Origin of the sequence: Aeromonas sp. R1-1 (assembly GCF_040908495.1) — a bacterium.
Taxonomy (GTDB): domain Bacteria; phylum Pseudomonadota; class Gammaproteobacteria; order Enterobacterales; family Aeromonadaceae; genus Aeromonas; species Aeromonas veronii.
Genome location: NZ_JBFODV010000187.1, coordinates 1 through 43,608 on the forward strand (window position 1 = coordinate 1; position 43,608 = coordinate 43,608).

Sequence of the window (43,608 nt, forward strand, 5' to 3'; positions counted from 1 at the left end):
TCTTCACGCCTCCTTGTTAGTCGGCGTCGCCCATACCGCGCAGTTTCTGCCCGCCTCCTTGGCGCCATAAAGCGCCTGATCCACCCGCTTGAACAGCGAGACTGCCGGTTCCTTGGGCTCGCGGACTCCCACTCCCAGACTGACCGTCATGGTATGGGTCGGGTCGGGGGCTATGGTGCGGGTCGCAGTGAGCAGGGTGTTGGCCAGTTGCTGCAGCTCGGCTTCGTGGGCGACGGGCAGCAGCAGGGCAAACTCTTCACCCCCGACACGGGCCGCCAGCGCACCGGGCGGGCAGTGCTGTTGCAACAGCTCGCCAAACTGCTGCAACACCCGATCCCCGATATCGTGGCCGTAGTTGTCATTGATCACCTTGAAGTGATCCAGATCCAGCAGGATGAGGGCGTGGCAAATCCCCTGCTCCAGAAACAGCTGCTGATGAAAGTAGCGCCGGTTTGGCAGCCGGGTCAGATCGTCGAACAGTGCCTGTTGTCTGAGCTGGGTATTGATGTGGAAGAGGTGGTGCATGGTGCTCAGGATGCCGATGCTGCTGAGCAGGATGCCGCTGGAGCGCAGCAGATCCTCGGCATAGATGGCGAGCCAGAGTGGCTGCGCCACCAGTTCATCCATGATGTCGGCGGTGGCCCCCATGATCCACAACATCAGACCGCAGGAGAGCATGCGGTAGGTATGGGTGGGCAGGTGGGCGCACTGCACCACCCAGAACAGGAACAGCATGGTGAGCCAGTTGATCACCTCGAAGCCAAAGCTGACGGCGTAAAAGCGTTCGTAGGGGAAGTGGGGCAGCAGCAACAGATGAAGGGCCATGATGGCCAGCATCACTATCCCCAGCAGCGCGATGTGGGCGCGATGCTCCCGGTCGAGATGACGATAGTGGGAGAGGCTGATGTCGAGACGATCGAACTGCATGGTGTTCCTCGGATTGGGCCTGCCATCAGCTTGCAAACCAGGGGCTGTGTAATGGCATGCCGTGGTCGGATAACAGGAAACGGCTGGTCTGTCAGTGTAAACGAGCGGGCCCGCAGCGCGCGATATCGATGACGTCAGCTTGTGGGCTGGCTCAGGGTTTGCGCACTTCTGGTGCGTGAAGTATCGCCTGCCCTGCGACAGGGCGACCCTGGGCAGGTTAGCGCAGCTCATGCGCCAAATTGGTGCATTGATGATGAGTGATCTTACTAATGCGATGATTTAAAAGGATTTAAATTTGTGGCCCGCTTTATGCTTTTTACATGTCAGACGGTCTCTTGTGGTCATCGGCGGCAGACGCAGTGATGAGGAAGTGGCAAGAGACATCCCCGTGCCGGGCGCGGGTGTGATTCTGGCGGGTTGCAGCAACACCTTGCGGTTCGCCACAGATTCAATCAGGGAAACGGAGCCGGTCTTGTACCGGTACGACAGGGAAGGAGAGTGCTCTATGGTCAAAAAATGGATGATGGCGGGTCTGACGATGTTGCCTGCCTTGCTGGTTACCCCAAGTTGGGCCGAAGAGGTCGCTCAGGTACAGGCGGCGGTGGCACCGGTTGCCGCCATGACAATCAACAAGGGTGACAACACCTGGATGCTGCTCTCGGCGGCGCTGGTGATCCTGATGTCGATCCCCGGTCTGGCCCTCTTCTACGGTGGTCTGGTACGGGCCAAAAACATGCTGAGCGTGCTGATGCAGGTCTTTACCCTGTTCTGCCTCATCTGCGTGCTCTGGGTGATCTACGGTTATTCGCTGGCCTTTACCGAGGGGGGCAATTTCTATGGCTCCTTCAGCAAGGTGCTGCTCAAGGGGGTAACCCCTGACTCCATCGCCGCCACCTTCAGCAAGGGTGTCGGGATCAGCGAGCTGATTTATGTGGTGTTCCAGGGGGCCTTTGCCGCCATCACCTGCGGCCTTATCGTGGGGGCGTTTGCCGAGCGCATCAAGTTTGCTGCCGTGCTGCTCTTCTCGGTGATCTGGTTCACCTTCGCCTATATCCCACTGGCTCATATGGTGTGGTACTGGGCGGGTCCGGATGCCTATACCAGCGCCGAGGCTGCGGCCACAGCGACTGCAACGGCCGGTTATCTGTTCCAGCATGGTGCGCTGGACTTTGCAGGCGGCACCGTAGTGCACATCAACGCCGCCGTGGCGGGTCTGGTTGGTGCCTATCTGGTGGGCAAGCGTCTGGGTTACGGTCGTGATCCCATGACCCCCCACAGCCTGACCATGACCATGATCGGCGCCTCCCTGCTCTGGTTCGGCTGGTTCGGTTTCAACGCGGGCTCCGCGCTGGAAGCCAACGGTATTGCCGCACTCGCCTTTATCAACACCTGGGTAGCGCCGGCTGCAGCAGCTCTCTCATGGACGCTGGCCGAGTGGGTGATGAAGGGACGTCCCTCCCTGCTGGGTGCGGCATCCGGTGCGGTGTCCGGTCTGGTGGTGATCACCCCGGCAGCCGGTTTCGTCGGTGTGGGCGGTGGTCTGGTGATGGGCCTTATCAGTGGCGTGGCGGGTCTGTGGGGTGTCCACGGTCTCAAGCGCCTGCTGGGTGCCGATGACAGTCTGGACGTGTTTGGCGTACACGGGGTGTGCGGCATTCTCGGCGCCCTGCTGACCGGCGTCTTTGCCAGCCCGGATCTGGGCGGCACCGGGGTGTGGGACTATGTCACCAATCAGGTGGCCGAGGGCTACTCCATCCTGACTCAGGTGAAGATCCAGGCTATCGGGGTCGGTGTCACCCTGCTCTGGTCCGGTGCCGTGGCGGCGATTGCCTTCAAGGCGGTCGACATGCTGGTGGGTCTGCGGGTGAACGGCGATGCCGAGCGGGAAGGGCTGGATGTCACCTCCCACGGCGAGAAGGCTTACAGCATGTAATCCCGAATGCCAGACAACAAAAAAACCGCCGGGATCGGCGGTTTTTTTATGACTCTAAAGCTGCAAAGCCTGAGTTCACACGCTTAGTTCACGACGGCCACGTTGATGCTGCCATTGCCCTGAGTCATGCGTACACGGGCGCCCGGGGTGAAGGTGGGGCTGGCTTTCTGCACGACCACGATGGCTTCGCCGTTCTCTTTCTTGATCTCCAGCTCGACGCCGTCGACCTGATTCATCTTGTTGCCGATGGCGTTGCCTGCCGCAGCACCGGCGATGGCGCCGCCTGCGGCTGCGATGTCGCGTCCGGTGCCGCCACCGACTGTGCTGCCCAGCAGGCCACCGACCACGGCGCCGCCAATGGTGCCAATCAGGGAGTTCTCATCGGCCTGGATCTTGACCGGGCGGGTAGAGATGATGGTGCCGTAGCTGACGGTCTGCACCTGTTTGGCGCGGTCTTTGGTGTAAACATCGCCAGAGTAAACGTCACTGTTGGCGCATCCGGTGATGGTGGTAGCTGCCAGCAGGGCAATAAGGGTCATACGCTTCAACATGGTGGGCCTCCTGGGCTGCACGTAATTTGAACAATCCGGTTGATGAGTGAACTTTACTCCAACCCCGTCACACATGAAATCGGCAAAATGTAACCAATTATGCGTTCTGTAACCGGTTTTGTCCTTGAATCGCAGCTGTACCGGAGAGGGTTTTAACCAGCAGCAGGCGGTCTTCTCCGGGGCCGAAGTAGTCGGCTATTTCCGCCTGCAATGTGTAACCGAGCCGGTAGTAGAGGCGCTGGGCCGGATTGGCCGGATCGACCGTGAGCCGCAGTTCGCTGATCTGCAGCGCCTGCTGGTTGGCCTCCATCTGGCGCATCATTCGCTCGGCCAGACCGAAACCGCGCGCCTCGGGCAGCACCGCCAGCGAGAGCACCCAGCCTTGCGACCGCTCCTGACCGAATCCCCCCAGCACATAACCCACCAGCTGCCCCTCGTATTCAGCCACCAGCAACAACTCGGGCCACAAATCCATCGCCTGACGGAAGAAGAAGGCGGGATAGACATCTTCGCCAAACACCTTGGCATCGATCTGCCAGATGGCGTGCATGTCATTGTGGGTGGCGGGGCGTAGCAGGGGCGGGTTGTGGTGCATCAGGACTCCATTGGCAGCAAACGGATCGGCAACGCCGCTGACCTTGGGGTCAACGGCAAAAAGGAGCCATAGGGTAGTGGTCATCCCCTGCCGGATGCAAGGGATTGGCGGTTATGGCGGCAGGGGGCGGCTCTGAGGCAGTTTGGGAGCTTTGCGCAAGCCGTCGAGCAGGTGGCGGAGGGTGAGCCAGGGGTGGCGCAGCAACATGCGCGGGCCGCTCCATTTCATCACCTGCTGGATCTGTTTGCGCATCGCCGGGGCGTAGCAGTGGATGTTGCAATTGGCGCAGGTGGGTTTGTGGCCGTGGCCATAACGGCAACGACGAAGACGCTGATGGGCGAAATCCCGCAACTGGCGACAGTGGCGGCAATGGGGATCCTGATGATGGTGCTGGCAGTAGAGGCGGATCATGGCGCTGACCGTCTGCTGCTCGCGCATGAGTCTGGGGTGGTCACTCGCCTTTTTGCTGGCTGCGGCGTGTGAGCCCCGGGCTGGGCTGGCATGATGACTTTTCATGGCCGCCATTCTCCTGACCTGCTCGCTTTGGGTGTTGATACAGGTCAAAAGGGGGGATAAAAAACAGGGCCCGCAGGCCCTGTGTCATCAGATGAGGCTGGTTGCCTGCTCCAGCCAGGCGAGATCCTCGCCCTCGAGCAGCGGGCTCAGGCGGCGGAACACCTCGACATGGTATTCGTTGATCCAGCGGAATTCGGCCGGGCTCAGCAGGCTGCGATCGATCAGGCGGGTATCGAACGGCACGTAGGTCAGGCGCTCGAAGCCCAGCATCGGCAGCTCGCCAACCTGTTCCAGCTCGGTCACGACTACCAGGTTCTCGCAGCGGATACCGAAGCCATCTTCGCGGTAGTAGCCCGGCTCGTTGGAGAGCACCATGCCCGGTTGCAGGGCGACCATGCTCCCTTTCGGGGCGATGCGCTGGGGCCCTTCGTGGACGCTCAGGAAGTGTCCGACGCCGTGACCGGTGCCGTGGTCGTAGTTGTAACCGGCTTGCCACAGCGGCATGCGGGCCAGCACGTCGAGCTGGATACCGGCGGTGCCACGGGGGAAGCGGGCCTGATCCAGCGCGATATGGCCCTGCAGTACCCGGGTAAACATCGCTTTCTGCTCGTCGCTCACCTCACCCACCTTGATGGTGCGGGTGATGTCGGTGGTGCCATCCATATACTGGGCGCCGGAGTCCAGCAGATAAAGGCTGTCCTGACCAAACGCGCGCGGGGTGCCGTTGGTGTGGTGGTAGTGGCACATGGCGGCGTTGGGGCCTAGCGCGGAGATGGTATCGAAGCTCGGCTCGACGTAGTGCTCCTGCTCGCGGCGGAACGCTTCCACCTGATCGGCCAGAGTGCCTTCATCCACACCCTCGAACTCGCCGGAGGCGACCAGCCGATCCAGCCAGGCGAGGAAGCGGGTCATGGCCACGCCATCACGCAGGTGAGCGGCACGCATACCGGTCAGCTCGATCTCGTTCTTGCACGCTTTCGGCAGCATGGTGGGGTCTTGCCCTGCCACCAGAATGGCGCCCGCCTCTTCCATGACGAGCTGGGTCCAGGCGTTGGCGCTGTCCGGATCGGCCAGCACCTTCTGCTGATCTTCACCGATGCGTTGCAGCACGTCGCCCAGCTTGTCGATGGGGTAGACGGAGACATCCTGTCCCACGTGTTGGGTGAAGGCGAAGCAGTCAATTTTGTCGGTATCGACGAAGAAATCCATGCTGGTGTTGGCGTAGAGCACGGCAAAGCCCAGCACCACCGGCAGCCGGTCGATATCGCGGCCGCGCAGGTTGAGCAGCCAGTTGATGGGCTCGGCCTGGGTCAGCAGCACCGCATCCAGCCCGCGCTTGCGCAGGTCCGCCGCCAGCTGTTCACGTTTGGACTGGCTGGACTGGCCTGCCAGCTCCTCGCTGTAGAGGATGACCGGGCTCTTGGTCGGCTCTGGGCGATCGCTCCAGTTCAGGTCGATGGGGTTCTGCTCGACGCGGATCAGCTCGATACCGCGGTCGGCCAGCACGGCCTTGGCATTCTTGTACCAGGTCAGGCTGTGCAGGCGGGCATCGAAGCCAACCCGGGAGCCTGACGGCAGCTGTTCGGCCAGCCACTGCACATGAGGATTTTCAATGAGGTGGAGGAATTCGAATAGTTCGGCGGGGGTTTGCATCCGCGCCTGCACCGTATAGCGACCATCGACAAAGAGGGCTGCCCGCTGTGCCATGATGATGGCGACGCCGGCAGAGCCGTTGAAACCGGTGATCCAGTCAAGCCGCTCGGCATAGGCGGGGATGTACTCGCCGAGGTGCTCATCATCGTGGGGGACGATAAAGGCGTCCAACTCCTGCATGGCCAGCTCGGCCCTGACTTGGGCGACGCGGGTTTCAATTATCTCGAAATTATTCATGTCGTTAGTGCCAGATGGTTGCTATATGAGTGTTCAGTTTTTATGGCCGCTGGCCAGGATCCGCTTGATCGACTGACCTGCTGCTTCGATATGCTGCCTGAGCAGCACCACCGCCTCGTGCTTGCGCCGGGCGCGGCACAGTTCCAGCAATTGGGCGTGTTCACGCTCCGCCTTGTCCACCCCGTCGCTGGCAAACAGCAGCTCGAAGCGGACATAGCGGTCACAGCTCAGATTGATCTGGGCGATCAGTTCAAGTGCCTGGGGGCGACCGGCTGCCTGATAGAGGGTGGCGTGAAAGCTGTGGTTCAACTCGGCCCAATGTTCGATCTGGGTGCCTGACTCCAGGGCGTGATCAAACTGGGCGAGGATCGCCTCCGCTTGCGCGAAGGTGGCTTCCGTCATCTTGTCGACGGCGTGAAACAGGGTATCGGCTTCCAGCAGTGCTCGCAAATAAAAGAGCTCTTCGATGGCCGAGGCGTCCAGCATGGTGACCACGGCGCCGCGATGGGCTTCGAACTTGACCAGCCCCTGTGCCTCCAGTTGCATCAGGGCTTCGCGCACCGGAATGCGGCTCACGGCCAGCTCTTTGGCGATGGCATCCTGACGCAGGGGGGCGCCGGCGGGGAACTCCCCACGTAGGATCCGGCCACGGAGGTTTTCCATCACCATCTGGGTTCGGGTCTTGTAGGGTGGGGTCATGGTCGGGTCACGATTGGGCGTTACAGAATTGTATATTGTATAAAGTTTGGCTGAATCTAACCTGTCACAACAGGCAAAGGCAAGGCTTTGGCCCCTTTAACGGGGGCGATGGCGGCGTTCGGGGCTCCACCAAAACAAAAATGCCGGTCAGCGTGGCTGACCGGCATGATCTCACTGATACGAAGCGAGCCTGTTACAGCTGCGGGCCTGCCGCAACCAGACGTTTGCCTTCATCGTTATCGGTGAAGCGCTCGAAGTTCTTGATAAAGCGCCCTGCCAGATCGACGGCCTTGGCATCCCACTCGGCCTTGTCGGCGTAAGTGTCGCGCGGGTCGAGGATCGCCGGGTTCACATCGTGCAGCGCGGTCGGGATCTCCAGATTGAAGATCGGCAGCACCTTGGTTTCGGCCTTCTCGATGGAGCCATCCAGGATGGCGTCGATGATGGCGCGGGTATCCTTGATGGAGATGCGCTTGCCGGTGCCGTTCCAGCCGGTGTTGACCAGATAGGCCTCTGCACCTGCCGCTTCCATCCGTTTCACCAGCTCCTGACCGTACTTGGTCGGGTGCAGGGAGAGGAAGGCTGCGCCGAAGCAGGAGGAGAAGGTCGGAGTCGGCTCGGTGATGCCGCGCTCGGTACCGGCCAGTTTAGCGGTAAAGCCAGACAGGAAGTGGTACTTGGTCTGCTCTTTGGTCAGTTTGGAGACCGGGGGCAGCACGCCGAAGGCGTCGGCAGTCAGGAAGATCACCTTGGTGGCGTGACCTGCCTTGGAGACCGGCTTGACGATGTTGTCGATGTGATAGATGGGGTAGGAGACGCGGGTGTTCTCGGTCTTGGAGCCATCATCGAAGTCGATGGTGCCATCGGCAGCAACGGTCACGTTCTCCAGCAGCGCATCGCGACGGATGGCGTGGTAGATGTCCGGCTCGGCCTCTTCGGAGAGCTTGATGGTCTTGGCGTAGCAGCCCCCTTCGAAGTTGAACACGCCGTGGTCATCCCAGCCGTGCTCGTCATCGCCGATCAGCTGACGCTTCGGGTCGGTGGAGAGGGTGGTCTTGCCGGTGCCGGAGAGGCCGAAGAAGATGGCGACGTCGCCGTCCTGACCCACGTTGGCGGAGCAGTGCATGGAGGCAATGCCGCGCAGGGGCAGGAAGTAGTTCATCATGGAGAACATGCCCTTCTTCATCTCGCCACCGTACCAGGTGCCACCGATGAGCTGCATCTTCTCGGTCATGTTGAAGGCAACAAAGTTCTCGGAGTTGAGACCCTGCTCCTTCCAGTTCGGGTTGGTGCACTTGGCACCGTTCATCACCACGAAGTCAGGCTTGAAGGTTTTCAGCTCTTCATCGCTCGGACGGATGAACATGTTTTTCACGAAGTGTGCCTGCCAGGCAACCTCGGTGATGATGCGCACGGCCAGGCGGGTATCCGGGTTGGCACCGCAGAAACCGTCGACCACAAACAGGCGCTTGCCGGAGAGCTGTTTGGTGACCAGCCCTTTCAGATGTGACCACACTTCCGGGGTAATGGCTTTGTTATCGTTTTTACCCTGGTCAGACCACCACACAGTATCCTGGGTAGTGGCATCTTTGACGATATATTTATCTTTCGGGGAGCGACCGGTGAAGATACCGGTGTTTACGTTGACGGCGCCCAGCTCGGTCACCACACCGCGCTCAAACCCTTCCAGGTCAGGGCGTGTCTCTTCCGCGAAAAGCTGCTCGTAAGAGGGGTTGCGAACGATTTCTTGGCTGTTTTTGATGCCGTACTGGTCCAGTCCTAATTGTTGGGCCAGGGTGGGTTCTGCCACGATTGTCATTGTATTCTCCTGGGTTCAGAGGTTGGTAGGGTTCTATCTGACGGTCATCCTATCACTTAGGTGGTAGAGTTTAGCGATCGCCATCAAACTTTATAAAATAGGGTATTTTTTTGTTATTAAAGTTAAAGGCGGGTTTTGCCCGCCTTTAATTAGTGTAACTGGTTTGCATCATTGCCGGGAGCCCTGCTGAACAGGGTTTCGACATCGATCCCATTAAATTGGTACTGGGCGCAGCAATAATCACAGTGCATGTCGATCTTGCCGAGCTCCTGCACCATCTCCATGACCTCTTCCTTTTCTATCTGCAACAGAGCCCCTTCGCAGCGCTCGCGGGAGCAGGTGCAACGGAACTCGACCGCCTGCGGATCGAACACCCGCACCTTGTCCTGATGGTAGAGACGGTAGAGGATCTCTTCTGCCTGCAGGCCGAACAGCTCTTCATCCTTGATGGTGCTGGTGAGCTGGGTCAGGTGATCGAAATCGTTGCTGTGATCCTCGCTCTGGGCGGGCAGCTCCTGCAGCATGATGCCGGCAGCGCGCGGCGCACCTTCGTGGTAACCGGTGCGGATCCACAGCTTGGTGGCCAGCTGTTCGGAGCGGGCGAAGTAGTGCTCCAGGCAACCCGCCAGAGTATCGGCGTCCAGCGCGATGATGCCCTGATAGCGCTCGCCCTGCTCCGGGGTGATGGTGATGATCAGCTGGCCGTTGCCAATCAGGCTCTGCAGCTTGCCATCGCTCGGCAGCTCGCCTTCATAGCGGGCCACACCGCGCAGCTGCTGGTTGTTGTCACCATTGATCACGGCCAGACGCACCGGGCCATCGCCCTGCAGTTGCACCGTGATGGAGCCTTCAAACTTGAGGGTGGCGGTCAGCAGGCTGGTGGCGACCAGCAGCTCGCCCAGCAGTTTTTGCACCTGCACCGGGTAGTTCTGGGCTTCCACCACGTGGCGGTAGGTGTGATCCAGCTGGACCAGCTCGCCACGCACTTCGTACTCTTCAAACAGATAGCGATACAGCAGATCTTGGTTGCTCATCATGTATTCCTGGCTTTTCGGTGAGGTAAATCGGGCGGGCTGGGGTTGATGCCAGCCCGGTATCAAATCGGGGTCGGTCAGTACTGTTTGACCTTGAGCAACTGGCGTCGCTCCTGCTTGTCGGGGCGGCGCTCGGGGCTGGGGGCAAACTGGCTGTTGAAGCGGCGCGCCTCGCTGTTCTCGGCCCGTTTTTTCAGGCTCTCGGCGGTCTCTTCATAGAGCTGCTGGGCCAGCGGTGCCGATTTGCGCTGCTCGCTCAAGGCCAGCACCCGCACTTCGCGTTCGTCCTGCCCCTGCCAGAAGCGGATCAGTGCCCCCACTTCCACCTGTTTGCCCGGTTTGCTGCGCTGACCATTGTAGTGCACCTTGCCCCCGTCTATCTGATCCCGCGCAATGGAGCGGGTCTTGTAAAAACGGGCCGCCCACAACCACTTGTCGAGACGAACCTCGAGGGCACTTTCTGCATGATTGGGCATGAACAGGCTCCATAACGGGGAAAAGAGGTGGTCGATTATACCAGAGCACGGGGTCGGGATAGAAACCGGGCAGCCGCCGCGCGGGGCGCAAACCATGTCAAGGTGATGCAACATATGGGCAGTTTGCTGATTCACAAGGGAAAGCCGCTGCTTTATCGGGTACTCATGGGGGCTGGGAGTGGCCTTCATACCGCGCATATAACACTGCCGCCCCGGTTGGGGGCGGCAGCGTTCACATCCATCGACCATGTCAGAGTCAGAAGTGATCGTGCTGATCCGGCTTCTTCTGGTCGTGGGGGCCTTCGCTGTGGGCGATGGCGGTGCGGATGAGGTCAACCCCGGCACGGATAATCAGCACCCCCATGTTGACCAGCTTGACGCAGACCCACATGAAGGTGATGAGCAGGATCAGCTTGAGCACGGTCTGGAACGCTTCCAGGAAGTTCTGCTCCAGCTGGGCGGTCAGGCCGTTGGCGCTGGTCATCAGCCAGGTGTAGACCTCGCGCACGAACGGGATGCGGCTTGGCATCTCCAGCACATCCAGTGCGGCAGGGAGCGCCTGGAAGATGACGATGCTGCCGAACAGGATCAAAATGACACCGATGGCGATGCCGAGGAAAAAGCCGAACTGTCTCATGGAGGGCTCCAGCATTTGCTGCATGAAATTGAAGATAGCCGCCAATAGTAGGGAGTGCCCTGCTTCATCGCAATCTTCCGTGCACCGCCAGCGCGGCGGGAACGGCGGTGATCCGGCCGCTACCGTTGCCCAACTATATGATTTCTGGGAGGCTTGTCGCCATTGTGCATAGGGAAAGCAAATTGATGTCGAGAACCCTCTTTTTACTCTTGCTGGCGCTGTTTGCCGTTCTGCCAGCCCTGAGCGCCGAACCGGCTGGCCCCACGGCAGCCGCCTGCGCCATCCGCCATCAGGATCAACTGCTGCTGGTGCAGGATCGCATCTCCTCCCGCTACAGCCTGAGCGGTGGCTATATCGATGGCGGCGAGAGCCCGCAGCAGGCGGCGCTGCGCGAACTCTATGAAGAGACCGGCTTGCGGGGGGAGGTGGTGCAGGACTTGGGCCGCTGGCAGCGAGCGGTTATCTTCGCCTGCCGCACGCTGGAACCGATTGTCGCGCAGCAAGACACTGCGTTTGTCTCCATCCTGAAGGCCCCCAATCTGGGCGGGGAGATACTCAATGCCAGGCTGATCGCGGTGGACAAGCTGCCCCGCGAGCAGCGCCGCTTCCCGGATCAGCTCGACTGGCTGCAATCCCGACTGGATAAGGTGCCCGAGAGCGAGGTGTACTGGCAGGCCGATTTCGTGATACTGGGCAATGCGCTGCATCAGGCCGAGATCCCGCTGATGGTGCGCCTGCAGCAGTGGCTGGGGCCCGATGTCTGGTGGCTGTCGGTCAGCAATCTGTTTGGTTCAGGCGGCTTTCAGCTTGCCCTGATACCTTTGCTGCTCCCGCTGCTGGGGTGGCCGCGGCTGCGCCAGCTGCTGTTCGCCATGCTCTGGCTTGGGCTGCTGGTGCAGGCAAGCAAGGAGGGGATCGGCTGGCCGCGCCCCTTCCATCTGCAACCACTGCTGGCAACCCAGAGCGCGCAAGGCTTTGGCATGCCGAGCGGCCATACCGCTTCGGCCCTGCTGTTCTGGGGGGCGCTGCTTGGCTGGCTCTGGCCTGCCCGGCGCGGGCTGGCCTACTCGCTGGCGCTGTTGCTGGCCCTCACCACCGGTCTAGCGCGGGTCTGGCTCGGGGTGCACTTTATCTCCGATGTGGCGGTTGGCCTGCTGATTGGCGCCTTGCTGCTGGCGGTTCGCCCATACTGGCGGCTGGATCAGCGTTCATCCGCTTGGGGATTGCTGATCGCTACAGCACTGGTTTGCGCTGGTCTGAGCCAGTCGGCCCATCTGGCCGGGATCGGGCTGGCGGCGCTGGGCCTCTGGCTTGGGGAGCGGGTCACGCAGGTGCGCGACGGTTATTCTCCGTGGCTGACCGGCGCCGTGGTGCTGGCTGGCATGCTGTTGATGGTGGCGGGCGCGTGGGTATTGCCGCTGCTGACCAGCAGTTCGCTGGCCATACTGCTTGGTCAGTTTGTGCTCTTTTTCGGGCTGGGGCTCTGGTTGAGCGCTGGCCTCTGGTGGATACTATCTCTCTTGAAACAAGACTCTCGACCCAGGGGCGGATGCCCTGACAGGGAAACCCTATGAACATGAAAAAAGTGGATTTGGCCAAGATAACCCTGGGGGTGCTGTTTCTCAGCATCCTGATTATCTCCTGTTTCCTGGTGCTGAAGCCCTTCCTGCCCGCGCTGGTGTGGGCCACCATGATCACCATCGCTACCTGGCCGCTGATGCTGATGGTGCAGCGGGTGCTGTGGGGCAAACGCACCCTGGCGGCCCTCTTCATGACGCTGGTGCTGCTGCTGATGTTCGTTATCCCGCTCTTTATGACGCTGGCCAATGTGGCGGAGAAAGCACCCATGCTGATCGAGTTGGGTACCCATATCAGCCAGTCGCCGCCGCCCGAGCTGCTCTGGCTGCAACAAATTCCGCTGGTAGGCGACAAGCTCTACGGCTTCTGGCAGCAAATTCTGGCGAGCGGTGGTCAGGTGCTGTTTGCCAAGCTGGCCCCCTACTTTGGCCAGACCGCCCGCTGGCTTGCCGCTCAGGCGGGCAATCTTGGGCTGCTGTTCGTTCACTTCCTGCTGACTGTCGGCATCTGCGGCCTGCTCTACCACTCCGGTGAAGTGGTGGCGACCGGCATTCGCCGCTTTGCCCACCGTCTGGCAGGGCAACGGGGCGACAACGCCACCGTACTGGCCTCTCAGGCGATCCGTGCCGTGGCCATGGGGGTGGTAGTGACCGCGCTGGTGCAATCCTCGGTGGCCGGTATTGGCCTGCTGATTGCCGGTATCCCCTATGCCATGGTGCTGGTGGTGGTGATGTTCTTGCTGATCGTCGCCCAGATCGGCCCCTTCCCGGTGCTGCTGGCCTGTATCGGCTATCTCTACTGGAGCGGCGACACCACCTGGGGTACCTTCCTGCTGGTCTGGTCACTGTTTGCGGGCACCATGGACAACTTCCTGCGCCCCTTCCTCATCAAGCGCGGCGCCAATCTGCCGCTCATCCTCATTCTGGTGGGGGTTATCGGTGGCTTGCTGGCGATGGGGATTATCGGTCTGTTTATCGGCCCCGTGGTGCTGGCGGTGGGTTACACCCTGCTGGATGCCTGGATCAAGGAAGATGACCAATCGGCGACCGCGGCGGTTGACGCGCCCAAAGCCCAATAACGATTCAGTAAAAAGACGAATCAGTCACCATAGCTGATACAAAGAGCCGCCCATAAGGGCGGCTCTGTTATTTGTGGTGATTGTGATTATGGCGATGGCGTCAGATTGGCAGATCCGCGCCAACCTGCATATCCCACATATTACCGTCTGATGTAGGTTCGATTAGCGAAGCGTAATCGGACGATCGAGATGCCGTTGTTCCGGTATTTCCGTGAATCAGCGGCATCTGGCAGAGGAGAAATATGGATGGCCGTTATAGCGGGGAATTAATTTACGCGAACGTCCGATTACGCCTGACGGCTAATCGAACCTACGGGCTGGAAACGCCACGCGTTGACAGTCCCTCTTGAGGCGTTTGTTATGTGCGTTTTTATTTTTTCATCATTAGTCGACATGCAACAGAAAGATGGTGCCATTTAGTTGCAAAAGTGTCTGATACGACGTACCAGTCATTTACGGAATTCATTGAGCCATGGTGCTCACCCATACATGAGCACGAGCACTCGTGGCCTTCCGCATTCCAACATGCTGGGGCGCATTTTTCTTGCTGCCTATATGGCTGGATAATATAAACCTTCCCATATTTTTGTAGACAACGTTTAACTAAGTCATTGAACCAAGCTTTAGGAGTTTCCCACCATTTATGTTCTGTATTCCATTTAGGTTTTCTAGTTGCATTATTTCTAAGCCAAGCCATATTCGTTGTTTCAAATGGAAGCTTTACATATAAGGGTGCTCCTTTTTCTCCTGTGCGATACAACACAGGAATTGACCGTTGATTTAACAATGTAGCTAACTTTTTATCATCTACTTCAAATTCCATCTTTACCTCCAGCAACGCCAAAGCACATAACAGAGATTAGATGGAAAGCGGTACTAATCCGTTAATAGAGCCTTCCATATAACTCTGGTTCGCCCTGATTACCGTCACGAAAATTCATTTTAAATCACAACATCACCGCCCAATCTCTGGTGCTGAACCTATTCGCTCAACATCTCCCTTTGGCTCTATTTTTGGCCATCGAGCAAAAATACACTTTCGGAGCGGCAATGGAAAGCGCCATCCGGTCTCCTCTTCATAAACAAGTCAGTAGTGTGATCGGGGGCTATATATCAAAAAATCGAAGGAGTGCCGCGCCTTCTGCTACTGGCTCGGCCAGCAATTTGCTGACGGTGAACCCGACCGGGAGAATGACGGGCTTGCCACCCTCTGAGGCAGGTCACTGAATCGGGGGCGCTGGCGTGGTTAAATGGTCGGCTCACATCTTGCCGGATATTGCTGTGACCATGCCATCTGACCTTCAGCCGCTGCTCGCTTGGCCCGACTATCTGCAGGCATCCTGGCTGCGCTGCGCCCACCAGACCAGTGCCACCCTCTGGCATCCGCCCCACTGCGCCAAGGGGCAGACCTTGCAGAGCCTGCGCCAGCGCAAGCGCGACCTGCTCACCACCGGCGAGATGGCCCTCGAAGATCTCTACGAATTTATGGAGGGGCGCCCCTGCGCCCTGCTGCTCACCGACGAGAGCGGCTGCCTGCTGGCCCAGACCGGCCATCCCGACACCCTGCGCGAGCTGGCGGCGCTGGGGTTTGGCCCCGGCGCCTTTTTCAGCGAGGGGCGCATCGGCACCAATGCCATCAATCTGGCGGCGCTGGAGGGCGTGCCGCTCTGTGTCAGCGGCCCCCAGCACTTCAACCAGACCCTCCATCCGTGGCATAGCTGCGCCAGCCCGGTCTACAACAGCAATGGCCGTCAGGTCGCCATCATCGCTCTGATCTGCAAGGTGGAGGAGGCGAGCGCCGGCGATCTGGCGCTCACCGTCAGCGCCGGGCGCGAGCTGGCCCATCTGCTGCAGATGGAGACCCTGATGCAGGAGTCCCAGCATCACCTGAGCGAACTGTACGCCCTGCTCGATGGCATGGATGACGGCGTGCTGGCCTGGGATCCGCAGGGCCGACTGCGCTACCTCAACGCGCTGGCGGCCCACCGGCTGCGGCTCGATCCGGCGCTCTGTCTCGGCCAGCCGCTGGAGCAGCACTTGCTGTTGCCCCAGCGGTTGCAGCTGGCCATCAGGGGGCAGACGCCGCTCAGCCATGTGGAGGTGACGCTGGAGCGGCTTGGCGCGCAGGAGGGGGAGTTCATCAATGCGCTGGTGAGCCTCAAGCCGCTGCCGGGGCCCGAGGGGGTCAGCTTTATCGCCCTGCTGCACCCGGTCGATCGGCTGCGGGCCATTCACCAGCTGCGCCAGACGGTACCCGAGCTGTCGGCGCTGGTGGGGGAGTCGAGCGCCATGCGCAAGCTGCTGCGCTATGCCCGGCAGGCGGCCCAGAGTCAGGGGCCGATCCTGCTGCGCGGCGAGGAGGAAGTGGGCAAGGCCCAGCTGGCGGAGGCGATCCACTTTGGCAGCGAACGGGCCGCCGGGCCGCTTATTACCCTCAACTGCAAGGCGCTGCCGAGCGAGCGGATGGCGCTGGAGTTGATGGGCTCTGACGAGGCGGGGCAGGAGCGGGCAGGCAAGTTCGAGCTGGCCCACGGCGGCACGTTAGTGCTGGAGCAGGTTGAGTGTCTCTCCGCCCCCATGCAGGCGGCGCTGCTGCAACTGCTCAAGACCGGTCGCATCCAGCGCTTCGATTCGGCCCGCATCCTGCCGCTCAAGGTGCGGATCATCGCCACCAGCAGCGCCCCGCTGGAGCAGTTGGTGCAGGAGGGGCTGTTTGGCCGCCAGCTGCTCTATGCCTTGCAGGCGTGCGAGCTGTGGCTGCCGGGACTGCGGGAGCGCGCGGCCGATCTGCCGGGCCTGATCAGCCAGCAGCTGGGGGCGCAGGGGCGCGAGCCGGTGCGCCAGTTCAGTCCGGCGGCCCTCGACTGCCTGCTGGCCTATCCCTGGCCCGGCAATCTGGGGGAGCTGCGCAGCGCCGTCGAACATGCCCTGCTTCACGCCGGTCAGGGGCCGATCCCGCCCGAGGCGCTGCCCGCCGCCATTCGGCACGGTTATCAGCAGGTGGCGGACGAGGTGGTGGGGCAACCGCTGCTCACGCTGGCGGAGCTGGAGCGGCAGGCCATCCTGCGCTGCGCTCACGCCTGCAAGGGGCAGGTGAGCCAGATGGCCCAGCATCTGGGTATCAGCCGCACCACCCTCTGGCGGCGACTCAAGTTGCTCGAGATCGATCCCGCCGACTATCACGGCTGACGGTTATTAAGGCCGTTGCGAACCGGCCCGCAGAAAACGCAACGGCCCCGCAGATGCGGGGCCGTTTTATATGGCGAGGTCAGGACGTAGGGTGCAATAAGCGAAGCGCATTGCACCGGCAACCTCGCGGCTCCAATAATGGTGCAATTTCATTGCACCCTACGGTTACCTCTCCTCATCCTCTCTCAAGTGGAGAGAGAATCTTTAATGTGATTGGTATTACAGCCCCAGCTGGTGGGCGGTGACGATGGCCGCCAGCACATCCTCGGCGGTGACTTTGAACGGCATATTGTGGATAGTCTCGCCCTCGGCGGTGGAGGCTTTGGCCACCTCCATCAGGCGCGCCATATCCAGCTCCTTGACCCCCATCATATGCAGGTTGGTCGGCAGGCCCACCGAGCGGCAGAAGGCCAACACGGTTTCGATCTCCGCCATCGGGGCGTTCTCCAGCACCAGCTGCACCAGGGTACCGAACGCCACTTTCTCACCGTGGTAGAGGTGGTGACACTCGGCCAGCTGGGTCAGACCGTTATGGATGGCGTGGGCGGCGGCCAGACCGCTGCTCTCGAAGCCGATACCGCTCAGATAGGTGTTGGCCTCGATGATGTTCTCCACCGCCTTGGTGCAGAGCCCCTGCTCCACCGCCAGCTTGGCCTTGTAGCCATCGGCCAGCAGGGTCTTGTAGCAGAGCTCGGCAATGGCCTGCGCCGCCAGCGTGGAGGCGCCACCGGCCATGGTCTGGCAACCGGAAACCTTGTTGGCGCGCGCCTCGAAGTAGGTAGAGAGCGCATCCCCCATGCCGGAGACCAAGAGCCGCACCGGAGCGCGGGAGACCACGCCGGTATCCATGATGACCATGTTGGGGTTGGTCGGGATCATCAGGTATTCGCTGAACTGCCCTTCCGGGGTGTAGATGACCGCCAGCGCGCTGGTGGGGGCATCGGTGGAGGCGATGGTGGGCACTATGACCACCGGTACCTTCTGGTAGAAGGCGACCGACTTGGCGGTATCCAGCGTCTTGCCGCCGCCGATGCCGATGATGACGTCAAACGGGGTCTGCTTGCAGCGGGCCAGCAGGCGGTCGATCTCGGGGCGGGAGCACTCGCCGTTGAAGCAGTCGAACTCCGGCTTGATACCGGCGCCGTGGAAGCTGGTGGCCACGGTATCGCCGACCAGCTTGGTGACGAAGGCGTCGGCCAGAATAAGCGGCTTGCTGCCGAGCGCTTTGACGTAGTTGCCGATATTGGCGAGGGCCCCGTTGCCTTGCACGTATTTGCTGGGGCTGATGATGATGCGGTCCATATTTTATCCCTCTCTCTTTATGAATTAAGAATCGGGGCGAAGGGGCGGCAGTGCCGGGGACTCCTTCGTCTTGAATGGTGCTGCACAGGCTCAGCGAGCGAGTGCAGCCCCTTGAAGCAGTGGCGTCAGTCGCCGAAGCGCTCGTCGGCCAGCTGCTGGAAGCAGGTCAGGGCGGCGGTGGCATCCTCGCCGCGCGCCAGCAGGGTGAGCTGGTCGCCCTGACGCACGTTGAGCATGGCGAGCCGGGTCAGGCTGCGGGGATTGGCCTCTTTATCCCCCTTTTGCAGCTTGAGCTCAGCGGCAAAGGGCTTGAGGGCGGCTACCAGCCGGGCGGCGGGGCGCACATGCAGGCCGTGGGGGTTATCCACCACCACCTCGCAGCGCAGCCAGCCGTCGTCGGCAACGGGGGCTGTCTCGGTGGCGGCCTGCGCCGCGCTGGCAGGCAGCATCGCTTGTTTCGGGCCAAGGGCACCGAGCGCCTCGGCGGCCACCTCATCCAGCGTCAGGCCGGAACCGGCCGCCACCACAGCGGCCAGAGTGCCTTCGACCAGCGGAGCGGGGCAGAGCCGCACCCTCGCGCTCAGCTCCGGGGGCAGCAGTTCGAGGGCGGTCTCGGCACTCAGGAGAGCGCTGCCCAAGTCCATCAGCACCAGCACACCGCTGCCGTCATCCGCCTCTTCAATTGCACTCATCACCGCGATGGCGTCGGTGCCGATGGGGTGGTCGGGATCATCGACCCCGGCCGCCAGCAGCAATCTGGCCGGGCTGCCGAGCTGGTCGGCCAGCGCTTTCAATCCGGCCGCCAGCATGGCGCTGTGAGAGACAACTACGATTCCGATCATGTCACAACCTCGCTCTGTCACGCAGGGCGGTAAGCAGCAGCAGGGTCGAGGTGGCCCCGGCATCCTGATGGCCGATGCAGCGCTCGCCAAGATAGCTGGCGCGCCCCTTGCGGGCCTGCATCTGGATGGTCGCCTCGGTACCGGCTGCGGCTGCCACCACCGCCTTGTCCAGCGCTTCGTTGAGGGGCAGCTCTTGCTGCTGCGCCTGTTGCAGGGCGGCCAGTGCCGGCCACCAGGCGTCGCACATGGTCTTGTCGCCCGGCTCGGCACGGCCGCGCGAGACGATCCCCTCCACCCCGTCGCTCAGCATTTTGCACAGCTGGCTGAGACTGAGGCTCTGGCAGGCATCGCTGCTGGCCGCGGCCCGGATAAAGAAGGTGCCATAGAGCGGGCCGCTGGCACCACCGACCGAGGAGAGCAATGTCATGCCGGTGGTTTTCAGCACCTGACCGATATCCTTGTCCGCCACTGCTGGCAGCTTCTCGGCCACCTTGGCGAAGCCGCGCTGCATGTTGAGGCCGTGGTCGCCGTCGCCGATATCGGTATCCAGCGCGGTGAGGTAGTCACGCTGCTCGGTAAAAATGTGTTCGCAGTCGAGCAGCCAGTTGACGATTTGGTGTTTGCTTAGCATGGCTATCGGCACTCCTTAGCAGCCGCGACGCAGGGCGGGGGTGTGAACGGGGGCATCCCACAGGGTCATCAGTTCGTCATCCACCTTGAGCAGGGTGATGGAGATGCCGGTCATGTCGAGGGAGGTGCAGTAGGGGCCGATCAGGTTGCGCACCAGATGGATGCCCGCCTCCTCGCACAGGGTCGCGAGGCGACCATAGACACCGTAGAGCTCTGAAATCGGGGTGCCGCCGAGGCTGTTGACCAGCGCGATGACCCGATCACCCTTGTTGAGCGGTTCGATAAAGGTGTGCTCCTCCTGCCAGCTGCCGCTGGTGCGATCCCAGTGGCGCAGGGTGCGGCCATAGGGGGTGTTGTCAGTAAGCTCGCTGAACATATCGTCCACCAGGGTATTGAGGTCGGTGAAGGGGCGACGCTCGATGCCCGGCTCGCCGTGAATACCGACGCCGAACTCCAGCTCGTTGTCCGCCAGAGTGAAGGAGGGCTTGCCAGCAGCAGGCACAGTGCAGGCATGCATGGCCACGCCTATGGTGCGGCTCTGGTTGTTGATACGACGGGCCAGCGCCTCGCAGCGCGCCAGATCGTAGCCCGCCTCGGCGGCGGCACCGACCAGCTTCTCGCACAGCACTGTAGTGGCGACGCCACGGCGACCTGCGGTGTAGAGGCTGTCTTTGACCGCGACATCGTCATCGATCAGGGCGAAGCCCACCTTGACCCCATCGCCGTGCAGCAGCTCGACCGCGGTCTCGAAGTTGAGTACGTCGCCGGTGTAGTTCTTCACCAGAAACAGCACGCCCGCGCCGCCATCAACGGCCTGACCGCACTCGTACATCTGATCCGGGGTCGGGGAGGTAAAAATCTCGCCGGGGCAGGCGCCATCCAGCATCCCTTTGCCCACCAGCCCGCCGTGCATCGGCTCGTGGCCGCTACCACCGCCGGAGACCAGCGCTACCTTGCCCATCACGGGGGAGTCGGCGCGGGTGATGTAGTGGGGTTCGATACGTACCTTGAGCTCGGGGTGGGCGGCTGCCATCCCCATCAGTTGTTCACGGACCACGGCATCGACGGCATTGATCAGTTTCTTCATGGCTCACTCCTTGGCTTGCCACCGCTCGGGTGGGCAAATGGTTGATGGAGCCAGTCTAACGACAGAAAAAGGGATAAAAATGACGGGCGATTTGGTTCGGATTTGAAACAGCAGAAGGGGGATGGATGTTTCAATCTGAAACGGCGCGGGGCTAGCGGGCGGGAAACTGTTAGCTGACTCACAGCCATGAAAAAGGGCCCCGCAGGGCCCTTCGCTATAACCGGAATATGCGGGCGGGTTAGATGGCCCAGCCACCGGCATAGAAGACCACCAGCGCCAGGGCGATGATGACGGTGCCGACGTTCAGCTTCTTCCACTCGGCAGCGAAGATGCGGCCAACGACCAGCGCCACGAAGCCCAGCATGATGCCGGTCACGATGTTGCAGGTCAGCACGATAAAGACGGCGCACAGCATGCCGGAGAGCGCATCGACCGAGTCGCTGAAGTCCAGCTTGGTGACGTTGCCCAGCATCAGCAGACCGACGTACATCAGAGCCGGTGCGGTGGCGTAAGCCGGTACCAGATAGCTGAGCGGGGAGAGGAAGATCATCAGCAGGAACAGTACGCCGACCAGCGTGGCGGTCAGACCGGTCTTGCCGCCTGCTGCGGTGCCTGCGGCAGATTCGATGTAGACGGCAGCCGGAGCGCCACCAACGGCACCGGCCACCATGCTGCTGACGGAGTCGGCAGTCAGGGCCTTGCCGCCGCTGATGATGTGGCCACGCTCGTTGATGAGGCCAGCCTGACCGGCCACGGCACGGATGGTACCGGTAGCGTCAAACACGGCTGTCATCACCAGCGCCAACACGGTCGGAATGACCACCGGATTGAGGGCGCCCAGCAGATCCATGCTGCCCACCAGAGAGCCCTTCTCTCCAGTCAGGCTCGGCATGGCGAAGAAGCCCTGCCAGGTCACTTTCGGATCGAAGATAAGGCCGAGGATGGAGATGGCGATAATCACCATCAGGATTCCGCCCGGCACCTTGCGACGCTCCAGACCGAAGATGGCGGCCAGACCCAGCACCGTCATGATGACCGGGAAAGCGGCCACTTCACCCAGCTGCACCGGCAGACCGGCCCCTTCGTTCTTGATCACCATGCCGACGCCGTTGGTGGCGATCAGCAGCAGGAACAGACCGATACCGATGCCGGTGCCGTGAGCGATGCCGGAGGGGAGGTTATCCAGGATCCACTGGCGCACGCCGGTGACGCTGATCAGGGTGAACAGCACCCCCATCAGGAAGATGGCACCCAGCGCGACCGGAATGCTCAGTCCCTGACCCAGTACCAGACTGAATGCGGTAAAGGCGGTGAGGGAGATGGCGCAACCGATAGCCATCGGCAGCTTGGCCCACAGCCCCATCAGCAGGGAGCCGAAGGCGGCGATCAAACAGGTGGCCACAAACACCGGGCCCTGCTCAAAGCCGGCAGCACCCAGCATGTTCGGCACCACTATGATGCTGTAGACCATCGCCAGGAAGGTGGTCAGCCCCGCGACCAGCTCCTGACGCACGCTGCTGCCGCGCGCAGAAATGGAAAAATAAGAGTCCAGAAAGCCGCCAGTCCCTGTTTGGGCGGCCATATCTTGCTTTGCCATAACTAATCCTGAAAGTGTGAAGGAAATCGTTTGCGTTGGTGGCGCGCAAAATAGCAAGAATTCGCGGCAAATACAGCGGATAACCTGACTTTTTCGTCACTATTTTACATTTTGAGTCCATTCGGAGCTCATTCTAAGACTCAAGCGGTGAGAGCGTGTAAGGGAGGGATCAAGCGGTCGGGGGAGGGGAGATCTGTGAGGAAAAAGCGGGGAAAAACAAAAAACCCGCCTAAGCGGGTTTTTTTAAATTCTTGCAGAGCTGTCAGCAGTTGGCATGAGCCATCAGCAGCATGCTCCGGCTTGAATTACAGACCAACTACGTTGGCAGCAGCCGGGCCTTTCTGGCCTTGCTCGATGGTGAACTCAACGCGCTGACCTTCGTCCAGGGTTTTGAAGCTGGTGGACTGGATAGCGGAGAAGTGTACGAACACGTCTTTGCTGCCGTCAGCCGGGGAGATGAAACCAAAACCTTTCTCAGCGTTGAAGAACTTAACGGTACCAGTCATTTTGTTAGACATAATAATTTCCTTAAATAGTGTTGAATGCCACCTAAATGGCAATTTTTGATTTTTCGTCAGCAATACGTATGGGGAGCACTAAAGAAGGAGAATTATTTGATAAGGATTATCCGAGGATAACGCTTATGCTAATCACTGCTTTACTAAAATGACTGCCTAACATAATCAGGTCTGAACTGCCGAACCATCGAGAAAGATTAAAACACGCTCTCATTTTTAAAGCAAACTTTATCTCGATATTAATGTTTTGTAACAGCCAAAAATATCATTTTTTATAGTAAACATGATGCATTTCAACGGCATAGAAAAATCAGTGCAGACTCATATCACCCTGTGGCAAGTCAGATTCGGCTTTTTTGTCCTGACTATGTAGCCAGTTCTGGCAAAAAATATGAGAAAAAATGAAAAGGTGGTGAGAGACGGGGATTGTCAGTTGGCGTTTTCTCTAACTCACAATGTAAATCACTTCTTTGCTGCTGCGATTAGCTTCTGAGTTGCAAATCAATGGCAGCGCCAAATCTGGCTCATCGAGCATCGCCCAGACATGCAAACGCCCGCAGGCACCAAGTGCCAGCGGGCGTTTTGCAAGAAGGGATCAGCGCTTGCTGCGAAACTTGTTGCTGACCGAATCAATCCAGCTGAAGGTTTCCGGCAGCACCTGGTTCTTGGCGCGCTCTTTGGCTTTCTCGCGAGCCAGCTTGGAGGCTGCCTTGGCCGCTTCGGCGCGGTCGGCCACAATTTTCAGGCGACCCTCTTCGCGGATCTTGTTCCGCTCTCCGTTGGTCAGCTGGTGGTCTGCATTGGCTTGTGCCTTTTGCAATAACAAGGCTATCTCGGCTTTTTCGGCCTCGGTCAGATCTTTCATTTCCAGCTTTTTCACGGCGCGCTCCTGCGGCAGGGTGGTTAGACACCCTAACACAGTTGTGCCGATCACTTCTTATGCAATCGGCTTTCCGGCAGTAAAAATGCGGGTTTGTGCCAACTTTCTGTTATTTCGCTGCCACTTTCCCGCCTGTTTGCCACATTTCAATTTATGGCGAGCGGTGAGGGCAGCTCTTGCTCCTCCGGCTCGACGTGGATCAGCACGATGGCGTGGGGCAACTGCGCCATGATGGCGTGTTCGATGCGATCACAGATATCGTGGGCTTCGCCGATGCTCATCTCCGGGGGCAGGGTGAGATGGAAGTCGATATGGCGGCGGCGTCCGGCACGACGGCTGCGCAGATCGTGGAAACCGCTGGCGGCAGGGCAGCATTCGGTGATGATGCGGCTGGTCATTGCCAGCTCTTCCGGGCTCATGCTCTGGTCGATCAGCGGCTGGAAGGCCTCGTTGAGCATGCTGATCGCCTCTCTGACAATAAAGATGGCGACCGCAATGGCGACCATCGGGTCGAGGATGGCGAGTGAATGGCCGAACAGACCGGCCAGCCAGATCCCGCCAAGACCGACGGCGACCCCGGTGGAGGTGAGCACGTCCGCCTTGAGATGAAGCGCATCGGCAGCCAGCGCGACCGACTCCTCCTCTCGGGCCACCTTGTAGAGGTAGGCAGAGACGCCGCTGTTGACCAGCGCCGAGATCACCATCACCAGTACGCCCCAGCCAATGCTTTCAATCGGGCTGGGGGTGAGCAGCTTGTCGACGGCTTCGAAGATGATCCAGCCCGCGGCCAGCAAGATAAGCAGTGCTTCGATGACGCCGGAGACATTTTCAATCTTGTCGTGACCATAGGGGTGGCGCTCATCAGGCGGGAGATCGGACTTTTTCACCGCGAACAGGGCGATCAGGGCCGCCACCAGATCCATGGCGGAGTGGATCGCCTCCGAGATGATACTGACCGAGCCGCTGGCGAACCCGGCCACCATTTTCATGATGATCAGACTGATATTGGAGCAGACCGACACCATGGCGGCTCTGGTTTTTCTGTTCATGTCACAGCTTCCTGAATAAAAACGGATATTTCGGTGCGGCGCGTATTATATCCGGCTGACCGGAAATAACCTATTCGGTGTTGTAACCTGATGTTTCCGATGATATTGCGAATGCTTATTAAAATGGTGACCTCTTGCGCGGAAATAAATAATGAGAGGGATTTATATTTCTCCGTGAAAATATCTAGCCAACGATGACTTAATATAAGCGTGACAACATTTAATAATGCGAATTACTCTTTTTTGGTCTTTCCTGTTGAGGTCGTTTGGCCTCCCCTCTCAAGGGGCTGCACGCGACATCTTTTGGACGAGAATGAGGCTGGATCCGGATGCCGCTGGAGGGTATGCTGGGTCTGGTGATGGTCTTGCACCATCCCACCAAGCGTACTGAAGTTGATGATTCGGATGGCATGCTGGCTCCCATGAGGAACCAACTGTCTGGGTAACATTTTTGGAGTTTGATGATGAGTAACAAAGAACATCACAACGGCAAAGATGCCAAGAAAAAACCGCAGATGTCACTGAAAGAGAAACGCGAAGCCAAACGTCAGAAAGCAGAACTGAAAAACGGCAGCGCAATGAAGTAACGCTCCCCTACTGCTGTTCCTTCGGAGCCAGTACAAAGCCAGCCCTTACCGGCTGGCTTTTATGTTTGTGGCTCACGGCGTGGCGCCGTAAGCCGCGAAAATCTGGTGATAACGACCATCCTGACGCATCGCCTCAAGGCGCTTATCAAACAGATTGCGGGCATCGGCCGTTCGGAAGGCAAAGTGATAGACGGTGGGCGGGAAGAGGTCTGCTTGCCTGACCTGATTGCGCTCGTAGTGCTCGCCTGCCTGGGCGGTGGCGATCAGCTGGTCGAGGTAGTAGTAGAACACCCGCTCCTCCAGTACGACTGCATCCACCCTGCCGCGCATCAGCTGATGTACCTGCACCTGCTGCTTGGCTACCTCCTCATAGTGGGGATTCTGGTTGGCCATGGTGGCGAACGCGCCCCCCAGAATGATCCTTGCCCGTTGAAAGGCGGTGACCCGTTTTGAATGCAGGTCGTCCAGAGTACTGATGTGGGTGCTGCGCAGGGTGAAGATCCGGTTATGGAAGGTGATAACGGGCTGGGTCAGAACGTGAGGATCAACCATACCGGGTCTGACGTTGATGATGGCATCCAGCTTTCCTGACTCGAACAGGCGGAAGGTACGCTCCAGTGGCAGAAATTCAAAGCAGGGCTCATAGCCGCTGCCAGCGAACGCCTCTTTCAGCAGATCCAGCTCAATGCCGCGATTCTCGCCTTCGATGACATAAGGGGGGATGGCAAAGCTGACCCCGACCTTGAGTGGCTTTGCCTGCAACTGGCCGGAGAGCATGCTGGTCAGCATTAGCAATAAAGGGGTGAGCAGTTTCATTGCACTTTTCACAAAGCGTTCCTGTGGAGAATATCCATCACTGTAGGGGAGGCAACCAAAAAGCGTTATATCCCTTTCGGGCTGAGAGGTTCAGCCTGAGTGCATAAAAAAAGACCCTGAGTTATCAGGGCCTTTTCAATATTCTGTTCTTAGAACGGGATATCGTCGTCGAAATCCATCGGTGGCTCGTTATATACCGGCGGCGCAGATTGCGGCTGCTGGGCAGGACGGCCATAACCGCCTTGCGGCTGCATGTTCTGCTGCGGAGCCGGCGCCGGGCGCTGCTGATTCATCGGCTGCTGCATGGCTTGCTGCGGTTGACCCCAGCCACCTTGTTGGCCACCCATGTTCTGGCCCATGCCCTGACCACCTTGCGGACGGCCACCCAGCATCTGCATGACGCCGGTGAAGCTGTCGACCAGCACTTCAGTGGTGTAGCGCTCCTGGCCACTCTGATCCTGCCACTTGCGGGTCTGTAGTTTGCCTTCCACATAGACCTGGGAGCCTTTCTTCAGGTACTCGCCAGCCACTTCGGCCAGCTTGCCCATGAAGACGACACGGTGCCACTCGGTGCGCTCTTTCTGCTCACCGGTCTGCTTGTCGCGCCAGGTTTCAGAGGTGGCCAGAGTAATGTTGGTCACAGCACCGCCACTCGGCATGTAGCGTACTTCCGGGTCTTGCCCGAGGTTACCGATCAGAATGACTTTATTGATGCCTCGACTGGCCATAATCTCTCTTCCACCTTTATATTCCGGTCAGGCAAGGCCTGGACCCACTAAATAAGTTACCGCGCTTTTTTCATGACCATGTCGTTATCATATTGAACAGCATGGTTTTTCTATAACCGTTGCAGCAATCAGAGTGCTCGTTTCGCCTGTTCTGATTCAGGTTTAGCCCCCAATAGTAACAGTTGATCACTCTGCGGGCGAGCGCTTGCTGGTGTGGATTGAGGGCAAACTCGCCGCCTTGGTCAGGGTGTGACGAAGGGGCTATCCATCGTAAAAAAGGATAACGGCGATAGATAATGCCTGTCTATTCATCCAGTAGTCTCTATGCCATACTGACTCGCTCAGGTTTCTGTATCGAGCGTGCAACAAGATGGAAAAGATCGTGGTCCGGGGTGCTCGCACCCACAACCTCAAGAACATCAATCTGACCCTGCCCCGCGACAAGCTGATCGTGGTCACCGGCCTCTCCGGTTCGGGCAAATCCTCTCTGGCGTTCGATACCCTCTATGCCGAGGGGCAGCGCCGTTATGTGGAGTCCCTCTCCGCCTATGCCCGCCAGTTCCTCTCCCTGATGGAGAAGCCGGACGTCGACCATATCGAGGGGCTCTCGCCCGCCATTTCCATCGAGCAGAAGTCCACTTCCCATAACCCGCGCTCGACCGTCGGCACCATTACCGAAATCTACGACTACCTGCGTCTGCTGTTCGCCCGGGTCGGTGAGCCGCGCTGTCCGACCCACGCCATTCCGCTCGCCGCCCAGACCATCAGCCAGATGGTGGATCAGGTGCTGGCCCAGCCGGAGGGGAGCAAGCTGATGCTGCTGGCCCCGGTGGTGCGGGATCGCAAGGGGGAACACACCAAGCTGCTGGAGAATCTGGCGGCTCAGGGCTACATCCGTGCCCGCATCGACGGCGAGGTGTGCGATCTATCTGATCCTCCGACTCTGGAGTTGCACAAGAAGCACACCATCGAGGTGGTGGTGGACCGCTTCAAAGTGCGCGATGACCTTGCCTTGCGTTTGGCCGAGTCGTTCGAGACGGCGTTGACCCTCTCCGGCGGCATCGTACTGGTAGTGCCGATGGACGGGGAGGAGGGGGTTGCCCCTATGACCTTCTCCGCCAACTTCGCCTGCCCGGAGTGCGGCTACTCTATGTCGGAGCTGGAGCCGCGCATCTTCTCTTTCAACAACCCGGCCGGTGCCTGCCCGACCTGCGACGGCCTCGGGGTGCAGCAATATTTCGATCCGGCCAAGGTGATCGGCGATCCGGCCATCAGTCTGGCCAACGGCGCCATTCGTGGCTGGGACAAGCGCAGCTTCTACTACTTCCAGATGCTGAAATCCCTCTCCGAACACTACAAGTTCGATCTGGAGACGCCGTGGGAGGATCTGCCGGTCAAGACCCAGGAGGTGATCCTGCGCGGCTCGGGTCGTACCGAGATCGAGTTCCGTTACATGAACGATCGCGGCGATGTGGTGGTGCGCAAGCACCCGTTCGAGGGGATCCTGCACAACATGGAGCGGCGCTACCGCGAAACCGAGTCCAACTCGGTGCGTGAAGAGCTCTCCAAATACATCGCCAACAAATCCTGTACCAGCTGCGGTGGCAGCCGACTGCGGGAAGAGGCGCGTCACGTATTCGTTGACAACCGCAACCTGCCGGCCATCGCCGAGCAGTCCATCGGTGATGCGCTCGCCTTCTTTGAGGGGCTGAACCTTACCGGCCAGCGTGCCCAGATTGCCGAGAAGATCTTGAAAGAGATCGTCGAGCGACTCGGCTTCCTGGTGAATGTTGGTCTCAACTACCTGAGCCTGTCGCGCAGCGCCGAAACCCTCTCAGGCGGCGAAGCGCAACGCATTCGACTGGCCAGCCAGATCGGTGCAGGTCTGGTGGGGGTGATGTATGTGCTGGACGAGCCTTCCATCGGCCTGCACCAGCGTGACAACGAGCGGTTGCTCAAGACCCTCACTCACCTGCGTGATCTTGGCAACACGGTGATCGTGGTGGAGCACGACGAGGATGCCATCCGCCTCGCCGACCATGTACTCGATATCGGCCCGGGGGCCGGGGTGCACGGCGGTGCCATCGTCGCCCAGGGCACGCCGGAAGAGATCATCAATAATTCCGAGTCACTCACCGGTGACTACCTCTCCGGTCGCAAGCAGATCGCCATTCCGGCCGAGCGCACCCCGCTCACCGGCAAGTGGTTGAAACTCAAGGGGGCGAGCGGCAACAACCTGCGCAACGTCAACCTGGATCTGCCCATCGGAGTGATGACCTGCGTTACAGGTGTTTCCGGCTCCGGCAAGTCGACCCTGATCAACGACACCCTGTTCCGCATCGCTCATCGCGAGCTCAACAAGGCCACCGAGTCCACCCCGGCACCCTATCGCAGCGTCGAGGGGCTGGAGCATCTGGACAAGGTGGTGGATATCGACCAGAGCCCCATCGGCCGTACCCCGCGCTCCAACCCGGCCACCTATACCGGCCTGTTTACCCCGATCCGCGAGCTGCTCTCCGGCACTCAGGAGGCGCGTTCACGCGGCTACCAGCCGGGCCGCTTCTCCTTCAACGTGAAGGGGGGCCGCTGCGAGGCCTGTCAGGGGGATGGGGTCATCAAGGTGGAGATGCACTTCCTGCCGGACGTCTACGTGCCGTGCGATGTCTGCAAGGGCAAGCGCTATAACCGCGAGACCCTGGAGGTGAAGTACAAGGGCAAGAACATCCACGAGATCCTCGAGATGACAGTGGAAGATGCCCGCGAGTTCTTCGACCCGGTGCCGGCGGTGGCGCGCAAGCTGCAGACCCTGATGGACGTGGGCCTCTCCTATATCCGCCTCGGCCAGTCTGCTACTACCTTGTCGGGCGGCGAGGCGCAGCGGGTCAAGCTGGCGCGGGAGCTCTCCAAGCGGGATACCGGTCAGACCCTCTATATTCTGGACGAGCCGACCACAGGGCTGCACTTCCACGATATCCAGCAGTTGCTCAAGGTGCTGCACCAGCTGCGGGATCGCGGCAACACCATCGTCATCATCGAGCACAATCTGGATGTGGTTAAAACTGCCGACTGGATCGTCGATTTGGGACCGGAGGGCGGCGCCGGTGGTGGCCGCATTCTGGTGACGGGGACCCCGGAGGAGATTTGCACCAATAAAGAGTCTCATACAGCACGCTTTTTACGGCCCCTGCTGGAGCGATAAACCGTTATAATCGAGGGGCCTTTGGCCCCTTTTTGTTATAAAAATCGGGAGCATAGGGGGACGCTCGTCAAGTGTGGGCAGGCTTGGCATCTCAGCATCATGGTAATGGATATATCGGGTTATGGCTCAGGCTCCGCGCACGATTGATCATCAGTTAGCTTACTCCATGTTCCCCATCTGGCTGGGGGCGATCCTGCTATTGCTGGTTCTGTTGGCATGGGCCCAGATCCCGGCCGCCAGCCGGATTGAAGAGCAGCGAATGAAGGAGCATCTGCTGCGCGTGACCAAAGCGGTGCAGGCGGATGTGGCAGCTCTGGATGCATTCAGTCGGGATTGGGGCATCTGGGATGACAGTCACCGTTTTATGGACAACAAAAGCAGGGCGTACATCGAATCCAACCTGTTCAGCGATATGCCGATGCGGGATTTTAGTCTCAACCTGATGAGCTTCATGGATCTCACTGGCTACGAAATCTGGACGCGCACCCTGCTACCCGATGCGCCGGGGATCAATCCGGATCAGTTTCCCTACTTCCTTGATGAACTGAAAAAGCAGTTGAGAGAACGCTCGGTGGCACAAGGGGGCATCAATTTGCACGGGATCCGTGCTTCCCAGTGGGGGCCGCTGATGTACTCGTGGCAGCCGATCAGAAACAGTGACGAGTCGGCATCGTTCAACGGTTTCTTGCTGGTTGTACGTTGGCTCGACAAGGCCTATCTCGAGCAGGTATCGGAGCGTACCGCGCTGCCTCTGGCGATTTCCCACGCCAATCTGGATGTCACCGCTACCTTCAAACCACTGAAACCGCAAATAACGTATCGCCTGATCGACCTTGGGCTCACCCGGCTTAGGGGAGAGGTGCGACTGCTCAACAGCGATAACCAGCCGGTGCTGACTCTGGTGATTGAGGAGGAGAGAAAGATCTTGAGTGGCGTCATGGAGGGGGCGCTCTGGACCTTTATCGGCATGCTGTTTATCAGTTTTATCTGCGTCATGATCGCCATGTATCGGCTCAATAGCATTGTGCTTACCCCGTTGCAGCAGCTGGTGTCGGCGCTGCAACGCTTTGGCGATCGGCCAGATGCCACCTTGATCCCCTATATCGACAGCAGCGCCGAGATGGTGACCTTGAGCGGCAAGTTCAAGGAGATGGCCAGCAAGGTTAGTCAGCAACACGATGATTTGTTGGAAAAATCCAGCCAGATGGAGATGGCTGCATTCACCGACCCCTTGACCCGTTGTTTCAATCGTCGCTATCTCGATGGTTGGTTGCAGGCCAACCGGGCCAAACCTTGTCTGTTATTGTTGCTGGATCTGGATCATTTCAAGCAGATCAATGACCGCCTTGGCCATGACATCGGGGATCTGGTGCTGAAACAGTTGGCGGATCTGCTGCGCAAGGTGGTGACAGGGGAGCGCGAGCCGATCATCCGGTTGGGCGGGGAGGAGTTCTTGTTGCTGCTACAAGTGGATGACGAGCAAGAGTTGGCGTTGCGGGTCGAATATCTGCGCCAGCGTGTCGCTCAGCATCGCTTTGGCAGAGAGGATGCGCCACTCTGGTTGACGGTGTCGCTGGGGTTCTGCCGCTATCCGTTGCACCCGGAGTACCCGGATTCATTCTGGAGTCATAGCTTCAAACTGGCGGACATGGCGCTGTATCAGGCCAAAGTCGGCGGGCGAAATCGGTGGTGTGGCTACGCTGGTCCCCTCTCTGCGGAGGGCATGGGCCAGACTCCGGAACAGCTTGCCGAAGGGGGGCATATCACCCTGCTGCACTCTGTCAATCCGGATTAACCCTGCCGTACCAATACCAGATAGGCCAGGGCGACAATAAAACCGAGCAGGATAAAGAGAAAGGATCCGATTCCCCACACGGCCGCGAGAAAGGCCCCCACCTTTTGCCATTTCGACTCATTTTTCATAAATAAACCATTACTTCCCAGTAACTTGTGTGGCGCAAAAAATACGCTGATTTGCCCATGTTAACAACAATTAATAGCCACTCTGCCGCGCAATAAGATGTGGTTTGTTTGCTCCTTTTGTCTCTGAATGCGGGTAGTTACAACCTGCAGAAACAGGCATTTCAGCTTGTTATCTGGGGACTCAACGAGATTGGGATGGCGCGCAAAGATGTCACACCAATCGATTTATTTCTGTGCAACCTTTGCTCCAAGTCAATAACTTTGCATTTACAAGGGCATATAGTCAGCGGGCTTACAGCATCAAATGAAAACAAAAAAAGGGATTACGTGATGAAAAAATTACTTCCTCTGATGATTGCCGCTGCAGTGACCTCTCCTTTCGCCATGGCCCATCAGGCTGGTGATATTCTGGTTCGTGGTGGTTTGGCTATCGTTTCTCCTCAGGAGAGCAGTGATGATGTGCTTAACACTGGTGAGTTTCAGATTGATAGCAATCAACAGCTTGGCCTGACCCTCGGTTATATGATCACCGACAACTGGGGGGTTGAGTTGTTGGCTGCAACTCCATTCTCCCATAGAGTGAGTACTCGCGATCTTGGTGAGATTGCCAAGGTTAAACATCTGCCTCCAACATTGATGGCCCAGTACTATTTTGGCGATGCCCAGAGCAAGGTTCGTCCTTATGTTGGTGTCGGTATCAACTACACTACCTTCTTTGACGAGAAGGGTGTTGGCAAACTGGATGGCGCCAATATCAGTCTTGATGACTCATGGGGATTGGCGGGCCAGGTTGGTATCGATATGGCTGTGACCGACCGCTGGTTTGTGAACGGTTCTGCCTGGATTATGGACATTGACACTGATGTCAAAGTCGATGGTGTTGGCACTTTTAAAACACATATCGACCCGATGGCCTTTATGGTGGGTGTTGGCTACCGCTTCTAATAATTCTGACTGCGGTTCTGAACGGACCGCGGAAGATAGCAAAGTACGTCTCTTTCAGCCCGGCTTGTGCCGGGCTTTTTTCGTATGGCTGATTTTGTCTGTACTGTGATCCAACCCGATACAAATCAATTAAATACCTGCCGCTTTATTTCAGTTATTCGCCACCCCTGCCGATAGTGACTATGTTCACTTTACCTTCCCCCAATGAGTGAGGATGTCTCCATGGGCTTATCTATCGTGCAGCGGATCATCGCCGGATTCGTGTTGATGCTGCTGTTGCTGATCCTGCTTGGTGTGATCAGTACCTTTAAAATCAAGGGTATAAATGACGGCCTCTCTGCCGTATCTGACCGGGCAACTCCGCTGGTAGTGGCTGTCGCAGGTCTCAAGGGGGCATTGCAGGATAGTAACCGCTGGGTGCTGGTCTACCGCACCAGTGAAGATGCCGCCCAGTTGCCGCAGTTGGCCAATCAGTTCAAGGAGCAGCAAAATCGCTTCGCTCAGCTGAGTCAGGAGATGGGTAAATTTACCGACGTAGCGGATGCTCGTACCCGCTTCCAGCAGGTCGAGAGTGCTACCACCCAATTTTATGGCTTGGCGGATCAGGTGTTGGCCCAGCATCGGCAGTGGGTCAGTGCGCTGGAGCAGCGCCACAAGCTGGAGATGGAATTTATCCGCCTTGAGGATACCTACCAGTGGGCGGCGGATCTGCTGCTGCAACAAACCGCCAGCAAGCGCTCCATGCGCAACAAGGCGGAGCTCATTACCTCGGGTATCGCTCGCGATCTGAAGAATATCCGCCGTGCCGATGCCAAAACCGACCTGAACGAGCTGGAAAAGGTACTCAGCAAGGATATCGAGATGGCCCGTAAGCGGTTGGAGCGGGTGCTGGTGCCTGATGATGTGAAAGCGCGCTTTGTCTCCAATCTGGATCGGATGCAGGAGCTGGCACTTGGCGCTCAGGGCTTGCTGGCAACCATGCGTCAGGCTCAACAACTGGCGCTGTCGCTGGCCACGCAAAATCAGCAGCTGGATGCCAGTCTGGTCAACAGCCTCAATTTGCTCGATGAGATGGGCAAGTCCGCCGGGGCCATCGCCAGCGATAGCCGGATCAACGCCGATGCGGCGGTCAGCAGTGCCAGCTTCTGGATCCTGGTGGTTGCCGCGATGTCGGCCGCTGCCGCACTGGTGATCGGCTATACCACGGCGCGCAGCATTCAGCGCCCGTTGCAGATGATCAACAAGGAGCTCGATTACATGGCGGCCGGTGACATGACCCGCCGCATCAACTACCGCAGCAGTTGCGAATTTGGCAGCCTTTCCCGCTCTATCGATACGCTGGCGGGCAAGACCGGCGAGCTGCTCTCTCAAATCAATGCGGGTTCCCGTCATCTGGTGGATGAGGCGAGCCGCGCCGCCGAGATCAGCGAACGGGCCATGTCCCGGGTACAGGAGCAGAAGAGCCAGACCGATCAGGTGGCCGCCGCCATTACCGAGCTGGAAGTGAGCGCCACCGAGGTGGCCCGCTCTACCGATGGCACCAAGCGCGAAGTGGATCTGGCCGATGAAGAGGCTCGTAGTGGTCGCCAGAAAGTGGCCACCACTCGCCTGATCACCGAGCAGCTGGCTAGCGCCATGGAGGAGGCGGTCGGCATCACCTACAAGCTGGGCGAATTCAGCAACAACATCGGCAGCATTCTCGATGTGATCCGCAGCATCGCCGAGCAGACCAACCTGCTGGCCTTGAACGCCGCCATCGAAGCGGCCCGTGCTGGCGATGCAGGTCGCGGTTTTGCGGTGGTGGCCGATGAGGTGCGGGCACTGGCCAATCGCACCCAGACTTCGACCGAAGAGATCCAGGGGATGATTGAGAACCTGCAAAGCTCCAGCAAGCATGTGGTTGAAGTGATGGGGCGTAGCCAGGAGCAGACCCAGAGCTGTGTCGAGCAGACCCGCGAGATGGATGTGGCGTTGCAATCCATTGCCGATCGGATGGGGGCCATCAAGTCGATGGCGGATCAGGTGGCCCATGCCGCGCAGGAGCAGATCTCCGTCAGTCAGGGGGTCGCTCGTCATATCGCCGGTATTGCCGATGTGGCATACGAGACAGAGCGGGAGGCGCGGGAATCCGCCAGCAGCAGCGAAGTGCTGGCCGACCTGGTCGCCAAACAGCAGCAATTGATCGCACATTTCAAGGTCTAGGAGGGCTTATGTCTAAAAAGTGGATTGGAGCCCTGAGTCTCCTGTTGTGTGGCCAGCTGATGGCCAGCGAGCTGGTGATTGAAAGCTGGCGAACCGATGACAAGGCGTTGTGGGAGCAGAAAATCATCCCGGCGTTTGAAGCGGCGCATCCCGGCATCAAGGTGAGTTTTCATCCGGTGCAGAACGTCAACTACATGCCCACTCTGTGGGAGAGCCTGAAAGGGGGCAAGGCGGGGGATCTTATTACCTGTCGTCCGTTTGATGACTCGCTCGCCCTGTTCAAGGCGGGCCATCTGGCCGAGCTGACCGAAATGGCGGGGATGGAGAACTTCCCGAGTTTTGCCCAGTCACCGTGGCAGACCGATTCCGGTGCCCAGACTTTCTGCGTGCCGATGGCCTCGGTGATTCATGGCTTCTTCTATAACAAGAAGATCTTCAGTGAGTTGGGGCTCACCTTGCCGCAAACCCGCGACCAGTTCTTCGCCGTGCTGGACAAGATCAAGGCCGACGGGCGTTATGTGCCGCTGGCCATGAGCGGTTCCGAGAGTTGGGTTGCCTCCGAACTGGGGTTCCAGAACATTGGCCCCAATTACTGGAAAGGGGAAGATGGTCGTATGGCACTGATCGGCGGGCAGGAGCGGTTGGACAACCCGCAATATGTGAAGGTGTTCGACGAGCTGGCCCGCTGGCGTTCCTACCTCGGTGAAGGTGGCGAGAGCCGCGATTATGCGACCAGTAACGAGTTGTTCACGTCGGGCAAGGCCGCCTTCTACGTGGCGGGCTCCTGGGAGATTGCCCCCTTCACCGGCAAGGTCGATTTTGGCGTCATGCGTCCGCCGGTGGCCAAACAGGGTGATGGCTGTTTCTTTACCGACCACACCGATATCGGTATGGGGATGAATCCGGCCAGCAAGAACAAAGAGGGTGCAATGGCTTTCCTGCAGTGGCTGACGACGCCGCAATTTGCCGAGCTCTATACCAACTCGCTGCCGGGATTCTTCTCCCTCTCCAACCACTTTTTCGATGTCACCAATCCGGCGGCCAAAGAGATGATGGAGTGGCGCGATCAGTGTGACTCGACCATTCGGGTGGCGACCCAGATCCTCTCCCGTGGTACGCCCAAGTTGGGGGATGAACTGGCCGAGGTGAGTCAGGCTGTGCTGCTTGGCAAGATGGAGCCCAATGCTGCCGCGGATCGACTGGAAAGTGGCTTGAAGAGCTGGTATGCCCCTCATCAGGGCAACAAGGCCAAGAGCGCGGATTGTCAGTGTGATGCGGTTGCCCCTGCTCCAGTTTCAGCGCCGACGACTGAGGTGTCCGCAGCTCCCGCGACCAGTGAAACATCGGCCGTGGTGTCACCTGCTGTGACTCTCGCAGAACCCGCATCAGCGGCCGCTGCTCCATTACCGGCGCCGTCGGATGAGGTGGAGCAGGCGCTCTCCAACGAGCTGGAAGCGCCACAGCAGCCACAGCAATAGGTCATCGGCATCAATAAAAACGGGAGGCATCAGCCTCCCGTTTTTTATGGCTCGCGGCCAGCATGTATTGCTTTATTGTGCTTCGTGGGGCCAGCGGCAGAGGCTGCCGATGCGGGCAACCGGGGCAAACCCCAGAGAGCGGTAAATACGCTGGGCATGGTAGTGCTCGTCGGCCACTATGATGAGCTGTTTGGCACGGGATAATCCTGCGCGAGCCACTTGACTCAGCAGCTGGCGGCATAACCCCTGGTTGCGCCACGCATGGTGCGTGCGTACCAACTGGAAGCGCCCAAGTGTGCCGCAAAAGAAGAGACCACAGCTGGCGACCAGTTGCCCCTCTCGCCAGATCCCCCACCAGTCCCCGAGACCATCGGCAATCATGGCCTGATAGAGCTCCTGGCGGGATCGCAGATAGGGAAGATAGCTCTGTTCCGAGTGTCCCTCATCCCGTTCATGGAGTTCGAAGTCGAGCCACTCAGGCCAATCAGCAGTGGTGAAGGTGCGTGCCTCAACCTTGTTCATGTCGCTGTGAGGGGGCGGGCAGCTCTGTTCATCCAGCGCCAGCACCACGCACTCCATATATTGGTAACCCGTTGCGACAAAACCGGCGATCCGGCTGTTTTGTCCGGCTGCCAGTGGCCATTGAAAGGTGCGGTGACGCACTCGAGGATCCTGGCCGATCAACTGATCGAATGCGGCTTCCAGCCAGCCTTTGTCGCGGTCGCTGGGCGGGGCGGGGAGCAGCAGGTAGTTGCCGAAGTAATAGTCGGGAGCATCCTGCGTGCGAACCGCCCAGAACTGACCGTGCTGAACAACCTCGCCCTGATAGCGATCGAACAGCAAGTCGGTGGCAAAGCCGGGGTGGGTATCCATGATGGTGCTCCTGCAAAGACTCATTCTGTTATCGGCAGGAGTGGGAAATAGATGAAAAGGGGCCGGAGAAACCTCCGGCCAAACAATCACACGCAGATTCAGAACGTCCAGGACGATCTGCCCCCATCATAACTCGACTGGGGCGATTTTGGGATGGGCACTTTTCGGTTACGTACCGTTAATTTTGTAAATATGAAGTTCGTCAGATCGGATGTGAGGTAAATCTCTGTTGACTTTGTGTCGTTTTACTCATAAATATAAAGACGTTTAGACGTCCAAACATCCGTTTTGACGTAGGCAGATGGATTGCAGGACAGGGAGAAGAGCAGATGGGATTTCACAGTGCACGTCAGGTTGAGGCGCTCAACCAGAGCTTGGCAGATTTGAATGGCGATATATCGGTCAGTTTCGAGTTTTTTCCGCCCAATAGTGAAGGGATGGAAAATACCCTCTGGCAGTCCATCGAACGGCTGAAAGTACTGGAACCCAAGTTCGTCTCCGTCACCTATGGCGCCAACTCCGGCACACGTGATCGCACCCACAAGGTGATCAAGGACATCAAGGAGCGGACAGGCCTGATTGCGGCGCCGCACCTGACCTGTATCGATGCCAGTCGCGACGAGCTGCGCACTATCGCCCGCGACTACTGGAACAGCGGTATTCGTCATATCGTGGCTCTGCGCGGTGATTTGCCACAGGGGTTGGAGAAGCCGGATATGTATGCCACCGATCTGGTTGCTCTGCTCAAGTCGGAGGCGGACTTCGATATCTCGGTTGCCGCCTATCCGGAAGGTCACCCGGAGGCCAAGAGTGCGCAATCCGACCTGCTCAACCTCAAGCGCAAGATCGATGCCGGTGCCAACCGTGCCATCACCCAGTTCTTCTTCGATGTGGAAACGTATTTGCGCTTTCGGGATCGCTGCGCCGCCATTGGTATTGATGCCGAAATCGTGCCGGGGATCCTGCCGGTCTCCAACTATCAGACCCTGGCCAAGTTTGCCGGTTTTACCAACGTGAAGATCCCGCGCTGGATGCATCAGCGTTTCGAGGGGTTGGATAACGATCAGATGACTCGCAATCTGGTGGGGGCGAGCATCGCCATCGATCAGGTGCGCGTGCTGAGTCAGGAAGGGGTGAAGGATTTCCACTTCTATACCCTGAACCGCTCCGAGCTGACTTATGCCATCTGCCATACTCTGGGGGTTCGTCCCAAGGGTTGACCTGTGGTCACTGCCATAAAAGCAAAAAGCCAATGAGTTGCTCATTGGCTTTTTCGTTATGGCTGATTATCAAGGTCTGGTCGGGGCGATCTCTTTTGGCTCAAGATCGATAACCGCATTACCGGCAGCCCCCGGATACTGGCGATAGACCTGATCCTGCTCCAGTGTGTAGAAGGTATCCAGATAGTCGTCGTTGTTGGTCATCCAGGAGTCGGGCAGCGCCTTGACGATGCGACCGCCGAGATCGAGGAAGGGCAGGGCTTCCGGCACGCCACCCGCAGTAAAGCCGAGTTTGAGAGCTTCAATCAGCAGGGCGCTCAGCTCCTTGTAGTTGACGTTGTCATCCTGCTCCATCATCACCACATCGACGGCACCCCAGCGATAGCGATCCCAGTAAACCAGGATCTGGTTGGGGGTGTAGTCTGTGTTGTCATAGTCGAGGTAGGGCATGTCGACAATATCGACTACTGGCTCATCCCGACTGGGATTGACCCCTGCGACCACCGCATACACTTCGGCCGCGCCGAGCAGCCAGGGCTCCTGATCATCCTTCAGTCTGATCTTTTTCAGGATACTGGTCTTGAGTGGTGCCGTGCTGGCCGCCACTCGCGGAGCGCTTTGCAGATCCGCATCGGCCAGCGCCTTGCGCATCACCTTCAAGCCTGCGTTCTTGGCTTTGACGGGATCGGCTTCGACTACCAGAACCGGTCGGGCCGGTGCCTTGTCCACATCCAGATAGACGGGATTGCCAGCGCTGTCGAACGCTTCAATGGCGCTCCAGCTCTTCTCATCCCCACTAGGAACATAGGCGACCAGCGGTTCGACCCCCTGTTGCAGTGCAGCGGCCTGATCGGTGTTGGCCAGCCGCAACTGCATCAGTTGCTTGACCTCGCCATCCAGTCCTTGCCGGCTGATGGCCGCCTGGTTGGCATCGCTCGCCTGCCGTTTAAGGCGTGGGCTGGCCTTCTGCAGCAGGTTGGGAAGTGGGCTCTGGTATTGCTGATTGCTCAGCAGGGGCAGCAGGTTTTTCTGCTGAAGTGCGAGCTGGCGAGCCAGCTCTCGATCCGTATCGGCAGCCTGGACGCTCGTAGCACCCAGTATGGCCAGTAGTAACAAGACAGCCTGACTTTTCATTTTTATTCTCCGTTGCATGGAACCTGACAGGGCACCATGTCCGGGAAGATTGGTGCCCTGGCACCACTAGAAGGAAATTAGTTTCACTTGTGAATCATTTTATCTGGATAGTGTGCAGAGGTTCACGGTTTGAGGTTCAATTGATTCCTTTGTCGATATAATTGGAACTGATAGATAGCCAGACCAATCAACAGACCCCAGCAGGCTGCCGCGATGCCGAGCAGGCTGATCCCGGATGCGGTAATGATGAAGGTAAGCAACGCAGCTTCTCGCGCTTCATCCTCTTGCAAGGCCGAGTGCAGGCTGCTGCCGATGGTACCTAGCAGGGCCAAACCAGCGACGCAGGTGACAAGGGCTGCCGGAAAGGCGCTAAACAGGGCTGCGACGGTCGCACCGAAGCAGCCGGTCACGAGATAAAAGCAACCCGCCCAAACCGCAGCAGGCCAGCGGCGCTTGGTATCCGGGTCGACCTCTTTTCCCATGCAGATGGCGGCAGTGATGGCGGCCAGATTGAAGGCATAGCCGCCAAAAGGGGCGAGCAGCAGGCCGGTCAGGCCGGTCCAGCTGATCAGCGAGGAGGTGGCAGGCTGATAGTCATGGGCTCGCAAGATGGCAATTCCCGCCATGTTTTGCGATGTCATGGTGACAATGAACAGCGGCAGCGCGATACCAAACAGAGCATCAAGGGAGAAGGCTGGCCATGTCCAGACCGGGCTGGCGAGTTGCCAGTGAAGGGTGCCCATTTGCAAATCCCCCCGCACGCTGCAGATCAACATCCCCACTCCCAGTACCAGCACCATGGTATAGCGGGGCCAGAGATGACGACCCAGCAGGAAGGCCAGCAGCAGGGTGCCAAGCAACAAGGGATCTTGCGGGGCGACCTTGAACAGATCCAGCCCGAATTTGAGCAGCACGCCAGCCAGCATGGCGGCGGCCAGTGGAGCCGGGATATGTTTCATCAAACGGTCGAACCAGCCGCTTATGCCACACAGAGTGATCAGCAGGGAGGAGATCACAAAGGCGCCGATCGCTTCCGCCAGAGTGAAGTTGCCCAGCGTGGTGATCAGCAGTGCCGCGCCCGGTGTGGACCAGGCGGTTAGTATGGGTATGCGGTAATAAAGAGAGAGGCCAATGCAGCTCACCCCCATGCCGATCCCCAGCGTCCAGAGCCAGGAGGCGACTTGAGCTGTATCTGCACCCGCCGCTGTGGCGGCCTGGATGATCAGGATGACGGAGCTGGTGTAGCCGACCATCACGGCGATAAATCCTGCGACCAGATGGGGGATGGCGAAGGGCATGACTCTTCCTCTTGGCGTTGTGACGCGCTGTGCGTTATTACGTACAATACAGCTTTGACTATATCGCCGTGCGCTATAGCGCACAATGCGCATCGTGCAAGAGTAATAAAGAGGCAGTTATGCAAGAGATGAGTCAGCATCTGGCTGCTCGACTGAAGGGGCTGCGTAGCGAGCGCGGCTGGAGCCTGGATGCCGCCGCGCGCGAAACGGGTGTCAGCAAGGCGATGCTGGGGCAGATTGAGCGGGGAGAGTCCAGCCCGACAGTGGCGACGCTGTGGAAGATCGCCACCGGTTTTCGAGTCTCATTTTCCAGTTTCATCGAGCCCACACCCGCCACGCCGGAAGAGGTGCTCTATCGCACCGCCGATGCTATTCGCCAGCAGCCTGCGGGTGAGGGCATGCAAGTGGCACCGCTCTTCCCTTATGAAAACCGGTTTGGTTTCGAGTTGCTTGAGCTGACCCTGTTACCGGGTTACCAGCGTGAATCCGAGCCCCATGAGCCGGGAGTGACCGAGCATGTCATCGTCATCAGCGGCATGATGGAGGTGCTGGTGGAAGGGGAGTGGCGCTCATTTGAGCAAGGGGAGGCGGTGCGTTTTGCTGCCGACCGTCCCCACGGTTATCGCAATCTCGGCATAGCCCCGGCTATTTTTCACAACTTGATCCACTATCCGGTGGCAACACCCTGAACATGTTACGCAGTCATCAACCCGGACGACCATCTGCTCTGGGGCGGATCAGTATCGGGGTATAGACCCAGACAAACAGACCATAGGCAGCGATCCAGGCAAGCGCGCTGAGGTTCCAGCCATGCAGGGTAAAAGTGGGCCAGAACAGCGGAATTACCACCCGCATTGTGGCGGCAGCGATAACCAGGGCGAATGCGCCAGTGATCCTGCGTCCTACCTGCAAGGCTCGACCGCTATGGCCGAGGGAGACTCGCGCAATCATGCCCAGGATCATGGTCCCCATGCAGCCTGCGCTGAGCAGGTGGCTGGCCATCGACAACGTGATGGGCAGATCCGCGCTATGTGCCGCAAGGGCGAACAGGCCAAGAGGGATAAACAGATAAGCGAGATGGAGTGACCACAGCAGGGGATGCGTAAGGGTCGATGGCAGATGCCAACGCAGTTGTCGCCACAGATGCAAACTCGCCGCCACTATATAGAGAGGCACTATATATATGCTGGTGACCCATTGGGTGGGGAGTAACAGCCAGCAGAGCAAGATAAGCCACTGTGTCGCGAGCGCAGTCCGTTCCAGCCAGAGTAGAGGTGCAGCTTTCTCCTGACCGGTTGCTCGGGCGGTGAAGAACGGAATCACCCTTCCACCCATCACGGCGATCAGGGTGGTAAACAACAGCACAGTGGTGATCAATAGGTGCTCAACGGTGGTCCAATCGGCCTGCCATAACCAGCTGGCGCCATTGAGCAGGGTCAGTATCAGCAACAGGGGCACGAAGAAGAGGTTGCGCCATTGCCGGGTTATCAAGATAGGCTTGGCAAGGAACCAGGCGCACAGCGGCAGCCAGAGCAGGTCTGCTACCATCAGGAGCGTATTCTCTTCACCCAGCCAGGGTAACAAGGTCCTTGGCAACATCCACAACCCCACCACCATTGCCAATGGCCAGCTCCGAACCCCGGGATGGGCCGTCCAGTTCTGCACCGCGGTGAGCAGAAAACCCGCGACGATGGCAGCCCCGAAACCAAACAGCATCTCATGACCATGCCACCAGGTCGGGTTGGCAATCCCGGGCAAGGTTAGCCAACCGTTGAGCTGCCCCAACCAGAGCAACATGCCGACGGCAGCAAACAGAGCCCCGAACAAGAAGAAGGGTCGGAACCCCAGGCGGAACAGCGGGACGATTTGCTCTTCCTTATGGCTATCGAGGATTTGATGCATGAGGGTATTCCAATTAAACATTTGAGATGGCAATTATAAATTGGCTTTTCAAATGTTCAATTTAAATCCGGCAATAGCCAGGATTGATGTCATTTTGAGCAAAAAAAGAGGTGGTTGCTTGATATCTGAGCGAACTAACTTTTTTGCTGAAAAAGCCCTTGTCATCCAGGCGCGGCTCCCTATAATGCGCCCCTACCAGCACGGCGGAACACGCCGGACTGATGAGCCAGCTTCCTGGTGAAGCCGGCGCCGAAAGAAAAGCGAAAACAATCGCTTGACTTTCGAAGTGAGAAGCGTAATATGCGCCTCCTCAACGCGACAAGCGTGACGCTCTTTAACAATTTGAATCAAGCAATCTGTGTGGGCACTCACAGCATCGAACATCAAAAACAATTTTTGATTTTCAATGTCTGGTGAAGTGACCAAGACGATTTCTTAGCAATAAGAAGTCGAACAGTTTATTTCAGCAATTCATT

Annotated in this window: 38 protein-coding genes; 12 read left to right on the top strand and 26 right to left on the bottom strand. The window is 58.9% G+C overall.

The window, feature by feature from the left end; translation table 11 throughout:
* Positions 1–3: 3 nt before the first annotated feature.
* Complete coding sequence (locus AB5Y92_RS11445) at positions 4–927, bottom strand: GGDEF domain-containing protein (RefSeq protein ID WP_368226808.1); 924 nt, start codon at positions 925–927, stop codon at positions 4–6.
* A 505-nt stretch (positions 928–1,432) separates the two neighbouring features.
* Between AB5Y92_RS11445 and amt the strand changes: the two genes are divergently transcribed.
* On the top strand, positions 1,433–2,860 hold the full coding sequence (gene amt / locus AB5Y92_RS11450; protein ID WP_005355035.1) for an ammonium transporter: 1,428 nt from the start codon (positions 1,433–1,435) through the stop codon (positions 2,858–2,860).
* 83 nt (positions 2,861–2,943) lie between these two features.
* Here amt and AB5Y92_RS11455 read toward each other — a convergent pair whose 3' ends face one another.
* The 9 genes from AB5Y92_RS11455 to AB5Y92_RS11495 all read right to left on the bottom strand — a co-directional run bounded on the left by AB5Y92_RS11455 (position 2,944) and on the right by AB5Y92_RS11495 (position 11,077).
* Complete coding sequence (locus AB5Y92_RS11455; RefSeq protein WP_005340126.1) at positions 2,944–3,411, bottom strand: glycine zipper 2TM domain-containing protein; 468 nt, start codon at positions 3,409–3,411, stop codon at positions 2,944–2,946.
* A gap of 97 nt (positions 3,412–3,508) precedes the next feature.
* Positions 3,509–4,006, bottom strand: a complete 498-nt coding sequence (locus tag AB5Y92_RS11460; RefSeq protein WP_043822605.1) for a GNAT family N-acetyltransferase — start codon at positions 4,004–4,006, stop codon at positions 3,509–3,511.
* A gap of 111 nt (positions 4,007–4,117) precedes the next feature.
* On the bottom strand, positions 4,118–4,522 hold the full coding sequence (locus tag AB5Y92_RS11465) for a nitrous oxide-stimulated promoter family protein (RefSeq protein ID WP_005356534.1): 405 nt from the start codon (positions 4,520–4,522) through the stop codon (positions 4,118–4,120).
* An 87-nt stretch (positions 4,523–4,609) separates the two neighbouring features.
* A complete protein-coding gene (locus tag AB5Y92_RS11470; RefSeq protein WP_005355029.1) occupies positions 4,610–6,412 on the bottom strand; it encodes an aminopeptidase P family protein in 1,803 nt (600 codons plus the stop codon).
* A gap of 33 nt (positions 6,413–6,445) precedes the next feature.
* Positions 6,446–7,111: a GntR family transcriptional regulator gene (locus AB5Y92_RS11475; protein ID WP_005340138.1), complete on the bottom strand. Its 666-nt coding sequence runs from the start codon at positions 7,109–7,111 to the stop codon at positions 6,446–6,448.
* Between the two features lie 193 nt (positions 7,112–7,304).
* A complete protein-coding gene (gene pckA, locus AB5Y92_RS11480; RefSeq protein WP_005340139.1) occupies positions 7,305–8,930 on the bottom strand; it encodes a phosphoenolpyruvate carboxykinase (ATP) in 1,626 nt (541 codons plus the stop codon).
* A gap of 149 nt (positions 8,931–9,079) precedes the next feature.
* Positions 9,080–9,964, bottom strand: coding sequence for an Hsp33 family molecular chaperone HslO (gene hslO, locus AB5Y92_RS11485; protein WP_368226822.1), 885 nt, complete (start codon positions 9,962–9,964; stop codon positions 9,080–9,082).
* A 77-nt stretch (positions 9,965–10,041) separates the two neighbouring features.
* Positions 10,042–10,440 (bottom strand): ribosome-associated heat shock protein Hsp15, encoded by a 399-nt coding sequence (gene hslR, locus AB5Y92_RS11490; protein WP_005340141.1) that lies wholly within the window; start codon positions 10,438–10,440, stop codon positions 10,042–10,044.
* Between the two features lie 256 nt (positions 10,441–10,696).
* Entirely contained in the window at positions 10,697–11,077 is a 381-nt protein-coding gene (locus tag AB5Y92_RS11495; protein ID WP_005340143.1) for a hypothetical protein, read from the bottom strand.
* Between the two features lie 185 nt (positions 11,078–11,262).
* Between AB5Y92_RS11495 and AB5Y92_RS11500 the strand changes: the two genes are divergently transcribed.
* Positions 11,263–12,651, top strand: coding sequence for a phosphatase PAP2 family protein (locus AB5Y92_RS11500; RefSeq protein WP_368226809.1), 1,389 nt, complete (start codon positions 11,263–11,265; stop codon positions 12,649–12,651).
* On the top strand, positions 12,648–13,733 hold the full coding sequence (ydiK, locus tag AB5Y92_RS11505) for an AI-2E family transporter YdiK (RefSeq protein WP_335841893.1): 1,086 nt from the start codon (positions 12,648–12,650) through the stop codon (positions 13,731–13,733). Before AB5Y92_RS11500 ends, ydiK begins: the two co-directional genes overlap by 4 nt.
* 370 nt (positions 13,734–14,103) lie before the next feature.
* Here ydiK and AB5Y92_RS11510 read toward each other — a convergent pair whose 3' ends face one another.
* Positions 14,104–14,556, bottom strand: coding sequence for a hypothetical protein (locus AB5Y92_RS11510; protein ID WP_368226810.1), 453 nt, complete (start codon positions 14,554–14,556; stop codon positions 14,104–14,106).
* Between the two features lie 464 nt (positions 14,557–15,020).
* Between AB5Y92_RS11510 and dhaR the strand changes: the two genes are divergently transcribed.
* Complete coding sequence (dhaR, locus tag AB5Y92_RS11515; RefSeq protein WP_368226811.1) at positions 15,021–16,922, top strand: dihydroxyacetone kinase operon transcriptional regulator DhaR; 1,902 nt, start codon at positions 15,021–15,023, stop codon at positions 16,920–16,922.
* Positions 16,923–17,141: 219 nt separating this feature from the next.
* On the opposite strand, the gene AB5Y92_RS11520 is transcribed toward dhaR, so the two are convergent.
* The 8 genes from AB5Y92_RS11520 to AB5Y92_RS11555 form a co-directional block, all read right to left on the bottom strand.
* Positions 17,142–18,224: a glycerol dehydrogenase gene (locus AB5Y92_RS11520; RefSeq protein ID WP_124930310.1), complete on the bottom strand. Its 1,083-nt coding sequence runs from the start codon at positions 18,222–18,224 to the stop codon at positions 17,142–17,144.
* Between the two features lie 125 nt (positions 18,225–18,349).
* Positions 18,350–19,066 carry a dihydroxyacetone kinase phosphoryl donor subunit DhaM gene (gene dhaM / locus AB5Y92_RS11525; protein WP_042052611.1) on the bottom strand — a complete coding sequence of 239 codons (717 nt, stop codon included), beginning with the start codon at positions 19,064–19,066 and terminating at the stop codon, positions 18,350–18,352.
* 1 nt (position 19,067) lies between these two features.
* Positions 19,068–19,697 carry a dihydroxyacetone kinase subunit DhaL gene (gene dhaL, locus AB5Y92_RS11530; RefSeq protein ID WP_368226812.1) on the bottom strand — a complete coding sequence of 210 codons (630 nt, stop codon included), beginning with the start codon at positions 19,695–19,697 and terminating at the stop codon, positions 19,068–19,070.
* Between the two features lie 15 nt (positions 19,698–19,712).
* Entirely contained in the window at positions 19,713–20,783 is a 1,071-nt protein-coding gene (dhaK, locus tag AB5Y92_RS11535; protein ID WP_043851621.1) for a dihydroxyacetone kinase subunit DhaK, read from the bottom strand.
* 238 nt (positions 20,784–21,021) lie between these two features.
* On the bottom strand, positions 21,022–22,380 hold the full coding sequence (locus tag AB5Y92_RS11540; RefSeq protein WP_368226813.1) for an NCS2 family permease: 1,359 nt from the start codon (positions 22,378–22,380) through the stop codon (positions 21,022–21,024).
* Between the two features lie 305 nt (positions 22,381–22,685).
* On the bottom strand, positions 22,686–22,898 hold the full coding sequence (gene cspA / locus AB5Y92_RS11545; RefSeq protein ID WP_005316548.1) for an RNA chaperone/antiterminator CspA: 213 nt from the start codon (positions 22,896–22,898) through the stop codon (positions 22,686–22,688).
* A 595-nt stretch (positions 22,899–23,493) separates the two neighbouring features.
* Positions 23,494–23,778 carry a DUF3811 domain-containing protein gene (yjbD, locus tag AB5Y92_RS11550; protein ID WP_005340165.1) on the bottom strand — a complete coding sequence of 95 codons (285 nt, stop codon included), beginning with the start codon at positions 23,776–23,778 and terminating at the stop codon, positions 23,494–23,496.
* A gap of 146 nt (positions 23,779–23,924) precedes the next feature.
* Entirely contained in the window at positions 23,925–24,827 is a 903-nt protein-coding gene (locus AB5Y92_RS11555) for a cation diffusion facilitator family transporter (protein WP_368226814.1), read from the bottom strand.
* Positions 24,828–25,288: 461 nt separating this feature from the next.
* Here AB5Y92_RS11555 and AB5Y92_RS11560 point away from each other — a divergent pair, with 461 nt between their 5' ends.
* Positions 25,289–25,414, top strand: coding sequence for a hypothetical protein (locus AB5Y92_RS11560; RefSeq protein ID WP_019445191.1), 126 nt, complete (start codon positions 25,289–25,291; stop codon positions 25,412–25,414).
* A gap of 72 nt (positions 25,415–25,486) precedes the next feature.
* Here AB5Y92_RS11560 and AB5Y92_RS11565 read toward each other — a convergent pair whose 3' ends face one another.
* On the bottom strand, positions 25,487–26,230 hold the full coding sequence (locus AB5Y92_RS11565; protein ID WP_368226823.1) for a substrate-binding periplasmic protein: 744 nt from the start codon (positions 26,228–26,230) through the stop codon (positions 25,487–25,489).
* Positions 26,231–26,379: 149 nt separating this feature from the next.
* A complete protein-coding gene (locus tag AB5Y92_RS11570; RefSeq protein WP_204480312.1) occupies positions 26,380–26,958 on the bottom strand; it encodes a single-stranded DNA-binding protein in 579 nt (192 codons plus the stop codon).
* Positions 26,959–27,328: 370 nt separating this feature from the next.
* Between AB5Y92_RS11570 and uvrA the strand changes: the two genes are divergently transcribed.
* Positions 27,329–30,157: an excinuclease ABC subunit UvrA gene (uvrA, locus tag AB5Y92_RS11575; RefSeq protein ID WP_368226815.1), complete on the top strand. Its 2,829-nt coding sequence runs from the start codon at positions 27,329–27,331 to the stop codon at positions 30,155–30,157.
* A gap of 121 nt (positions 30,158–30,278) precedes the next feature.
* A complete protein-coding gene (locus tag AB5Y92_RS11580; RefSeq protein ID WP_368226816.1) occupies positions 30,279–31,952 on the top strand; it encodes a diguanylate cyclase in 1,674 nt (557 codons plus the stop codon).
* Here AB5Y92_RS11580 and AB5Y92_RS11585 read toward each other — a convergent pair.
* Complete coding sequence (locus AB5Y92_RS11585) at positions 31,949–32,080, bottom strand: hypothetical protein (protein WP_019445201.1); 132 nt, start codon at positions 32,078–32,080, stop codon at positions 31,949–31,951. The two genes, AB5Y92_RS11580 and AB5Y92_RS11585, sit on opposite strands and share 4 nt — an antisense overlap.
* A gap of 330 nt (positions 32,081–32,410) precedes the next feature.
* On the opposite strand from AB5Y92_RS11585, the gene ompW reads away from it, so the two are divergent.
* The 3 genes from ompW to AB5Y92_RS11600 all read left to right on the top strand — a co-directional run bounded on the left by ompW (position 32,411) and on the right by AB5Y92_RS11600 (position 36,705).
* On the top strand, positions 32,411–33,025 hold the full coding sequence (gene ompW, locus AB5Y92_RS11590) for an outer membrane protein OmpW (RefSeq protein WP_047440178.1): 615 nt from the start codon (positions 32,411–32,413) through the stop codon (positions 33,023–33,025).
* Between the two features lie 222 nt (positions 33,026–33,247).
* Positions 33,248–35,227 (top strand): methyl-accepting chemotaxis protein, encoded by a 1,980-nt coding sequence (locus AB5Y92_RS11595; RefSeq protein WP_368226817.1) that lies wholly within the window; start codon positions 33,248–33,250, stop codon positions 35,225–35,227.
* 8 nt (positions 35,228–35,235) lie between these two features.
* Entirely contained in the window at positions 35,236–36,705 is a 1,470-nt protein-coding gene (locus tag AB5Y92_RS11600) for an ABC transporter substrate-binding protein (protein WP_368226818.1), read from the top strand.
* 72 nt (positions 36,706–36,777) lie between these two features.
* Here the strand turns inward: AB5Y92_RS11600 and AB5Y92_RS11605 are convergent, their stop codons facing one another.
* Complete coding sequence (locus AB5Y92_RS11605) at positions 36,778–37,578, bottom strand: GNAT family N-acetyltransferase (RefSeq protein ID WP_368226819.1); 801 nt, start codon at positions 37,576–37,578, stop codon at positions 36,778–36,780.
* A 329-nt stretch (positions 37,579–37,907) separates the two neighbouring features.
* Between AB5Y92_RS11605 and metF the strand changes: the two genes are divergently transcribed.
* Positions 37,908–38,798 carry a methylenetetrahydrofolate reductase gene (gene metF / locus AB5Y92_RS11610; RefSeq protein WP_005340191.1) on the top strand — a complete coding sequence of 297 codons (891 nt, stop codon included), beginning with the start codon at positions 37,908–37,910 and terminating at the stop codon, positions 38,796–38,798.
* A 69-nt stretch (positions 38,799–38,867) separates the two neighbouring features.
* Here the strand turns inward: metF and AB5Y92_RS11615 are convergent, their stop codons facing one another.
* Both AB5Y92_RS11615 and AB5Y92_RS11620 read right to left on the bottom strand, forming a co-directional pair.
* Complete coding sequence (locus tag AB5Y92_RS11615; RefSeq protein WP_368226820.1) at positions 38,868–39,932, bottom strand: DUF3103 family protein; 1,065 nt, start codon at positions 39,930–39,932, stop codon at positions 38,868–38,870.
* Positions 39,933–40,054: 122 nt separating this feature from the next.
* Complete coding sequence (locus AB5Y92_RS11620; protein WP_368226821.1) at positions 40,055–41,230, bottom strand: benzoate/H(+) symporter BenE family transporter; 1,176 nt, start codon at positions 41,228–41,230, stop codon at positions 40,055–40,057.
* A 119-nt stretch (positions 41,231–41,349) separates the two neighbouring features.
* On the opposite strand from AB5Y92_RS11620, the gene AB5Y92_RS11625 reads away from it, so the two are divergent.
* Complete coding sequence (locus AB5Y92_RS11625; protein WP_043822550.1) at positions 41,350–41,919, top strand: helix-turn-helix domain-containing protein; 570 nt, start codon at positions 41,350–41,352, stop codon at positions 41,917–41,919.
* A gap of 16 nt (positions 41,920–41,935) precedes the next feature.
* Here the strand turns inward: AB5Y92_RS11625 and AB5Y92_RS11630 are convergent, their stop codons facing one another.
* A complete protein-coding gene (locus AB5Y92_RS11630; RefSeq protein WP_219295632.1) occupies positions 41,936–43,132 on the bottom strand; it encodes an NnrS family protein in 1,197 nt (398 codons plus the stop codon).
* Positions 43,133–43,608 lie beyond the last annotated feature (476 nt).

Coding starts and splice junctions, on each gene's coding strand:
- AB5Y92_RS11445 (WP_368226808.1), bottom strand. CDS start 927: ATGCAGTTCGATCGTCTCGACATCAGCCTCTCCCACTATCGTCATCTC.
- amt (WP_005355035.1), top strand. CDS start 1,433: ATGGTCAAAAAATGGATGATGGCGGGTCTGACGATGTTGCCTGCCTTG.
- AB5Y92_RS11455 (WP_005340126.1), bottom strand. CDS start 3,411: ATGTTGAAGCGTATGACCCTTATTGCCCTGCTGGCAGCTACCACCATC.
- AB5Y92_RS11460 (WP_043822605.1), bottom strand. CDS start 4,006: ATGCACCACAACCCGCCCCTGCTACGCCCCGCCACCCACAATGACATG.
- AB5Y92_RS11465 (WP_005356534.1), bottom strand. CDS start 4,522: ATGAAAAGTCATCATGCCAGCCCAGCCCGGGGCTCACACGCCGCAGCC.
- AB5Y92_RS11470 (WP_005355029.1), bottom strand. CDS start 6,412: ATGAATAATTTCGAGATAATTGAAACCCGCGTCGCCCAAGTCAGGGCC.
- AB5Y92_RS11475 (WP_005340138.1), bottom strand. CDS start 7,111: ATGACCCCACCCTACAAGACCCGAACCCAGATGGTGATGGAAAACCTC.
- pckA (WP_005340139.1), bottom strand. CDS start 8,930: ATGACAATCGTGGCAGAACCCACCCTGGCCCAACAATTAGGACTGGAC.
- hslO (WP_368226822.1), bottom strand. CDS start 9,964: ATGAGCAACCAAGATCTGCTGTATCGCTATCTGTTTGAAGAGTACGAA.
- hslR (WP_005340141.1), bottom strand. CDS start 10,440: ATGCCCAATCATGCAGAAAGTGCCCTCGAGGTTCGTCTCGACAAGTGG.
- AB5Y92_RS11495 (WP_005340143.1), bottom strand. CDS start 11,077: ATGAGACAGTTCGGCTTTTTCCTCGGCATCGCCATCGGTGTCATTTTG.
- AB5Y92_RS11500 (WP_368226809.1), top strand. CDS start 11,263: ATGTCGAGAACCCTCTTTTTACTCTTGCTGGCGCTGTTTGCCGTTCTG.
- ydiK (WP_335841893.1), top strand. CDS start 12,648: ATGAACATGAAAAAAGTGGATTTGGCCAAGATAACCCTGGGGGTGCTG.
- AB5Y92_RS11510 (WP_368226810.1), bottom strand. CDS start 14,556: ATGGAATTTGAAGTAGATGATAAAAAGTTAGCTACATTGTTAAATCAA.
- dhaR (WP_368226811.1), top strand. CDS start 15,021: ATGCCATCTGACCTTCAGCCGCTGCTCGCTTGGCCCGACTATCTGCAG.
- AB5Y92_RS11520 (WP_124930310.1), bottom strand. CDS start 18,224: ATGGACCGCATCATCATCAGCCCCAGCAAATACGTGCAAGGCAACGGG.
- dhaM (WP_042052611.1), bottom strand. CDS start 19,066: ATGATCGGAATCGTAGTTGTCTCTCACAGCGCCATGCTGGCGGCCGGA.
- dhaL (WP_368226812.1), bottom strand. CDS start 19,697: ATGCTAAGCAAACACCAAATCGTCAACTGGCTGCTCGACTGCGAACAC.
- dhaK (WP_043851621.1), bottom strand. CDS start 20,783: ATGAAGAAACTGATCAATGCCGTCGATGCCGTGGTCCGTGAACAACTG.
- AB5Y92_RS11540 (WP_368226813.1), bottom strand. CDS start 22,380: ATGGCAAAGCAAGATATGGCCGCCCAAACAGGGACTGGCGGCTTTCTG.
- cspA (WP_005316548.1), bottom strand. CDS start 22,898: ATGTCTAACAAAATGACTGGTACCGTTAAGTTCTTCAACGCTGAGAAA.
- AB5Y92_RS11555 (WP_368226814.1), bottom strand. CDS start 24,827: ATGAACAGAAAAACCAGAGCCGCCATGGTGTCGGTCTGCTCCAATATC.
- AB5Y92_RS11560 (WP_019445191.1), top strand. CDS start 25,289: ATGATGAGTAACAAAGAACATCACAACGGCAAAGATGCCAAGAAAAAA.
- AB5Y92_RS11565 (WP_368226823.1), bottom strand. CDS start 26,230: ATGAAACTGCTCACCCCTTTATTGCTAATGCTGACCAGCATGCTCTCC.
- AB5Y92_RS11570 (WP_204480312.1), bottom strand. CDS start 26,958: ATGGCCAGTCGAGGCATCAATAAAGTCATTCTGATCGGTAACCTCGGG.
- uvrA (WP_368226815.1), top strand. CDS start 27,329: ATGGAAAAGATCGTGGTCCGGGGTGCTCGCACCCACAACCTCAAGAAC.
- AB5Y92_RS11580 (WP_368226816.1), top strand. CDS start 30,279: ATGGCTCAGGCTCCGCGCACGATTGATCATCAGTTAGCTTACTCCATG.
- AB5Y92_RS11585 (WP_019445201.1), bottom strand. CDS start 32,080: ATGAAAAATGAGTCGAAATGGCAAAAGGTGGGGGCCTTTCTCGCGGCC.
- ompW (WP_047440178.1), top strand. CDS start 32,411: ATGAAAAAATTACTTCCTCTGATGATTGCCGCTGCAGTGACCTCTCCT.
- AB5Y92_RS11595 (WP_368226817.1), top strand. CDS start 33,248: ATGGGCTTATCTATCGTGCAGCGGATCATCGCCGGATTCGTGTTGATG.
- AB5Y92_RS11600 (WP_368226818.1), top strand. CDS start 35,236: ATGTCTAAAAAGTGGATTGGAGCCCTGAGTCTCCTGTTGTGTGGCCAG.
- AB5Y92_RS11605 (WP_368226819.1), bottom strand. CDS start 37,578: ATGGATACCCACCCCGGCTTTGCCACCGACTTGCTGTTCGATCGCTAT.
- metF (WP_005340191.1), top strand. CDS start 37,908: ATGGGATTTCACAGTGCACGTCAGGTTGAGGCGCTCAACCAGAGCTTG.
- AB5Y92_RS11615 (WP_368226820.1), bottom strand. CDS start 39,932: ATGAAAAGTCAGGCTGTCTTGTTACTACTGGCCATACTGGGTGCTACG.
- AB5Y92_RS11620 (WP_368226821.1), bottom strand. CDS start 41,230: ATGCCCTTCGCCATCCCCCATCTGGTCGCAGGATTTATCGCCGTGATG.
- AB5Y92_RS11625 (WP_043822550.1), top strand. CDS start 41,350: ATGCAAGAGATGAGTCAGCATCTGGCTGCTCGACTGAAGGGGCTGCGT.
- AB5Y92_RS11630 (WP_219295632.1), bottom strand. CDS start 43,132: ATGCATCAAATCCTCGATAGCCATAAGGAAGAGCAAATCGTCCCGCTG.